The sequence below is a fragment of the Clostridium sp. BNL1100 genome, assembly GCF_000244875.1.
Classification (GTDB): domain Bacteria; phylum Bacillota; class Clostridia; order Acetivibrionales; family DSM-1351; genus Ruminiclostridium.
On sequence record NC_016791.1, the window covers coordinates 650,515 to 708,185 of the forward strand.

The 57,671-nt window shown below is 37.2% G+C and carries 43 protein-coding genes and 2 pseudogenes (2 of these 45 only partly in view); 38 read left to right on the forward strand and 7 right to left on the reverse strand.

Features of this window, described 5'->3' with window-relative positions; all coding sequences use genetic code 11:
- The 16 genes and pseudogenes from CLO1100_RS02870 to CLO1100_RS20160 all read left to right on the forward strand — a co-directional run.
- Window positions 1–228, forward strand: the end of a protein-coding gene (locus tag CLO1100_RS02870) for an aspartate aminotransferase family protein (RefSeq protein WP_014312254.1). 1,104 nt of this gene lie to the left of the window's left edge; the window shows 228 of its 1,332 coding nt (coding positions 1,105–1,332); its start codon lies off the left edge, out of view; the stop codon is at window positions 226–228.
- Window positions 229–252: 24 nt separating this feature from the next.
- Entirely contained in the window at window positions 253–2,118 is a 1,866-nt protein-coding gene (gene asnB / locus CLO1100_RS02875) for an asparagine synthase (glutamine-hydrolyzing) (RefSeq protein WP_014312255.1), read from the forward strand.
- A 74-nt stretch (window positions 2,119–2,192) separates the two neighbouring features.
- Window positions 2,193–2,432 (forward strand): phosphopantetheine-binding protein, encoded by a 240-nt coding sequence (locus tag CLO1100_RS02880; protein ID WP_014312256.1) that lies wholly within the window; start codon window positions 2,193–2,195, stop codon window positions 2,430–2,432.
- Between the two features lie 22 nt (window positions 2,433–2,454).
- Window positions 2,455–3,975: a radical SAM protein gene (locus CLO1100_RS02885; RefSeq protein WP_014312257.1), complete on the forward strand. Its 1,521-nt coding sequence runs from the start codon at window positions 2,455–2,457 to the stop codon at window positions 3,973–3,975.
- A gap of 33 nt (window positions 3,976–4,008) precedes the next feature.
- Window positions 4,009–4,725, forward strand: coding sequence for a phenylalanine--tRNA ligase beta subunit-related protein (locus CLO1100_RS02890; RefSeq protein WP_014312258.1), 717 nt, complete (start codon window positions 4,009–4,011; stop codon window positions 4,723–4,725).
- A 38-nt stretch (window positions 4,726–4,763) separates the two neighbouring features.
- Window positions 4,764–6,251, forward strand: coding sequence for an aldehyde dehydrogenase (locus CLO1100_RS02895; RefSeq protein ID WP_014312259.1), 1,488 nt, complete (start codon window positions 4,764–4,766; stop codon window positions 6,249–6,251).
- Window positions 6,252–6,291: 40 nt separating this feature from the next.
- Complete coding sequence (locus tag CLO1100_RS02900; protein WP_014312260.1) at window positions 6,292–7,362, forward strand: BtrH N-terminal domain-containing protein; 1,071 nt, start codon at window positions 6,292–6,294, stop codon at window positions 7,360–7,362.
- Window positions 7,363–7,381: 19 nt separating this feature from the next.
- Window positions 7,382–8,860: an amino acid adenylation domain-containing protein gene (locus tag CLO1100_RS02905; protein WP_041700146.1), complete on the forward strand. Its 1,479-nt coding sequence runs from the start codon at window positions 7,382–7,384 to the stop codon at window positions 8,858–8,860.
- Window positions 8,861–8,886: 26 nt separating this feature from the next.
- Window positions 8,887–9,126, forward strand: coding sequence for an acyl carrier protein (locus CLO1100_RS02910; protein ID WP_041700147.1), 240 nt, complete (start codon window positions 8,887–8,889; stop codon window positions 9,124–9,126).
- A 59-nt stretch (window positions 9,127–9,185) separates the two neighbouring features.
- Entirely contained in the window at window positions 9,186–9,869 is a 684-nt protein-coding gene (locus CLO1100_RS02915) for an epoxyqueuosine reductase (RefSeq protein WP_014312261.1), read from the forward strand.
- A 617-nt stretch (window positions 9,870–10,486) separates the two neighbouring features.
- Window positions 10,487–11,941, forward strand: coding sequence for an aminoacyl-histidine dipeptidase (locus CLO1100_RS02920; protein ID WP_014312263.1), 1,455 nt, complete (start codon window positions 10,487–10,489; stop codon window positions 11,939–11,941).
- 14 nt (window positions 11,942–11,955) lie between these two features.
- Window positions 11,956–13,878, forward strand: a complete 1,923-nt coding sequence (locus CLO1100_RS02925; protein ID WP_014312264.1) for an oligopeptide transporter, OPT family — start codon at window positions 11,956–11,958, stop codon at window positions 13,876–13,878.
- A 288-nt stretch (window positions 13,879–14,166) separates the two neighbouring features.
- A pseudogene (locus CLO1100_RS02930) lies at window positions 14,167–14,340 on the forward strand (IS66 family transposase); the annotation flags it as partial.
- 65 nt (window positions 14,341–14,405) lie between these two features.
- Complete coding sequence (locus CLO1100_RS02935) at window positions 14,406–19,217, forward strand: RecQ family ATP-dependent DNA helicase (RefSeq protein WP_014312266.1); 4,812 nt, start codon at window positions 14,406–14,408, stop codon at window positions 19,215–19,217.
- Window positions 19,218–19,261: 44 nt separating this feature from the next.
- On the forward strand, window positions 19,262–20,620 hold the full coding sequence (locus CLO1100_RS02940) for a hypothetical protein (RefSeq protein WP_014312267.1): 1,359 nt from the start codon (window positions 19,262–19,264) through the stop codon (window positions 20,618–20,620).
- A 108-nt stretch (window positions 20,621–20,728) separates the two neighbouring features.
- Window positions 20,729–20,930 (forward strand): annotated as a pseudogene (locus CLO1100_RS20160) (spore germination protein); the annotation flags it as partial.
- Between the two features lie 33 nt (window positions 20,931–20,963).
- On the opposite strand, the gene CLO1100_RS02945 reads toward CLO1100_RS20160, so the two are convergent.
- The gene (locus CLO1100_RS02945) at window positions 20,964–21,968 is read right to left on the reverse strand and encodes a hypothetical protein (protein WP_014312268.1); all 1,005 of its coding nucleotides are present in this window, start codon (window positions 21,966–21,968) and stop codon (window positions 20,964–20,966) included.
- 360 nt (window positions 21,969–22,328) lie between these two features.
- Here CLO1100_RS02945 and CLO1100_RS02950 point away from each other — a divergent pair, with 360 nt between their 5' ends.
- The 6 genes from CLO1100_RS02950 to CLO1100_RS02975 all read left to right on the forward strand — a co-directional run bounded on the left by CLO1100_RS02950 (window position 22,329) and on the right by CLO1100_RS02975 (window position 27,322).
- On the forward strand, window positions 22,329–22,739 hold the full coding sequence (locus CLO1100_RS02950) for a hypothetical protein (protein ID WP_050814132.1): 411 nt from the start codon (window positions 22,329–22,331) through the stop codon (window positions 22,737–22,739).
- 255 nt (window positions 22,740–22,994) lie between these two features.
- Window positions 22,995–23,741 (forward strand): AzlC family ABC transporter permease, encoded by a 747-nt coding sequence (locus tag CLO1100_RS02955; RefSeq protein ID WP_014312269.1) that lies wholly within the window; start codon window positions 22,995–22,997, stop codon window positions 23,739–23,741.
- Window positions 23,734–24,045, forward strand: a complete 312-nt coding sequence (locus CLO1100_RS02960) for an AzlD domain-containing protein (RefSeq protein WP_014312270.1) — start codon at window positions 23,734–23,736, stop codon at window positions 24,043–24,045. The genes CLO1100_RS02955 and CLO1100_RS02960 overlap by 8 nt, the downstream gene beginning before the upstream one ends.
- Before the next feature lie 70 nt (window positions 24,046–24,115).
- Window positions 24,116–25,612, forward strand: coding sequence for a glycerol kinase GlpK (gene glpK, locus CLO1100_RS02965; protein ID WP_014312271.1), 1,497 nt, complete (start codon window positions 24,116–24,118; stop codon window positions 25,610–25,612).
- 9 nt (window positions 25,613–25,621) lie between these two features.
- Window positions 25,622–26,920 carry a glutamate-5-semialdehyde dehydrogenase gene (locus CLO1100_RS02970; RefSeq protein WP_014312272.1) on the forward strand — a complete coding sequence of 433 codons (1,299 nt, stop codon included), beginning with the start codon at window positions 25,622–25,624 and terminating at the stop codon, window positions 26,918–26,920.
- A gap of 21 nt (window positions 26,921–26,941) precedes the next feature.
- Window positions 26,942–27,322 (forward strand): RidA family protein, encoded by a 381-nt coding sequence (locus CLO1100_RS02975; protein ID WP_014312273.1) that lies wholly within the window; start codon window positions 26,942–26,944, stop codon window positions 27,320–27,322.
- A 73-nt stretch (window positions 27,323–27,395) separates the two neighbouring features.
- Here CLO1100_RS02975 and CLO1100_RS02980 read toward each other — a convergent pair whose 3' ends face one another.
- The 3 genes from CLO1100_RS02980 to CLO1100_RS02990 all read right to left on the reverse strand — a co-directional run bounded on the left by CLO1100_RS02980 (window position 27,396) and on the right by CLO1100_RS02990 (window position 32,180).
- Window positions 27,396–29,858 carry a hypothetical protein gene (locus tag CLO1100_RS02980; protein WP_014312274.1) on the reverse strand — a complete coding sequence of 821 codons (2,463 nt, stop codon included), beginning with the start codon at window positions 29,856–29,858 and terminating at the stop codon, window positions 27,396–27,398.
- A gap of 151 nt (window positions 29,859–30,009) precedes the next feature.
- Complete coding sequence (asd, locus tag CLO1100_RS02985) at window positions 30,010–31,095, reverse strand: aspartate-semialdehyde dehydrogenase (RefSeq protein WP_014312275.1); 1,086 nt, start codon at window positions 31,093–31,095, stop codon at window positions 30,010–30,012.
- A 158-nt stretch (window positions 31,096–31,253) separates the two neighbouring features.
- Window positions 31,254–32,180, reverse strand: a complete 927-nt coding sequence (locus CLO1100_RS02990; RefSeq protein ID WP_014312276.1) for a L,D-transpeptidase family protein — start codon at window positions 32,178–32,180, stop codon at window positions 31,254–31,256.
- A 353-nt stretch (window positions 32,181–32,533) separates the two neighbouring features.
- Between CLO1100_RS02990 and CLO1100_RS02995 the strand changes: the two genes are divergently transcribed.
- The 10 genes from CLO1100_RS02995 to pflA all read left to right on the forward strand — a co-directional run bounded on the left by CLO1100_RS02995 (window position 32,534) and on the right by pflA (window position 42,028).
- Entirely contained in the window at window positions 32,534–33,340 is an 807-nt protein-coding gene (locus tag CLO1100_RS02995) for an ABC transporter substrate-binding protein (RefSeq protein ID WP_014312277.1), read from the forward strand.
- Window positions 33,341–33,438: 98 nt separating this feature from the next.
- Complete coding sequence (locus tag CLO1100_RS03000; RefSeq protein ID WP_014312278.1) at window positions 33,439–34,104, forward strand: amino acid ABC transporter permease; 666 nt, start codon at window positions 33,439–33,441, stop codon at window positions 34,102–34,104.
- Complete coding sequence (locus CLO1100_RS03005) at window positions 34,097–34,819, forward strand: amino acid ABC transporter ATP-binding protein (protein WP_014312279.1); 723 nt, start codon at window positions 34,097–34,099, stop codon at window positions 34,817–34,819. The genes CLO1100_RS03000 and CLO1100_RS03005 overlap by 8 nt, the downstream gene beginning before the upstream one ends.
- Window positions 34,820–34,858: 39 nt before the next feature.
- Complete coding sequence (iadA, locus tag CLO1100_RS03010; protein WP_014312280.1) at window positions 34,859–35,989, forward strand: beta-aspartyl-peptidase; 1,131 nt, start codon at window positions 34,859–34,861, stop codon at window positions 35,987–35,989.
- Between the two features lie 90 nt (window positions 35,990–36,079).
- On the forward strand, window positions 36,080–37,402 hold the full coding sequence (locus tag CLO1100_RS03015) for a M48 family metallopeptidase (RefSeq protein WP_014312281.1): 1,323 nt from the start codon (window positions 36,080–36,082) through the stop codon (window positions 37,400–37,402).
- Between the two features lie 57 nt (window positions 37,403–37,459).
- On the forward strand, window positions 37,460–37,834 hold the full coding sequence (locus CLO1100_RS03020) for a hypothetical protein (protein ID WP_014312282.1): 375 nt from the start codon (window positions 37,460–37,462) through the stop codon (window positions 37,832–37,834).
- A 205-nt stretch (window positions 37,835–38,039) separates the two neighbouring features.
- Entirely contained in the window at window positions 38,040–38,171 is a 132-nt protein-coding gene (locus CLO1100_RS21205) for a hypothetical protein (protein ID WP_278244391.1), read from the forward strand.
- Between the two features lie 311 nt (window positions 38,172–38,482).
- Entirely contained in the window at window positions 38,483–38,812 is a 330-nt protein-coding gene (locus tag CLO1100_RS03025; protein WP_014312283.1) for a hypothetical protein, read from the forward strand.
- A 156-nt stretch (window positions 38,813–38,968) separates the two neighbouring features.
- Entirely contained in the window at window positions 38,969–41,197 is a 2,229-nt protein-coding gene (pflB, locus tag CLO1100_RS03030; RefSeq protein WP_014312284.1) for a formate C-acetyltransferase, read from the forward strand.
- A 108-nt stretch (window positions 41,198–41,305) separates the two neighbouring features.
- Complete coding sequence (pflA, locus tag CLO1100_RS03035) at window positions 41,306–42,028, forward strand: pyruvate formate-lyase-activating protein (protein ID WP_014312285.1); 723 nt, start codon at window positions 41,306–41,308, stop codon at window positions 42,026–42,028.
- A gap of 5 nt (window positions 42,029–42,033) precedes the next feature.
- Here the strand turns inward: pflA and CLO1100_RS03040 are convergent, their stop codons facing one another.
- Together CLO1100_RS03040 and CLO1100_RS03045 are read right to left on the reverse strand one after the other, a co-directional pair.
- A complete protein-coding gene (locus tag CLO1100_RS03040; protein WP_014312286.1) occupies window positions 42,034–42,216 on the reverse strand; it encodes a DUF6472 family protein in 183 nt (60 codons plus the stop codon).
- Window positions 42,217–42,276: 60 nt separating this feature from the next.
- Complete coding sequence (locus CLO1100_RS03045) at window positions 42,277–42,735, reverse strand: PaaI family thioesterase (RefSeq protein WP_014312287.1); 459 nt, start codon at window positions 42,733–42,735, stop codon at window positions 42,277–42,279.
- Window positions 42,736–42,997: 262 nt separating this feature from the next.
- On the opposite strand from CLO1100_RS03045, the gene CLO1100_RS03050 reads away from it, so the two are divergent.
- The 4 genes from CLO1100_RS03050 (at window position 42,998) to asnS (ending at window position 55,588) form a co-directional block, all read left to right on the forward strand.
- The gene (locus tag CLO1100_RS03050; RefSeq protein WP_014312288.1) at window positions 42,998–51,466 is read left to right on the forward strand and encodes a glucoamylase family protein; all 8,469 of its coding nucleotides are present in this window, start codon (window positions 42,998–43,000) and stop codon (window positions 51,464–51,466) included.
- A 207-nt stretch (window positions 51,467–51,673) separates the two neighbouring features.
- Window positions 51,674–52,882, forward strand: a complete 1,209-nt coding sequence (locus CLO1100_RS03055) for an NADP-dependent isocitrate dehydrogenase (RefSeq protein ID WP_014312289.1) — start codon at window positions 51,674–51,676, stop codon at window positions 52,880–52,882.
- Window positions 52,883–53,058: 176 nt separating this feature from the next.
- Window positions 53,059–54,069: an aspartate--ammonia ligase gene (gene asnA, locus CLO1100_RS03060; RefSeq protein ID WP_014312290.1), complete on the forward strand. Its 1,011-nt coding sequence runs from the start codon at window positions 53,059–53,061 to the stop codon at window positions 54,067–54,069.
- Window positions 54,070–54,193: 124 nt separating this feature from the next.
- A complete protein-coding gene (gene asnS, locus CLO1100_RS03065) occupies window positions 54,194–55,588 on the forward strand; it encodes an asparagine--tRNA ligase (RefSeq protein ID WP_014312291.1) in 1,395 nt (464 codons plus the stop codon).
- A 51-nt stretch (window positions 55,589–55,639) separates the two neighbouring features.
- Here the strand turns inward: asnS and CLO1100_RS03070 are convergent, their stop codons facing one another.
- Window positions 55,640–56,293, reverse strand: coding sequence for a DUF4397 domain-containing protein (locus CLO1100_RS03070; RefSeq protein ID WP_014312292.1), 654 nt, complete (start codon window positions 56,291–56,293; stop codon window positions 55,640–55,642).
- Window positions 56,294–56,495: 202 nt separating this feature from the next.
- Between CLO1100_RS03070 and CLO1100_RS03075 the strand changes: the two genes are divergently transcribed.
- Both CLO1100_RS03075 and CLO1100_RS03080 read left to right on the forward strand, forming a co-directional pair.
- Window positions 56,496–56,990, forward strand: coding sequence for an SEC-C metal-binding domain-containing protein (locus CLO1100_RS03075; RefSeq protein WP_014312293.1), 495 nt, complete (start codon window positions 56,496–56,498; stop codon window positions 56,988–56,990).
- Between the two features lie 331 nt (window positions 56,991–57,321).
- Window positions 57,322–57,671, forward strand: partial view of a citrate/2-methylcitrate synthase gene (locus tag CLO1100_RS03080; RefSeq protein ID WP_014312294.1) — the 5' portion only. It continues 1,003 nt past the right edge of the window; 350 of the gene's 1,353 nt are visible here — the first part of the coding sequence; it begins with the start codon at window positions 57,322–57,324; its stop codon lies off the right edge, out of view.

Below are 57,671 nucleotides of genomic sequence, written 5' to 3' on the forward strand. Positions count from 1 at the left end.
CGCAGAATCGGACTTTTGTACACTGTTGAATTTGTTACAGATAAAGCCTCCAGAGAAAAGAATTTTGATCTGGCAGCAAAGATGTATACAAAATGTCTTGAAAAGGGTGTACGAGTAAGAACACTTGGTAATAACATCTCTCTGGCACCTCCGTTTATTATAAAGCCGGAGGAAGTTGACTATGTTGTAAAGGTCATTAAGGAAGCACTTAACGAGAGTTTAAGATAATAGAAATAATACGGGGTAACATTTATGTGCGGTATCAGCGGTATATTTAAGACAACAGGACATGAACAAATAAACAGACAAGAAATATTTGACATGATGGACGTACTTGAGCATCGAGGGCCTGACGATTCCGGCCACAGGCTTAGAGAATATTACGGACTTGGTTTCCGAAGATTGAGTATAATTGATCTGCAGTCGGGTAACCAGCCCATTGAAAACGAAGACGGCACCATCTGTGTTATTTGCAATGGGGAAATATTCAATCATATAGAGTTGAGAGAAGAACTTCGTAAAAAAGGACATGTGTTCAGAAGCAAATCAGATGTTGAAGTTTTAGTGCATCTGTATGAGGATTTGGGTGAAAGGTTTCTGGACAGAATAAACGGCCAGTTTGCGTTGGCTATTATTGATGAAAAACGACGAAGTATTATGCTGGCTAGAGACCAGTTTGGAGTAATGCCTTTATTCTACACTCTTGTGGACGGCACTTTGTTGTTTGCATCAGAGATAAAGGCATTACTTACTAATCCGCTGGTAAGAAGGGAAGTAGACCTGGTCGGAATGGACCAGTTCTTTTCTCTGCCGCACACGGTTAGTCCCAGAACAATGTTCAAAAACATCAAAAACCTTGCTCCCGGTCACTTGATGTATGCAGAAGCCGGGAAACCCGATTTGATTTTAAACCAATACTGGGATTTGGATTATCCGCTGTTAAATGAGGAAATTGAGCGGCATAGTGAGTCATACTATATGGAACGGATTGAAGAACTGCTTTTGCAATCAATTAAGTTCCGTACCAGAGCCGATGTAGATGTAGGTGCATTCTTAAGTGGGGGACTTGATTCTTCGCTAATTGTATGCATGATGAAGGCATTGTCTCAGAACAGAAGAAAGATATTTTCAGTAGATTTTGAGAACGAAGAATTTTCAGAGCGAAAATATCAGAAAATTGTGGCTGACCAGTTGGAGTATGAACACTATTCTGTACCGTTCAAAGTGGATGACATCGCAGAGAGATTGGAAAAGGTAATATACCATACCGAAGCACCTGTAAAAGAATCCTATAATTCTGCAACAATGGCTCTGGCAGCGAAGGCCAGACAGCAGGGAATTAAAGTTATTTTGACAGGTGAGGGGTCGGACGAGCTGTTTGCAGGGTATCCCAGTTACCGCTTCGACCAGTTCAGAAAGCTGAGAAACCAAAACGATTTATCTTCTGCTGAGGAGAAAATGCTGCGTAATAAGGTATGGGGTGACCCGTTATTCAAATATGAAGCAGATTTCTTAAAGCTGAAGGAAGATAAAAAAGCAGTTTATAGTCAGCAGTTAAATGGTTGCTTTGATGATTTTGATTTTACAAACCATCAGTTAGTAAATCAATCAAAAATAGCAGGAAGGCATCTTATTCATCAGAGGTCATACATAGATTTAAAGGTTCGACTCATGGATCATCTGGTATCCGATCACAGTGACAGAATGCTGATGGCAAGTTCTGTTGAAGGTAGATTTCCATTTCTGGATATTGATTTGGTTAACTTTATAAGAACGGTTCCTCCCGATTTAAAACTAAATAATTTTAAGGAAAAATACATATTGAAGCAGACCGCAAAAAAATTTGTACCTGAAGCAATTATTAACAGGGAAAAGTATATTTTCATTGCCCCCGGAAGCCCGTTCCTGTTAAGAAAAAACTACGATTGGATAAATGATTTGCTTTCATATGAAACCATTAAACGGCAAGGCTATTTCAATGCCGACGAAGTAGAGAGATTAAAGAAAAAGTACTTAGATCCCGACTTTTCTCTGAAGACATCAATTGATACAGATTATATGCTAATGATTATTATGTTTTGCTTGTTTATTAAAAAATTTGATATGCCATCTTTATAACTATGATTTTAGCTCAAGGCAAATAAATGGTTAAACTTTGACAGTGATATATAAGACAAAAAGGGGGATTTATTTTGAAAGAGACAGAAGAAGTTTTATTTAATATTTGGAAAGAGATATTGGAGCGTGATGATTTTACCAGTGAAGATGATTTCTATTCCTTAGGGGGGACATCTTTACAGGCATTTACACTGATAATGGAAATTAAGAAAAAGTTTGATTTGGAATTACCGCTTATGTATGTATTGACAGAGGCAAGTATCAGCTCTTTAGCAGAAGTAATTAACAGTCAGTTGGGATCAAATGAATCATGAGATCTGGAAAGGAAGAAACAACATGAATTTTAGCGAAATGTTTAACACAAACGTTAAGAGCGACGTATTACTAATTCAGCCTCACATACTAAAGCATGTATCTGTTGAAGATATTGATATTGTTCAGCAGCATTATTGGGAGGCAAGTGATAAAGTAGGTTCCTTGATAGGGGACTTGCCCATTGAGCCAAACTGGGGATTGTTGTATTTGTCCTCAGCGCTTAAGCATAATGACTTTTCAGTACATATGTTGGATTTCCATTTGTATGATTATGTTAAATACACCAAAACCGGAAATTTCATTGATTATGATGATATTGAAAAAATACTGTCCACCAAGAAAAGCAAAATGGTGGCAATATCCTCTCTGACCCGTTCCCACCACAGGGCGTTGAAGATTGCAGAGATATGCAAAAAAATCAACCCGGAATGCAAGGTAGTACTGGGTGGAATTCATTTTACTTTTATAGCTGAAGAAGCAATAAAGAGCAGTCCCTATGTAGATGTCATTATTAGAGGTGAAGGAGAAAAGGCCATAGTTGACCTTATGAAGAATTTAAATGACATAGACAAATGGAGCGATCTCGAAGGTATAGTTTATATAGACAGGAACGGAAAAATCGTAAACGACAATAAAATTAATCATATTGAAGACATAAATAAGCTTGCATATCCGGATTATTCCTTATGGCCAAGGGATGTACCCTTGATTCCGCGTATTTATTTATCCAGAGGCTGCATAGGAAATTGTGATTATTGCGTCGCCAATCTGCTGTTTAAAAGCAAACAAAGAAAGAGAAATATGGATGACGTAATTAACGAAATAAAGATGTTGTACTATGAATACAAAATCGAGGAAATGCTTATTGGAGATTTGTGCTTCCCATCTTCAAAAAAGGACACAATTGATTTTTGCAAGAGGATTATTGATAGCGGAATGAGGATAAGATGGTGGTGTCAGACACGACCTGAAATTCTGGATGATGAGATTCTGGGATATATGGAGAAGTCAGGGTGTGTTCAAGTTGCGTTGGGTATTGAAAGCTCCGACCCCGAGGTCTTGGAAAAAACAAATTCAAAGAAATACGGGGCTAAGGCGACACAGTCTATTTTTGATATCTGCAGTAATGTCAAAAAGTATAAAATAGCAATTCAGGGTTATTTCATCATAGGGTTACCGGGAGATACTATTGACACCAGCATCCAGACAATTAAGATGATGGACTATCTTACAGCTGAGGGCCTTGTTGACATTATGCACATCTCGGTTATGGTTCCTTACCCCGGTACAAATCTTATAAGTAATCATGATCTATATGGTCTTGAAATTATAGATAATGATTATTCCCATTATTTAATGAACTGCGATCTGATGAATGCCGGTGTTCCCGTATATAAGACGAATACTCTGGATAACTATCAAATATTCAGCTTATGGCAGCTTGCACTTAGTACGGTTGCTAAGAACTTTGAAAAAAGGGATATCAAAGATCATATCATGTTCAACGCACTTAATAATTTTGTTAATGAAATAGAAGTTTAGTTTTTTGATAAACATTAATTTAGGAGGATAACAATGGAAATAAAGATTGATCAAAGAATTGTGGACCAATTTGATAATGTACAAATTGGAGTATTAGTCGTTAAAGGACTGACAAATGACTATAAAAATAATTATGACGAAATAGACGGATTGTTAAAAGCTGCAAAGAAGTCTGTAAATGACCATTTCAAGGATAAAGAGATAACACAGGATGAAACTATAATAAGATGGAGAGGAATATACTCCCAATTTGGTGCTAAACCCAGTAAATTCAGATGTTCTATTGAAAGCTTATGCCGTATGGTAACATCTGAAAAGAATGATTACCAAATAAGAAGAATTAATCCGCTGGTAGACATTTATAATTATATATCTTTAAAGCATCGAATACCTGTCGGGGGAGATGATACTGATAAGGTTGAAGGGTACATATGGTTGACGGTAGCCGACGGTACGGAGGAGTTCAGTGTTCTTAATTCAGGAGAAAAAGAATTTGCCTGCGAAAAAGAAGTTATATACAGAGACGAAAAGGAAGTCCTTTGCAGACGGTGGAATTGGCGTGAAAGCAATAAGACAAAGCTGGATGAGACAACCAGAAATGTTTGTCTGTTTGTAGAGGGTGTTTCAGTATATTCTGAGGAGGATATGAGAGGAATCCTTGGTGAAATGGCTGAGTTGGTAAGGAAGTACTGTGGTGGAGAGGCAAGTATTTCTGTATTGAACAGTAATAACCTTAAACTGGAAATCTAATACCACTTATATTATTAATAGAAAGGATAGTACATAGCATGAGTTTATCATTTGGAGAAGTTACAAAATTAAAAGAGAATGCTGAGATCAAAACAAAGGCATTTATTAATGGAAAGTATGTAGACAGTCTTGACGGGGAAACATTTGATAAGGTAAGTCCCATTGATGGCAAGGTTATAGCAAAAATTGCATCATGTAAACAGGCTGATGTGGATTTGGCTGTAAGTGCAGCAAGACAGGCTTATGAAAAAGGTGTATGGTCTGATATTACACCGGAACAAAGAAAGAATATCCTCTATGCATTTGCCAATCTGGTCGAGGCTCACCACATGGAATTAGCAACATTGGAAACTATGGATATGGGAAAACCAATTTCCAACTCAATAGGAGAGATTCGCAGATGTTTTAACGGAATACGCTGGTTTGCAGAAGCAATTGACAAATTATATGGAGCAGTGGCGACAACACGGCCGAATATCAATGCTCAGATTGTGCGTGAGCCTTATGGCGTTGTTGCAGCAATTATACCTTGGAACTATCCTCTTATGATGGCAGTTTGGAAGTTCGCACCGGCACTGGCGGCTGGTAACAGTGTTGTATTGAAGCCTGCGGAGCAATCACCTCTTACCTTGCTGTGTATAGCGGAATTTGCAAAACAGGCAGGCATACCGGACGGAGTATTCAATGTTGTACCGGGTTACGGTGAGACTGCCGGACAAGCCCTTGCGTTACATATGGATGTTGATAAGATTACCTTTACAGGTTCATCAGAGGTTGGAAAATTAATTATGCAGTATTCAGGACTTTCAAATATGAAGAGGGTTTCCTTGGAATGCGGAGGAAAATGCCCTAATATTGTTTTCCCTGATGCATATGATTTGGACGACGTAGCCAAGCAGACTGCCGGAGCCATGTTTTATAACAGCGGACAAGTATGTGATTCACCTACACGTTTATTGATACATAAGTCAATTAAGGAAGCTTTCCTGAAAAAATTAATTGAATACAGCAAAGAATACATGCCCCAAAATCCTTTAGGCCCCGCTTGTTCAATGGGAAGTGTGGTAACAGGTGAACAGATGGAAAGGATTCTGAATTATATCGAAATCGGAAAGTTAGAGGGTGCAAAGCTAATAATGGGCGGTAAACAGGTTCTTTCAGAATCAGGGGGATATTATGTAGAACCTACAATCTTTAGCGACGTTAATAACAAAATGCGTATTGCACAAGAGGAAATATTTGGGCCTGTCTTGTCTGTGATAGAGTTTGAAACCGAAGAAGAGGCAATTGAGATTGCAAATGATTCAATATATGGGTTATGTGCTTTTGTGTGGACATCCGATTTAAAGAAAGCAGTATCTCTGTCTAAAAAGCTTAAATGCGGAAAGATACTCATAAACAGTACAGGTGACGGGGATTGGAGTGTTCCTCACGGGGGATTCAAGCAGTCAGGTTTTGGCAGAGATAAATCAATTGAATCCATAGAACAGTATACTCAGACAAAGCTTACTTGGATTGAACTGTAATATTGGGATATTTCATTTAAATAAGAACGGATGATTTGATATGTCTGGAAAAAATGTGAGAATTGAAGATCTTATACAGAGCGAGCGTATCTTCTTAAAAGAGTATGATAACTTTTGTATACATAACAATGTAAAACAAGTATTGGACTATTACGGAATTGAAAATTCATGGGCATTTATCGATACAGTAATTGGCGTGAATATGTCAATTACTGATAACGATATTAATAAACTTGACATCAAATATAATATAGATACCGCCTCTGTACTTGATCCTTTTTTGAGTAAAGTGAAATCTATTATTCCAATTACATATAAAGATGAGTTTTCTGACTGGGATACCTTAAAAGAAAAAGTTGAAAAAGGAATACCCGTTATAACAATGGTTGATGTTTATTATCTGAAATATCTGCCTTACTACCTGCAGGCAAATGCAATACACTCTGTTATTTTATGCGGGTATTCCGATGAGCTTCAGGAGGTATACGTTGTTGATTGGTATGAGCCTTACTTTTATAAGGGTACTTTGAAGTATGGGGATTTTATGAAGGCCAGAGCTTCTGAAAACCCAAAGGGAATGCTTGTAAATAGTGATTTTCCTATCTTGAATAAGTGGATAGAGATTGAAAAAGATGGTTGGGAAGCAGATTGCAAGACCTTGTTGAACATTACAATTGACAAGATGCAAAAGGAGTATTATTCAAAAACCTCTATATCTGAGAGCAGTTGTGACGGAATTGGTGTCTTGTATAAATTGAAGGAAATCATAAATGAGATGGGGCAGTTTTCGGAGGCTGAGAGGAAGAAGCTGAGTGCAAGGTTGCACGGTATGCTATTCCTGATGCCAAAGTACCGAATGTTTTTTGCAGGGTACATAGAGAGAGCTTTGCAGAGTATTACAGTAGAGAACTGTGATTATGAGATTGAAGTAATCGGAAAAAGTGTAAGTTTGTGGAATAAATTGCTTAAGCTTATTGTTAAGTTTTCCTTGCTAAGTACAGATGCTCTGCTCGAGAAGATAAAAGTGCAATTTGATGAAATTCTGGAAAATGAAAAGGAATGTATGGATGTTTTAGACAAAATCGAACACAAATTAACGGATAATTGGTAAATAGAAAGAGGTGGTATGTTTGAGTTTTCAAAGCATAACAAATATAATCTCACAAAAGGCAGCCGATATACCTCATACAGTGGCAATCGTCTGTAACAAGGAAGGTATATCCTATAAAGATTTGGACAGAAAATCAAATGCATTTGCCGGTATGCTAATTCAAAGAGGGATAAAAAAAGAATCCGTTGTTGGTATTATGATGACCAGGTCTATTGAAATGATTATTGCCATGATCGGCATACTTAAGGCAGGGGCGGCGTATATGCCTATTGATCCCGGTTGTCCTGCTCCACGCATAGAATATATGATTGATGACAGTAACATGGAATTGCTTTTAATCAATGACGGGACTAAGGACGGATTTATCTTTGATGAAAAAACAATTAATATCACCACTGCACTTGCTGAATATCCAAGATTATTGGAGGATTTTACCGGGCCCGCAATAAGTCCGGAAGATCTGGCTTATATCCTTTATACTTCAGGCTCTACCGGTAAGCCAAAGGGTGTTATGATTGAACATAAATCCGTTACAAATGTAGTCAAAGCCATACCTGAGTTTATGGGGCTGGAGGACGGAGGGAAGCTATTAAGTATTACAAAAATAGTATTTGATATATTTGTTATTGAGTCATTACTTGCATTGGCACATGGTATGGAAATTTACCTTGCAAATGAAAGAGAACTATATAATCCAAGACTCCTCGGTAAAATTTTACTTAAAAACAATATCAATATTATCCAGATGACACCATCAACAGTACAGTATTTTCTGAGCTGTGATAAAGAGCTGAATTATTTGAAAAATATTGAGAAAATGATTATCGGAGGAGAAGTATTCCCAAAGTCCCTGAGGGATGAGATAAAAAAACAATCAAGTGCCACAATCTATAATGCTTATGGCCCTACGGAAGCAACAGTGTATTGTTCCCTTTCAGACGTTACTGACAAAGATATTGTTGATATTGGTAAGCCAATGTTAAACTATTCGACATTTATAATTAATGAAAATGGAGAGTTGGATAACAAGGGTGAACTATATATCGGAGGATTGGGAGTAGCCAGAGGGTATATAAATAAGCCTGAGTTGACAGAAGAACACTTTGTTTTTCTGCCGGGAATATCTTCCGATAGATTATACAAAACTGGAGATTTAGTTGAAAGGTTGCCAGACGGTAGTATCAATTATTTATACAGGCTGGATTATCAGATTAAAATTAGCGGATATAGAATTGAACTTGGTGAAATTGAGTGTGTTATTATGGAATATAACAATATAAAGCAGGCTGCCGTTGTTGTTAAATCTGATAATGATAATAATCAGTACTTATGTGCTGTTTATTCAACATACAAAGATATATCTGAAAGTGATCTGAAAAAATATTTAAAGTCCAAATTACCTCAGTATATGATTCCGTCAATTTTTGTTCACACCGAAAAAATGCCTGTTAATAATAACGGGAAAATTGACAGAAATGCCCTTAAGGTTTCAATTTAAAGACTACATATATAAGGAGAATAAGTATGGATATACGGGATAAAGTTATTGATATAATAGTAAAAGTAATGAACATACCGGATTTAAAAGAGAAAGCTGCAACCGAGGATAATTTGTCGGAGGTAGGTATTAATTCTATTAAATTTATAGAAATTGTAGTTGAGCTTGAAAAGGAATTTGATGTTGAATTCGATGATGATGAATTGGATTTCAGGAGCTTTACCACAATCACAAGTATTTGTGACTATCTGGAAAGTCTGGATTAACTAAGATATAATTTATACTATATTCGGCTGCTTTAAAATGAAAAAGGGGTAGGGCTGCGATGAAGGAAATTATAAAGAATATTTTCACATCTTTAGGTTCGGATGTATGTGGAATAGCCGGTATTGAAAGGTTTGAAACCGCTCCGAAAGGATTTCGTCCAACAGATTTGTATAGCAAATGCAAATCGGTTATTGTTTTTGGTATTACTTTACCAAAGGGGTTATGGGAAGTAGAACCCCGACTCATGTATGAACATTTCAATACGATTAGTTGTTCCATGGTTGATTACATAGCTTTGTCCGCTTCAAGCAGAATGGAAAAAGAATTTAAATGTACTTGTGTTCCACTTCCATGTGATGCTCCATATAACTCATGGGATGAAGAATCCATGACAGGACAGGGGCTGCTTTCCATGAAGCATACGGCTGTGGCTGCCGGTATTGGTACTCTGGGAAAAAATACATTGCTATTGAATGAAGTATATGGCAACCGCTTAACTGTCGGGGCGATTTTAACCGATATTGAGCTTGAATCCGACCCTTACGCAAAAAGCATCTGTATTGAAGCATGTACACTTTGTCTGGATATATGTGCCGTTAATGCTATTAATGAAGACAAGGTAGAACAAAAAAAGTGCAGACTGAATTCATACGGAAAAACTAAAAAAGGTTTTGATACAGTTGAATGCAATAAATGCAGGACAGTCTGTCCTGTTGGAAAAGGTTTGAAACGCACTGTATAGAATACAGGTAGAGCCGTTATTACTACCTATGTTAAAATTATTAATCATTGGAAGTCCAGTTCCCTGACTAGTTCTGGACCTATCCGCTCGGTAGAATTTTCCAAAAATATTTGACAAATCATTATCGGGTATCAGATTCCCATAGTTCGCTATTGTAATAACAGCTTCAACTGCAGGATAAGGTATTATATTTGGAAACTAACAATAAATCGAGTTGGAAGTATCTGAGATTAGAAATGGGCCATAATGTATATGTCGTGGATAGTAATTTTACTTGGACATATTTTATCAAGCATTGTGATAGAAAGCCAATTTGGTATAAAAAAAGTATTGATTAAAATGTTTATGGCATATGAAAAGCCCGATTTTGTCGGGCTTTTCTTCATTTTAGAACCCCTTCTCAGTTTCCACCCAATTTAAATTCAGCCCAATATTGTAAACCTCCAGAAAATATACCAAAGTACTAAATCTGAAAATAAAGAGTTATTTATGCCATACATGGAAAGAATACTGCGTATATTTTAAGACTTAAAGTTTAATTTTATTGGTTAATTAGTATAATAATGATGTAGAATTCTTTGGCGAATATTCAAAATAAGAAATGTGAGGTAATTATAATGACAGAAATACTTAGAAACTTACAACCTATTGAGGTATTTAAATACTTTGAAAAGCTTACGCAGATTCCAAGGGGATCAGGAAATGAAAAAGAGGTTAGCGATTATTTGGTATCCTTCGCAAAAGAGCATCAGTTGGAATATGTTCAGGACTCTGCATTAAATGTTGTTCTAAGAAAGAAAGCAACACCAGGATTCGAGAACAGCCCTGCTGTCGTTTTGCAAGGTCATATGGATATGGTATGTGAAAAGAATAAAGATATAGAGCATGATTTTGCAAAGGAACCACTAAAGTTAAGAATAATTGATGACATGATATATGCAACGGACACAACTTTAGGGGGGGATAATGGAATTGCGGTTGCCATGGGATTAGCAATTTTGGCTTCTAATGAATATCAACATCCACCTATAGAATTACTTGTTACCACTTCCGAAGAAACAGGAATGGATGGAGCCATGGCATTGGAACCTGAAAATATAAAAGGAAGAATACTTATTAACATAGATTCAGAAGAAGAGGGTACTCTATTAGTGAGCTGTGCCGGTGGACGTACAGCCAAAACATCAATTCCCGCAGTTTGGGAAGCAGCAGATGCAAACCTTGTTCCGTATATGATAAAAATTAGGGGCCTAAAGGGTGGACACTCCGGAATGGAGATAGATAAAGAAAGAGGAAACTCCAATAAACTAATGGGTCGTATACTTATGTCTATTTTATCTAAAGTAGATTTTAGACTTAGTTCATTAAATGGAGGTTCAAAACATAATGCAATTCCACGTGAGACAGATGCTGTTATTTTAGTAAGAGCTGATGATAAAGCCTTAGTTGAGAAAAAAATATCTGAATGTGGGAAAATGTTTAAAACTGAATTGAGAACACCAGACCCTGATATAAGAGTGGAATTTGAAGTTTTATCTCAACCCAAAGAAATGCTTTCAAAAGAATCAACTATTAATGCAGTTAATTATTTATACCTGCTGATAAATGGAGTTACTTCCATGAGCATGGATATTAAGGGCTTAGTTGAAAGCTCCTTGAACCTTGGAGTAATTACGACTTCAAAAGATTGTATAGAATTCGTAAGCTCAATCAGAAGTTCAGTTCGAAGTTTAAAGAATGAATTAACTAATAGACTTATTGTAACCGCAGAACTAAACGGTGGAAGTGTTGTTACGGAATCAGATTACCCTGAATGGGCATATAATCCTGATTCCAAAATAAGAACAGTTTTCGAAGAAGTATATGAAAAAATGTACAAAAAGGAGCCTCAAATAACTGCAATACATGCTGGCCTTGAGTGCGGACTGTTTGCTGAAAAATTTGAGAAACTTGATGTGATTTCATTTGGGCCAAATCTGTATGACGTTCACACTCCCGATGAGCACATGAGTATTTCTTCGGTTCAGAGGACGTGGGAATTCTTATTGGAAGTACTAAAGAATATAAAATAATAGAGGTATATACTATGGATAAAAAGTTATCAAAAGATGCTTATGGTGGCGTAAATGGTAAAGACTATGTGCCGTATGTTTCAGATGGTTCTAAATCAGGTGGGAATATTTCTGTATTAATAATCGGTATTATTTTAGCTGTTTTATTCACGGCATCTACTGCCTATTCAGGGATGAAATCCGGACTTACAGTTGCTGCCGGTATACCCGGTTCTATAATAGGTTCAGCGTTTATAGCAGTCTTCGCCAAGCATAAAGGTATTCTTGGAAAAAACTTAGTTCAAGGAATGTCAAGTGGTGGGGAATCTGTCGCTAGTGGTGTTATATTTGTTTTACCCGCAGTTCTTTTAATAGGCTTTAAAATTACATTCCTGGAGGGGTTTATTGTTAGTGCGGGAGGAGTGTTATTTGGTGTAGGAATAGCTGCTCTTGTTCATAATTACTTAATTGTTGAAGAACACGGTAAATTAATGTATCCGGAGTCAACGGCTATATCTGAAACTCTTGTAGCCTCAGAAGGTGCCGGGGAATCAATGAAGTTTATGGGCATTGGATTCGGTATTGGCGGAATAATAATTGTTATAACCAGTTCATTTTTGAATGTAGCCAACAACGTTATTAGCTATGTAAATGAAGCCTTCTACAAGTGGAAATTTGAAATAGAAGTAAACCCTCTATTATTAGGAATAGGATTTATTGTTGGGATGGAAGTTTCGGTAGCTATGTTTGCAGGCTCAATATTATCTAATTTCGGTATTACACCTTTAATCGGTTATTTCGCTGAGCTTGGAAAACAAGGTGCAAATGTATGGAATAACCCTGACGTTGCTATTAACAGCATGCAAGTTAAGCATATCGCAGGTAGTTATGTAAAATACATGGGTGCAGGTATGATGCTTTCAGGTGGTTTAATAGGGGCTTTAAAACTTATACCTACCATAATATCATCTATAAAAGAAACTCTTAATGCCAAGAATTCTAAAAGCGGTGAGTCTTCATCTATTGAAAGTTTGATATTAATAGGTGGTATTATAGTTGGATTTATAGGTGGTTTTGTAATTTCAAGAGGTAATATATTAATGGCAATAACGGCATCTATTTTGTCATTATTCTTATCATTACTATTTGTCATAGTTGCGGGTCGTTTAACAGGTACCATAGGAACTTCTAACCTACCTGTATCCGGTATGACCATAGCTTCTATAGTTATTGTAACATTACTATTCGTTATATTGGGATGGAAAAATACTGAGAATAACAAGTCCTTACTTTTATTTGGTACATTCATAGTTACCGCTATAGCCATGGCTGGAGGTTATACCCAATCACAAAAAGTTACTTTTTTAATTGGCGGCAGTAAAAATGAAATGCAGAAATACTTTACTATAGCTGGTGTAGTTGGTACTGCTGTAGTTATTGGAACTATATTATTACTTTCCAACCAATTAGTAATGACCGGTGATAACGTTGCTTTTGCACTACCTCAAGCTAATTTAATGGCAACCTTGACAGCTGGTATAATGTCAGGTAAATTACCATGGGTTATGGTTATAGCTGGTGCTGTTATGGGAGTTGTTTTATTCTTGTTGAGGCTTTCTGTAATGACAGTAGCAATTGGTTTCTATTTGCCAATATCTACAACCTCTATAATTTTAATAGGTGCATTAGTTAGATTTTTTGTTGAAAAAGCTAGTAAATCTGAACAAGAAAAAGATGCAAGGGTTTCAAATGGTATAAGCTTGTCTTCCGGACTTGTTGCCGGAGGGTCTATAATAGGACTGATAGGCATAATACTGCAAGTTACAGGAGTTATAAAGGGAGCTGGTCCAAGTGGATTTGTTGCTTCTAACGGAATGGCATTTATAATATTGATAGTACTGGTATTAGCTACAATACTACCTATTCTAAAAGCTAAGGTGGAAAATGCTGAGAAATAGCGGCATCAGATTTTTGTGCAATTGTCCACAAAGATAAATCAGGTATGAGGGAAAGAAGAATGGATAGAAGCTTCCAATGGCCCATAAGTGCAGACGCTGTCCGGTTAATTCGCACAAGAATTCCCGATGGCTTTTAGAAAGGTTGCAATAGATTAACCCAAGGCATTAAGAAGATAATATTAGAGGCTGCGTCTGAAGATAAAAGGTCTAAAGCTCTTACAATTACTGGATTATGTGGCATTTTCATGGTATAATATTTACTAAAATACTATTAGGAACAGTGATTAAATGAGCGAGGCAGAGCAGATAGAAACAATTGAAAATCAAATATTAGAACTTAAGCAGGAGAATAAACGTCTTCATGAAACCATTGATTATCTCACCAGGAAGTTCCTCGACAGAAGGTTAGAAAAAATATGGGTTCTTACCTTGAATCAAATGTCTTTGTTCGATGAACCGGAGAAACTTTATAGACACCCTTCCAAAAGGCAAATTTTATTTGGCTTGGTTAGAAGGGAGGGATGCGCATGAAAGTCATAACTTTTATAGATACAGAGATTGAGCCTAACAGTGGTAAAATTCTTGATATCGGAAGTATTAAGGTCGACGGCAGCTCATTCCACTCAAATTCGGTATCAGAATTCAAAAAATTCATACAAGGGTCTCAATATGTTTGCGGTCATAATATTCTATATCATGACTTGAAGTATATAAAAAATACTATTATTGAAGAAGACCTAGAGGACCTGAATTTTATAGATACTTTATATTTATCCCCTCTGCTGTTTCCGACAAAGCCTTACCACGCTTTGCTTAAGGACGATAAGCTACAGACAGAAGATACCAATAATCCATTGAATGATTCAATAAAAGCCAGAGATCTTTTTTTTGATGAGGTTACAGCCTTTCACCAAATGGACAAGCTGCTGAAGAAAATATATTACAGCTTATTGAAAGACAAGAAGGAGTTCGGGTCTTTCTTTCATTTTCTTGAATACAACGAAAATACTATAGATATAGAAAATATGATTCGTGAAAAGTTTAATTCTCAAATATGTGAAGAGGCTAATCTTTTAGAGATTATTACAGAATACCCCATAGAACTTGCCTATAGCTTGGGACTTATTAATACAAAAAGCAGATACTCCATCACACCGCCATGGGTGCTTAAGAATTTTCCTGCTGTTGAAAAAGTAATGTTTTTACTGAGAAGCAATCCGTGTTTGAGGGGATGCTCATATTGTGATCAAGCGCTTGATATTCATAAAGGTCTGAAGCGCTTCTTTGGCTTTGATTCATACAGAACCTACGGTGGAGAACCATTACAGGAGAAAGCTGTCAAGGCCGCTATTTCCAATAAGTCTCTCTTGGCAGTGTTTCCAACTGGTGGAGGAAAGTCAATTACTTTCCAAGTACCGGCATTAATGAGCGGAAGGAATTTAAAAGGTCTGACTGTAGTTATTTCTCCTTTGCAGTCATTAATGAAAGATCAGGTTGATAATCTGGAAAAAGCGGGTATCACAGAAGCCGTTACTATAAATGGCTTGCTTGACCCAATTGAAAGAGCAAAGTCTTTTGAAAGAGTCGAAAACGGGTCTGCCTCTATACTATATATTTCTCCTGAATCTCTACGATCAAAGACAATAGAACGGATACTTCTGGGAAGAAATGTTGTCCGTTTTGTAATAGATGAGGCACACTGTTTTTCATCCTGGGGACAGGATTTCAGAGTTGATTACTTATATATCGGGGACTTTATAAAGACATTACAGGAAAGGAAAAATATGGAAGAAGGAATACCTGTTTCCTGCTTCACAGCTACTGCAAAGCAAAAGGTTATAGAGGATATTCGTGAGTATTTTAAAGAAAAGTTATCGCTGGACATGGAGATTTTCAGCTCAAATGCATCAAGAAGTAATCTGCGCTATAAGGTATTTCAGAAAGAGAGTGAAGAAGAAAAATACAATACAGTACGAGATCTGATTGAAGAAAAAAACTGCCCTACAATCGTTTATGTATCACGTACCAGAAAAGCATACTCCCTGGCTCAAAGACTGGTTCAAGACGGTTATCAGGCAAAGCCCTATCACGGCAAAATGGACAAGCAGGAAAAGTCTGAAAATCAGGATGCATTTATTAGGGGAGAGGTTCAAATCATGGTTGCAACATCTGCTTTTGGAATGGGAGTAGACAAAAAAGATGTGGGCATGGTTATTCATTACGAAATATCCGATTCTCTTGAAAACTATATACAGGAAGCGGGAAGGGCAGGAAGGGATGAGTCTGTTTCGGCAGATTGTTTTGTCTTATTCAATGATGAAGACTTGAGTAAGCATTTCATTCTTCTTAATCAAACCAAACTTAGTATTCAGGAGATACAGCAGGTATGGAAGGCAATTAAAGATATTACCAGATTTAGATCAAGGGTATCTCAATCTGCTTTGGAGATTGCACGAAAGGCAGGTTGGGATGATAATATCAAGGAGATAGAAACCCGTGTAACTACTGCAATTGCAGCATTAGAAGACTCTGGCTATCTCAAACGGGGCCAGAATATGCCAAGGATATATGCAAACAGTATCCTCTCTAAGAATGCTATGGAGGCTATTGCCAAGATAAATAATTCCGGCCGGTTCACTGAAAAGCAAAAGATGAATGCAACTCGCATTATAAAAAAGCTTTTTTCCAGTAAGAGCAGAAGACACACAACGGATGAAGACGGTGAAGCGAGAATAGACTACATCTCGGATTATTTGGGGATTGTAAAAGAGGAAGTTATACAGATTATTAGTCTTCTCAGGGAAGAAAAGATATTGGCCGATACAAAAGATCTATCCGCCTTTATTAAGAGAAAGGAAAGTAAAAACCGATCACTAGCTATTTTGAAATCTTTTCGTAGCCTTGAAGGCTTTTTGCTAACTATTCTGGAAAATGAAGAAAAAATATTACATATAAAAGAATTGAATGAACAGGCAGAACGAAGTGGTTTCAATGATGTGACTCCAAATAGGATAAAGACCGTATTTAATTTCTGGGCTATTAAAAACTGGATTAAAAGACAAACTGTGGAATACTCAAAAAACCATATAGCAGTCCTTTCCCTTCAGTCCAAGGAATGGTTTGAAGAAAAATTAACAAAGCGATATGAATTGGCGCAATTTATTGTGGAGTATCTTTATGATAAAAGCATTACTTCCGCAGCAACTGAAGAATTAAATAGAGATGAAATTTTAGTTGAATTTTCCATTTTAGAATTAAAAGAAGAATTTGAAGGCAGATTGCTGCTTTTTAATACAAAAGTTACTGTTGATGATATTGAAGATGCACTCTTTTATTTATCAAAAATTGAGGCATTAAAAATCGAGGGTGGCTTTATGGTGGTTTATAATGCTCTTACAATTGAACGTCTCGAAAAGGATAATAAGAAGCGCTACAAGATAGAGGATTATCAGAAACTTAATCAGTTTTACCAGAATAAAGTACAGCAAATTCACATTGTAGGGGAATATGCTCGGAAAATGATAAGTGATTACAAAGCTGCGCTGCAATTTGTAGACGACTATTTCCATCTGAATTACATATCTTTTTTGAATAAATATTTTAATGGCAGCCAACAGAATGATATAAGAAGAAATATTACACCTGCCAAGTTCAAGCAACTTTTTGGAGAACTGTCTCCAACTCAATTAAAGATTATTAATGATAATGAATCAAGATATATTGTAGTGGCGGCAGGGCCGGGAAGCGGTAAAACAAGAATTCTGGTTCATAAGCTGGCATCATTATTGCTGATGGAGGATGTAAAGCATGAACAATTGCTAATGGTGACTTTTTCAAGGTCAGCCGCTACCGAATTTAAGATACGTTTGCTTAAGCTCATTGGTAATGCAGCCAACTTCATAGAAATCAAAACATTTCATTCTTATTGTTTTGATTTGCTGGGAAGGGTAGGAACCTTGGAAAAATCGGAAGAAGTGATCCAAGAGACTATTAGGAGAATCAAAAGTGGAGACGTTGAAGCAGGCAGAATTACAAAAACTGTTCTGGTAATAGATGAAGCACAGGATATGGATGCCAATGAGTTTGAGTTAATAAGCGCTTTAATGGAGTATAATGAAGAAATGCGAGTAATTGCTGTTGGGGATGATGACCAGAATATTTATGAATTCAGAGGTGCAAGTTCTAAATATCTGAAAATACTGATAAATGAAAAAAATGCTATGTTGTATGAACTGGTAGAAAATCACAGAAGTAAATCCAACCTTGTTCATTTTTCAAATCAATTTGTAAAAAGAATTCCGAATAGATTAAAGAACACACCTATTATTGCAGTTCAAAAGGATATGGGCAAAATAAAGCTTGTTAAATACCGGAGCTGTAATCTTATTACACCTCTTGTAAATAATATTCTGAGAGAAGGGCTTGTAGGAAGTACTTGTGTTTTAACTAAGATGAACGAAGAAGCACTGCATATTGCAGGCCTGCTTGTGAAAAATGGGATACAGGCAAAATTAATACAGTCAAATGATGGTTTCAATTTGTATAACCTTCTGGAAGTTAGATTTTTTTTAAGTCAGCTTAATTTGTATGATGATATTTATATGATAAGTGATGATGTTTGGGCAGGGGCAAAGAGAAGACTAATAGAACAATTTCCAAACAACCCCAATTTAGAAACCTGTGTTAATCTCATCAAAGATTTTGAGGCTGTAAATCCTAGAAATAAATATAAATCGGATCTCGAGATTTTTATTCGTGAATCAAAGCTTGAAGATTTCTTTAGCGAAAATATGGAAAAAATATTTGTTTCAACTATTCACAAGGCTAAAGGCCGTGAATTTGATAATGTTTTTTTGATGCTAGACCGATTTAATATTGGAACTGATGAAGCTGTAAGGCAGTTGTATGTTGCTATGACAAGGGCAAAACGCAATCTAACCGTTCATTATAATGGTAATTATTTGGATTCTATAAAGGCTGAAGGACTTCATATTATTGAAGATTTTGGTGAGTATCAACCGCCCGGCCAATTTGCAATGCAATTAACTTTCAGGGATGTATGGCTAGATTTCTTTATGTCTTGCCAAAACCTGATTTCTGAGCTTAATAGTGGAGATATACTTGCCGTTGATGAAGATTGCTGCCGCAATTCAAGAGGACAAGCAGTTTTAAGGTTTTCTAAACAATTTATCAATCAGATTAAGTCAATAAAGCAAAAAAACTATTTACCTAAAGCAGCGAAAATTAGATTTATAATATATTGGAAGAAAGAAACCCTTGATTGTGAAATCAGGATTATTCTACCTGAACTTTATTTTGAAAGAGAAGAGGATTTGTAAGTCAGAAGAGCTTGATAAATACATTATATTTGAGGTGAATATAGATGTTTGACGAGAAATTTATAAAAGAGATAAAGCATATAATATATTTGATTTTTCAATATGGCATCGATAGAGTAAAAAGTCCTAAACAATCTTTAAAATTTAAAGATATTGGCTCATATCATGAGTTTATTAAAAATGTACATACAGGGTTTATGATTGCCCAAAAAGATATATTGTTAGGCCTTGAAAGGGAAAGTATAAATAAAAAGAAACTCAAAAATAGGTTAAGAGAAGCCAATAATAACAAGAACAAGGATTTGTCTAAAGAATTAAGGGAAAAAATAAGTGAAACTGAAGAAAAAGAGTATATATATAGAAAGCTTGCTGACTCTATTGCTTGGCAGCTTGTTCAAATGGATGGAACATCTATCAGGCGTTTTTACAGAAATGTAAACCAAATAGATATTAAAAGTGCTAATATAACTCACGATTTAAAAACGGTAGACGAAATTTTTAGCTCTAACAAATTACACTTTCCGTTAATATCTGATATTACATCATTCATGCAAGTTGGAGATTTATTAATATGTGATAGAGAGGAAAACAGAATTGGTATTCTTGAACTAAAAGAAGGGCAAGTAAATGAAAAAATTGAAGAAATAATTGATGAATTTTCAAAAACTCAATGTGAATATATGCTATATTTAGCTACCAAAGATGAAAATCAAAAATTCCATAAGCAATTTGACAGGTACTTAAAGCAACAAAGAGTTATGGAGGAAACAATCAATATAATAAATACAGGTAAAGGCATTGATAGCTCTACAGGAGTAAATATTTCAATACCCCGTGACGTTTTCAATGTAGAAAGTTTTGACCAAGATATAGCTAAAATGCTTATGGAGACAAATAAGAAAAACTATTCAACACGAGTAATAGATGATTGTCTTTTAGTAGGAGTATATAATAACATTCGTCTCTTAGGGCTGGTAAAGGCATTTATATCATGGGTTAGGGGACTTAAAATAGAGTTTCCAATTATTAATTTTACCAGTTCATTAAGGGTTCCTGCCGCTTTTCCGATATTTCTTCATCCATTTTCTTTGGAAGATAAAATAAAAATAATTAATGGTGAGAAAACAATTTTAATGTGTTTGGATATAGAGAAATGGCTTGAAAAGATGAGTGAATATGGAATAACATACAAAATTTTATCAAAGAAAGAAACTGCACGTATCAACAGTAATTCTGATATTAAGGCATTTGAATATAAAGGTCAGGCAATAGAAATTACCTATGAAGCGACTAGCGGATTATTATACGATGGTATTTTCTCAAGAATGTTCTATGAACTCACCACACCAAAAAGTTTGATAAAATTTTTAATCCATATGCGTAAACATCAGAAAATACTTTAAGTGAGGTTGCAGAAAAAGAAAACAATTAATCATAGACAACATCCGATTTAAACCACAATAATCCAATGCGATAAAAAAATAAGTGTTTGTAACACTAATAGTACATTTATTGTCCCAACAGGTTATATCTTACTAGCTACATTCCATCAAGAAATGATTCCAACCCAATTATTGATTAGAATTGCAGCTCAGCGTGAAGGAGTACCCTTTCCTGCTTTTGTTGAAGCCTTATTCATGGAGGGAAACATTTAAAATATTAAGAGAAGCTGGGGTAAGGATGCCTAAGGTTATAGGGTTGGCAATATCCATCTACTTGGGGGTTAAAGGTATGTCTCAGACATGATTATTTATTTATAGCTTCTAATAAATCTCCTATTGCCTTCTTTTCGTCCTCATACATTTTATGTAAAGATTCAATTACAGTATTTATTTTATTTTTGTTTTTAGTAATATTATATTTGATTAAGATATTTCTATTATTTAAAGCTTCATTTTCTAATTCATAAAAGATATTAATGAAATTATTATTAGTATTAATGTATTTATTTTCAACAAAGTATTCTAGGCGGGACACCATAGTTTTTTTATGTTCATAAAGTAAATGAAAATGTCTAATGTCACCTTCTTCTTCAGAATCATTTTTAAGGATATTCTCATAATATTTTATCAATTGATCATATACTGAAATCCCATATACTAAATTGTTTGGAGTTCCTATTGTACGGAAATTAAATGATGTATTTTTAGATAAGAGATAGTCAGATAATAGGTTTCTAACATTTTCCATGTCGAATTCATATGATGGACGATATGATGTACTATCTTTGGCTTTCATTAAAATTATATCATTGGTTTTCTTTATAGAATTCAAGAAACTGTTTTCAAATTCAGAAAAACTAACACATGTTGGATAATAAGTACCCGCATCATTATAACCTATTACGTTAAATAGACTTTTATCTGAATCATAACCATAAATCATAATCTCATGTCTGAAGTGTACTTTTTTCAGGTATGATACTCTATGGGGTATAAAAAACTCGTCAGTATAAGTCATTACATAATAACCGAGATTTAAACTGCTTTTTATAAAATCAATTATATTTATATTTGATTTAAATATAAATTCTAAATCTAAAATTTTGTAATCTATTAATGGACTTAAAATGGAGTTTCCACATATTGGATATGTAAAGAAATTTAGAAAATAATAGTTAACATCAACTTGCAATTGTATATAATTACTAAAAAACCATGAATTAAAATCTTTGTGAGACATTGCGACAGTTAGCGGATAGGCATGATGTAAATAACAATTTATTGGTGGCTGATTAAGTTCTAATTTCATTTGTATTACCTCACTTCTTTAAGTTTTAAACGTGTTAAATGCTTGTGTAATACTAGGTGGGGTTGTTTTATAGAGCATATATCATACAAATAATACCAAAAATATAATAAATTATCAATAATTCAATTAAAATGTAGCAAAAGCCCCTTGCAAGCATTTAAATTCTTATTACAAAATCTGAATAAAATTACAATATATGTTATAATTTACAATAATACATATACTATGGTTATGGCATACCATTTAAGGAGGTCATAATTTTAAAGGTAAAATATCCATAAGAAAATCTCTATTTTTTATAATTACAAGTAAATTTTTAATTAATTTAAACTCATTAAGGTTAAGTATGTAGGAATCTTTGTGAGTTCAAATAAAATAATTCGGCTGAAGTTTACAAACAAATTCGGCTTGTTTGCCTTCGAAATCTCACAGGACGTAGCTCCGGATGTTGTAATAGCCAGCTTGCTGTATGAAGATTATAAGCTTGAGGGATTCGATACGTATACAAATTTGTTTAAATATAAGCTTGGATTTGAGGTTGATTTCTTCAACATTACAAATATGAAATTCGATTGGTTAAGAGCAAATGAGGAATATGTTAGTTCTTATATTTCATTGGATTACAAGTTTATAGATGAAAAGAAAACAAAATTTACTAAAAATAAAATACCCGTATTTAATATTCTGAATAAAGATGATTCCGATACTATTGCGAAACAAACTATCGAAAAACTTACCGGGTATGCGGATGTACAGATACATATACTTTGATGTAAAGAGTCAATTCAATATTACTATTCCTCAAGAGGATATGGCTAAAGGAAAATTTACTACATTTGGTGGTATATTTGAAATAATACTAAGTAAGATGAAGCAAAGAAATATATCATAACTATAGATTGAGTAGGCATTTAAAACTCTTACCCTTATACCTAGGTAAGAGTTTTTTGATGAGAAGACATCAAATTATATGTTATAATACTACTTGTTGTTAATTCACAAGAAAATGGAAAAAGGATATTAGAAATGTTAACTAAGCAAGAGAAAGTATTACATAGCAAACACACGGTATTGCAGGATTTCCTTGATGGTTCAAAACAAAGCCTTCCTATAGCCTTGGGGTATTTTCCCGTATCCTTTACATTCGGGCTTATGGCTGTAAAGGGCGGAATACCTGTTTGGATAGTCATATTAATATCAATGACAAACCTCACTTCGGCGGGACAGTTTGCAGGAACAAACCTGATTATAGCAGGAGCGGGTCTTGCTGAAATTACGATTACTACCTTTGTTATAAATATCAGATACATGCTTATGTCCTTGTCCCTATCCCAGAAAATTGTTGAGGGTATACCGGGATATAAACGTTGGATAATGTCTTTCGGAATCACCGATGAAACCTTTACAGTAGCTGCCATGCAAAAAAAGGATATAACTTTTTCCTTTATGACAGGACTTGAAGTGCTGCCCTATATCGGGTGGGCCGCAGGCACCGCAGCTGGTGCCATAGTGTGTACCATACTGCCCGAATCTTTGCAGAATTCAATGGGTATTGCTTTATACGCAATGTTTATAGCACTTGTAATTCCGGCGGCGAAGAAGTCAAAAGCTGCTCTGATTGTGGCAGGATGTGCTATATTTATAAGTTCTCTTATAAAATGGGCACCTGTCTTTTCTGCTGTATCAGGGGGATGGAGAATAATCATAGCCACATTTATTGCATGTACAATAGGTGCAAAGCTTTTTCCAATGGAGGATACGGCAAATGACTAATACTTTGATTGCAGTACTTCTTATGGCATTGGTTACATATATTCCAAGAGTGCTTCCCATGGCTGTGTTCAAAAATAAAATAAAGTCCCGGTTTATAACTGCATTTCTGGGATATGTACCTTATGCAGTTCTGGGAGCTATGATATTTCCTGATATACTTACATCTACAGGGCATCTTTTGTCAGCTGTCATAGGGCTTGGAGTTGCAGTTATACTGGCCTACTTTGAAAAAAGTCTGTTAAAGGTAGCTGTGTGTGCAATTGCCGTTGTTTACGTTTGTGAGATGATAATTTCCAGAGCGTAGAATATGATATAATAATGATAACTAATAAAAAAATAGAGCAACTTTGTGCTATACAAAGGGGACGGGATTTATGCATAAGAGATACATTTTATCCCTTGACCAGGGGACTACCAGCTCCAGAGCAGTAATATTTGACAGCTTAAACGGTAATATAGCCGGAATAAAGAATGTGCCGTTGCAGCAGTATTATCCTCAGCCCGGGTGGGTTGAGCATGATGCTGAAGATATATTCAGAGACCAGATGGCTGCTATAACTGGAGCAATAAAGATGGCCGGAATAAGTCCTGAAGCAATAGCTTGCATCGGTATCACAAACCAGAGGGAGACCGTAGTTGTCTGGGACAAAAACACAGGAAAACCTTTACATAGAGCCATTGTGTGGCAGTGCAGGAGAAGTTCTGAAATTTGTGACAGTTTAAAGATGGCTGGCTTGAGAGATAAAATCAAAAGCAAAACCGGGCTGGTAATAGATGCATATTTTTCGGGAACCAAGATAAAATGGATTTTGGATCAGGTTGAGGGAGCGAAGGATAAGGCTCAAAGGGGAGAGCTCCTTGCCGGAACCATAGATTCATGGCTTATCTGGAATTTAACCGGGGGTAGAAAGCACATCACGGATTATTCAAATGCATCCAGAACCATGCTATATAATATAAATGATTTAAAATGGGATGAAGAATTGCTGAAAGAACTGGAGATACCGGCGTGTATGTTGCCGGAAGTAGTTTCATCATCCGGGGTATGTGCGTATTCAAATGAAAAAATTCTAGGAGCAAAAATCCCTATTTCCGGAATAGCCGGAGACCAGCATGCATCTCTTTTCGGGCAAGCCTGCTTTAAACAGGGCGATGCAAAAAATACGTATGGTACCGGCTGTTTTATTCTGATGAATACTGGAAAGTCACTTGTACCTTCAAAAAACAATCTTCTTACTACTATTGCATGGGGTATCGATAATCAGGTGGAATATGCACTTGAAGGCAGTGTATTCAATGCCGGAGCAGCCATTCAGTGGTTAAGAGATGAACTTGGCATAATAAAGACCGCACATGAAAGTGATATTGAGGCAGAAAAAGTTCCAGACACTGGTGGAGTATATGTTGTTCCTGCATTTACGGGATTAGGTGCGCCGTACTGGGATATGTATGCCCGTGGTACAATTCTGGGGATAACCAGAGGGACAAACAAGAGGCATATTATTAGGGCCACCCTGGAGTCCATAGCATATCAGAGCAGGGATGTACTGAAAGCTATGGAACTGGATTCAGGGATAGAGCTAAATGCACTCAAGGTAGACGGAGGTGCAAGCGCAAGCGACTTTCTTATGCAGTTTCAGGCAGATATACTGGATATACCTGTCCAAAGGCCTGTAATAAGGGAAACAACAGCACTTGGTTCTGCATTTTTGGCGGGACTCGGAGTTGGGATATGGACATCCAAGGAAGAGATTGAAAAGGCATGGAATCTTGACAAGACATATGTGCCTATAGGAAATAAAAAATACTTTGACGGTCTATACTTAAAGTGGAAGAAAGCGGTTGAAAAATCAATGAAATGGGATATTTAGGAGGTAAAAATGGACATAAGACAATTATGTGAAAATGCCGGTGAGGCATCTGTAAAAATGGCTGCACTTAGCGGAGAAGTTAAGAACGATGCACTATTGAAAATAGCTGATGCACTACTTGCAAACAGTAAAAGAATCATAGAAGCAAATCAACATGACCTTGAAAGAAGCGAAAAGGAGAATCTGGCTTCACCGCTTCTTAAAAGACTTAAATTTGACGAAAAGAAATTAAATGATGTAGTTGAAGGAATTAAAAGTCTCAAGGTCCTAGAAGAACCTGTAGGGAAAACTCTATTTTCAAATATGCTGGACGATGACCTTGAGCTGTTTAAAGTTACCTGTCCAATAGGTGTTATAGGTATCATATTTGAATCAAGGCCAGACGCACTTGTGCAGATATCAACTCTCTGCCTTAAAAGTGGAAACTGTGTTCTCCTTAAAGGCGGTTCCGAGGCAAAAGAAACAAACCGAGTTCTGACAGATGTCATAGAAGAAGCTACCGTAGTAGCCGGACTGCCCAAGGGATGGATAAGTCTTCTTGAAAGCAGGGACGATGTAAATGAAATGCTGAAAATGGATGAATATATTGACCTGGTAATTCCAAGGGGTTCAAATGAGTTTGTACGCTATATAATGGATAATTCAAGAATACCCGTAATGGGCCATGCAGACGGTATTTGCCACGTATATGTGGACTCTGGTGCAGACTTGGAAATGGCAAAGAAAATCACAGTGGATTCAAAAACTCAGTACGTTGCAGTGTGCAATGCTACGGAAACCCTATTGGTTGACAGGGCGATAGCAAAGGAATTTCTACCGGGATTAAAGGCTGAACTTGATAAAAAGAATGTTGAAATATTCGGAGATGAAGAAACAGCTAAAATCATAGAAGTTAAACCTGCCAGCGACCAAGACTGGGCAACAGAGTACCTTGATTACATTATATCCATAAAGATTGTTTCCGGTGTGGATGAAGCTATAAAACATATCAATACTTATGGCTCAGGGCATACTGACAGTATAGTGACAAAGGATAAAACAACAGCAGTTAAATTTATGAACCTTGTTGATTCCGGAAATGTTTTCTGGAATGCTTCTACAAGATTTAGCGATGGTTTCAAATATGGTTTTGGTGCCGAGGTAGGAATAAGCACAAGTAAGCTTCATGCTAGAGGCCCCGTAGGTTTGGATGGTTTGTTGAGTTGCAAATACATGCTGATTGGCAACGGGCAGGTTGTTGATGATTATGCCACAAGCAAGAGACACTTTAAGCATGTAAAAATGAATAAGCAAATTGAAGAGATATAAAGACATAAAGGAGTGATTAAAATGGCATTTGAGATTATTTCAACTGACAAGGCACCTGCCGCGATAGGTCCGTATTCACAAGCGGTTAAATGCGGAAATGTTATATATACCTCGGGAGCGATTCCAGTACACCCCGCCAGCGGGAATGTTGTTGCTGGAGGGGCAGTCCAACAGGCAGAGCAGGCAATCAAAAACCTTGCAGAAGTTCTAAAAGGAGCCGGTGCAGGTCTGGGTAACGTTATAAAAACTACTGTTTTCATAAAAGATATGAATGACTTTGCAGCAATAAACGAAGTATATAAAAAATTCTTTACGGACAATTATCCTGCAAGGTCATGCGTAGAGGTTGCGAGACTTCCAAAGGATGTCCTAATCGAGATAGAATGTATTGCTGTATTATAGATGAAAGCATAAAAAAATCAATGAGTGACTTCTTTTTAAGCTCCCATTGATTTTTTTAGTTTATATAATAATTTTAAAGATCTCTATAGAAAATCAGATTTGCTTCCATATCTTCGTCCATAGGGCCGTTCTTGAATAATTTAGTATACTTGCTTGTAAGTGACTTAGCCATCTTGGCTCTGGAGGTATTCAGCTGCATAGACAGGTCTGAAAATGCAGGCTGTTTTGCAAGATTTGTCCTTTGCTCTTTAGGGAGAGGACAGTACCTGAATAATATTGATCTTGCTATTTTGTTGAGTCTGAGGATACCTTTTGATTCATAATTTATCCAGACATCATAATCGCTTGTGAAAATATCCTTCATCATGTTCCTGTTTTTCTGTATCTGTACTTTGATTTTTTCCTTTGCTTCTTCGGAAAGGTCATGGTTTTTCTTATAGAACTGAATGTAATCGGTGTATTCCGAAGTCAAAGATTTTTCAGTTATATCGTTCCATGCCACACCCATCATTGTTCTGCACAGTTCCCATCTGAATGCACCGATAAGTTTCAATACCATATCATATATGTTTTCATCTGTAAATGCAGGGAAAATGAATCTACCGGGTGTATTTCGGCCTCTTCCTGTTATCTCCTGCCACATGGAAGCTCGAGAACCAAAGGTAGGCACTATGATAATGTCAGGAAGAATCTCTTTCATTATCGGTTCTTTCTCTATATTTTTCTTTTCGTTTTTGTACCAGATTTCCCTGTAAAATACTGAAAAATCAGTTTCAAGGATATTCATTATTGCATCTGTAATCTTATGCGGAGTCACAACTGATTTCTCAAGATCACGAGTGATAATATCTTTATGCAAAATAGGAAAATAGCTGCTCATGTGACCATGGCACACTTTCTGATTTGTTTTTAACATGTTATTTATTTCAAAGCTAACCTTGGCGTTAAAGTCCTTTTCGTATGCCGGCTTATCAAGGTCGGTAACAATTTTCCTTTTCTTCATATCTCTGAATACATCATAATAATCCTGCCCGAAATCATTGATAGAAGGTTCCTTACGGTTATTATAAATTTCTTGAAGCCACTTTGTTGCACTTTGTATAGTGAATTTCGAATTCGCATATTCCTTGTCGCATAGTCTATATAAAGCAATGGCTTGTTCTTTGGTCACAAGACGTTCATCCATATAACCAAAATTTAAGAACATACTTATAATTTTTGGATACTGGCCGCTTTCCTGAGCTTTTTTGAAAGCAGTTTCATAAACAGTAAAGAAATCACTTGTAAGTGAAGAACGAAGCTCTCTTGCTTCAGAGTCGCTGGCGGATTTATCCTTTAAGGCTCTGAAATGACTGAGCCGTTTATTAAAACTGTCTTTAAAATCCATAGTGCAGCCGCATATTGTTAAAATCTTTTCAAGACTGTTTTCAAGTTCCTTTGGAAGCTCATTTCCTGAATAAGTACCGTCATCATTCTGAGGTATACGGTTTATGGACGCCTTTTCCTTAACAGCCTCAACCATTTCACTAATCTTTGAAATGGTTATGGAGTTAAAACAGTCAAACTCATTCTGAAGCCTGCCAATGCAGTTTGCAATAACTGCAGCAGATTGTTCCATAATCCCGTAAAGAGTCAGTACTGCTTCCTTATCATCCTTTGAATCTACCGCTATTCTTGCGTAAGAAGACATAAGGTTCACCGGGGCAGTATAGAGACAGTAGATATTATTGTATAATTGGGACAGCTTACTCTTAATTTCACCTACAAGGGATTCCATGAGATCAGAACCCTTTTTTATATGATATTCGCAAACGTAGCCTTCACTGTTGAAAAAGCCCTTTCTTTGCTCAAGAGGTACGTTAAGCAGTTTTGAAAAATACTCAAAACCTGCATCATCTATTTCATTCTCAGTGTCTCCACAATTTTCACATATATATGTATTTGATAAGGAATCCGTATCAACAGGGAAGAAACGTATTCCGTTATCTCTTGCTTCCTGATAAGCGTTTTTGTAGTAATCCAGGTTCTCTATCTCAGGAGAATATTTAAAGTAATATTTATCCTTTATAGCCCAATAATATACGGATAGGTTCTTTACCAATATATCCAGACTCCTGCAAATAGGGAGAAGTTTCTGATAGGAATCATAGCTCAGGTCGATGAGTGTTGCAAGAGATGAGACAATATATGTTGAATAATCCTTTTGAGTATTCATGATATCTCTGATACCATTAGCAGATGAAGCTTGAAAACAGTATAAATTACAAGCTTCCTGGGATCTTAAACTAAAGGAGTTCTTTCCGCTTTTCAAAATGTCATTAACGCTTAGAAAAGTATTCTGCTCCAAGGTAAAAAGACGGCAGCTGTTATCAGCTGTGTAGCCTTCATTATTTGGTGCTGTATCAAAGGGCGACAGTAAAACATCCAGCTTCCCCTGGAGCATTAAAATAACTGATGATACTCTGTCACCCTCAAAAATAATCGTTTCGTTCTGACCGGACAAATATTGGCCTGCATAGTCTGATTTTATGCCCATTTTGATCTCCTTTACCTGTACGAAAATTGAACATTAACATTTGTGGTAAATATTTGAACATAACAAAAAAGCTAGGTTATTCACCTAGCTCATTTATCGGCATATTATACTAAATTATTTACCTAATTCTAAGAAAAATAGGTAATATTACTTATTTTGCATGAATATATCCTTGGGACTTTAGGTACTCTGCCATGAGTACGCCACCGCCTGCAGCGCCACGGACAGTATTGTGTGAGAGACAAACAAATTTATAATCATAAATAGTATCTTCACGAAGTCTTCCAGCAGTTATACCCATTCCGTTTTCAGCATCTCTGTCCAATTTGGTTTGTGGTCTGTTGTCTTCTTCAAAATATTTTATGAACTGCTTTGGTGCACTTGGTAAATCCAGAAGTTGAGGTTCACCCTTAAAGTTTTTCCATAACTCAAGTATCTCTTCTTTTGAAGGTTTGTTTTCAAAGGAAACAAACACTGCAGCAAGGTGACCGTCAGTTACAGGCACTCTTATACACTGTGTAGTTATAAGGGGTGATGATGTCTTTACAATTTCTCCGTTCTCAACTTTACCCCAGATTTTCAAAGGTTCCTGTTCACTTTTTTCTTCCTCTCCACCGATATAAGGTATTACGTTATCAATCATTTCAGGCCAGTCGGTGAAATTCTTTCCTGCACCGGAAATTGCCTGGTAAGTAGTTGCAACAACGTTTTTAATACCGTATTTCATTAGAGGCGTAAGAGCAGGAACATAGCTTTGGATTGAACAATTTGGCTTAACCGCAATGAATCCGTATTTTGTTCCGAGTCTTTTTCTCTGAGCATCTATTGCCTTTACATGATCTGCATTGATTTCAGGTATAAGCATAGGTACGTCAGGAGTCCACCTGTGTGCCGAATTGTTGGAAACTACAGGAGTTTCATTTTTCGCATATTCTTCCTCGAGCTTCTTGATCTCATCCTTTTTCATATCAACTGCACAGAAAACGAAATCCACTTCATCACAAATTTCTTTAACTTGTTCTGTTGCGTTTTTTATTACAATATTTTTAACGTTTTCAGGCATAGGTGTAGACATCTTCCATCTATTACCTACTGCTTCTTCGTATCTCTTTCCGGCAGATTTTTCACTGGCAGCAATGGAAACGACTTCGAACCATGGATGGTTTTCAAGAAGTGAAATAAATCTTTGTCCAACCATTCCAGTACCACCGATTATACCAACTTTTAGCTTAGACATCCTTTATGCCTCCTATTCGTAGATTTTCATATTATTGAAAGGATATTGAATGGAGGGTGAGTCGAATAAAACAATAAAGTGTCCACCATTCAATGACATTTGTATTTGTATTGTGTATTTTATCACAATGACGTCCAAAATTCAATAATAAAAATTTTCTACGAGACCTGCTGTTTGAATAGGGGTTGAGTAATACTCCAGTTCTTTAACTCGGTCTGAGTACCTACCCAGACAGGTGCTTTCACAGGAACAAGAGGATACATTTCCTCCACACAGTAGTTAGACATTCTTATACAGCCGTGTGATATGTATTTTCCAATGGAATAGAACGAATTTGTGCCGTGTATTCCATAGGAACCGTCGGTTCTGTTTATCCCTATCCAACGGGTTCCAAGCGGGTTTTGAGGTGTTCCTCCTTTTACTGGGTCTGCAAATCCTCCTCCTCCCCAATCAGGGTTTATAAGTTTGATGGTGACAATAAATTTACCGGATTTGGTAAGAGAGGCAGGGTTGCCAACTGCAACGGCATACTTTTTCAACACCTTTGCACCTTCATATAATGTTAAGACTCTTGTGGTCTTGTTTACAGCAATCCACCTTCCTTTAGTGGGGGCTTTTGTAACCTTGTCAAGATAAACAAACTTGTTACTGGATAGCCTTTGTACAAGCATATTTTTTGTTGCCGTGTCATATGTACCGGTTACACTCATATTATGGTTGCTTTGAAATAAAAGAAGAGCATTTCTGATATTGAGTTTTTCATCACTTTTAGAAGCTTTTTTATAGTAGCCAAGCTGCTTAATGTATTTTAAATATGTATTGGCAGTAATATCTTTTTGCAACTGAGCCACTTTTTTCTGTAATTTTTCCTTTGCAGCAGCTTCTTCTTTTTTCTTTTGAGCTTCCTGCTGTTTTTTTTGAGTATCGAGTGTTTTATCCAGTATGGTGGTATCAATTTTCACTGCCGACTGTGATACCCCAGGATATTGATTTTTGTCTTTTGCGTCGGCTGCAACGCAAACAGCTGTACTTTCAAATAGTATGGCAATCATTAGTGTGCCAAGCAATAAAAGTCTTTTAAGCATTATACAATCCACCTCTGATTTTTAATTATTACTATATTATAACTGGGAAAATATAGTACCGCATTAGTTCATTATATTAATTTTACTGTTAAAATGAAAATTTCATTACTGTTACATTTTTTGCGATTAAGGTGATTATCACCGCTAGGGGCTCTTTAACGGTGTCTCAGACAATATCTGCATATAGAATATTTCCCTGAATATAAATTAAGAGAGGCTATTTAAAGTGAATGTAAATATATGACATATTGTGACAAAATATTTATGCATTGTATTGAATTTTTATGCATAATAATTTATAATTGTACACATCGATGTTTTATTATGTAGAAAAATAATAGGGGGATTTCAAAATGATGAAAGGAATGTTAAAGAAGGTATTTTGCTTGATTATTGTTGCAGCTATCGGACTATCCATTGCAGGCTGCGGCGGCGGAGAAACAATGAAGAGAATTGAAAAGACCGGAAAATTGGTTGTAGGTACAAGCGGAGATTATGCACCGTATGAATATCACATGCTGGTAGATGGAAAGGATACTATAGTAGGTATCGACATTTCTATTGCTGAGGAGATTGCAAAAGACATGGGCGTAGAGCTCCAGATTGTGGATACTGATTTCAACGGACTATTGTCATCACTTAACACAAACAAAGTGGATATTGTAATAGCCGGTATGAATCCTGACGAAAAGAGAAAAAAATCTGTTGATTTTTCAAAGATTTATTATGAAGCAAAACAGGGCGTAATGGTAAGGGCTGAGGACAAAGACAAATATAAAACCGTTGCTGATTTAAAGGATAAGAAAGTTGGCGCACAGCTGGGAACTACACAGGAAAAGATAGTAAAAGAACAGCTTGAGGGTGCAAACCTTGTATCATTAGGCAAGATTCCTGATTTGGTTATGGAATTAAAAAATAAAAAGATAGATGCACTGGTTGTTGAACTTCCGGTAGCAAGCGGCTACGTTAAGAACAACAACGATTTGGCACTTACAGATATTCCTGTAAAGGATGATACAGGCGGATCAGCTATAGCAGTTAAAAAAGGTAATTCAAACCTTGTAGAGCAGATAAACAAATCCCTTGACAGACTTATGAAAGACGGATTAATAGATAAGTTTGTTCAGGAAGCTAACGAAAAGAATGTAACAACAAAATAATTGACATTGACATTATATGAAGGCCGAAGCAAAGGGGATGTCCACGGGCACCCCTGTGTTTTGTTTTCGGAGAATTTTTATAATAGGGAGGTATTGGCTTGGATTTCGGATTTCTAAGTGAATATTGGTACTACTTTGTAAGCGGTACCGTAAATACAATAGTAATTGCAATTCTCACCGTAATACTGGGTGTTATTATAGGTACAGGTATTGCGTTGATGAAGATATCCCATAACAAGGTTTTAAAAGCAGTTGCATCATCCTATATAGAGTTTATAAGGGGAACACCACTTCTTGTTCAGATAACACTGTTTTTCTACCTGATTTCACTGCCGGAATTTCATATATTCGGTTTAGAAATGGAACGTTTTATACCAGGTGTTATTGCTATGTCCGTAAACAGCGGTGCATATGTGGCTGAAATAATACGAGCCGGTATTCAGGCGGTGGACAAAGGTCAGATGGAGGCGGCAAGATCTATCGGTTTTACTCAGGGGCAGGCTATGAGATATATTGTATTGCCACAGGCACTCAGAAACATTCTTCCTGCTTTGGGAAATGAATTTGTTGTTGTAATTAAGGAATCTTCCGTACTGTCTGTTATCAGTATAAGTGAACTTATGAGAAACACAAATATTATACAGGGCGCAATTTACAGGCCTTTTGAGCCTTTAGCCATTACGGCTGTTATTTATTTTGTATTGACCTTCAGTCTTACAAGGCTTCTGGGATACGCTGAAAGGAGGATGAGGACAAGTGATTAATGTAAAGAATCTGCATAAAACATTTGGGAGCCTTCATGTTTTACAGGGGATAGATGTAACCATTGAAAAGGGCGAGGTAGTAGTTGTAATCGGCCCCAGCGGTTCAGGTAAGAGTACTTTCCTCAGATGTTTGAACTTATTGGAACAGCCCACCGACGGCGAAATAATTTTTGAGGGCATAAATATCACTGATAAGAAAAACGATGTAAACAAACAAAGACAGAAAATGGGGATGGTTTTTCAGAACTTCAATCTATTTCCACATTTGTCTATAATTGATAATATAACTCTTGGGCCTATAAAACTAAAAAATCAGACTCCTGAGCAGGCAAAAGAGAATGCTATGTCTCTTTTGAAGCGTATAGGATTGGAGGAAAAGGCAAATAACTATCCTGCACAGCTTTCAGGAGGACAGAAACAACGTATAGCTATTGTCCGTGCGCTTGCAATGTCCCCGGATGTAATGCTATTTGACGAGCCTACTTCAGCCCTTGACCCAGAAATGGTAGGTGAAGTTCTGGAGGTAATGAAAGAGTTGGCAGCAGAGGGAATGACAATGGTGGTTGTTACTCATGAAATGGGCTTTGCAAAAGAGGTTGGAACCAGAGTACTATTCATGGATGAGGGCAAAATCAAGGAAGATGCTCCACCCAGTGAAATTTTTATAAATCCTAAAGATGACAGAACAAAGGAATTTTTAAGTAAGATACTATAGATAATAAATGTAAATTCTTAAAAACCGTTGGAGGCAAGTATGTTCAAGCTGTTAAAGGATGCAACCGTATATTCGCCGGAATATCTGGGTAAGAAAGACATATTATTTTGCTTTGACAAGGTGGCTTTAATTGAAGATAATATAAATCCTACAGCCTTTAAAGGTGTTGATATAGTCAACTGTGACGGCAAAATTGTGTTTCCGGGCTTTATCGACCTTCACGTCCATATAACAGGTGGAGGCGGTGAAGGTGGATTTACTACAAGGACTGAGGAAGCAAAGGCAGCTGACATACTCAAGTACGGCATAACAACAGTTGTAGGAGTTCTTGGTGCAGACGGTGTTACCAGAAACATGCCCAATCTTTATGCAAAAGCACGTCAACTTGAACTTGAGGGCCTTTCTACTTATATATATACCGGCTCATATCAGGTTCCGGTTATAACTTTAACTGGAAGCGTACAAAACGACATGGTTTTTGTAGATAAGGTTATCGGCGTAGGAGAAATTTGTCTTGCCGATAGCAGGGCATTTGAACCGTCTTTTGATGAAATAAGCAGAATAGCAGCACAAACCAGAAACGGTGCCATTATTTCAGGAAAAGCCGGACTTGTGCATTTTCATCTTGGACTAGGTGAAAGTGCAATGGAGTATATGTTCAGGCTTTCCAATGAAACATTTATACCCAAACAGCACATTCTTCCTACACATGTTAACCGTACTAAAGGGCTTTTTAACAGGGCTTTGGAATATTTAAAACAAGGTGGCAATATTGATTTAACAGCGGGCTTTATCCCGTCGGATAGTGACCCGGAATGTGTTGCTACCTATGATGCATTAAGGACTATCCAGGATAGTAATCTTGATTTTTCAGGGATAACAATCAGCTCAGATGCGTACGGAAGTGTACCTACCTTTGACGAAAACGGAAATGTGGTTTCCTCCGAGACCGTAAGCTGCAAGATACTTTTTGATGAAGTTCGTACAGCTATTAAGTACAGGGGAATTCCAGTGGAAACGGCAATAGGCATTATAACAAAAAATGCTGCCCAGCGACTAAAGATAGACGATAAAAAGGGTACTCTGCAAGTGGGAAAAGATGCAGATTGTGTTATATGTGACAGCGGACTGAATATAGTGAATGTTATTGCCAAGGGGAAAATGTACTAAATAATCTGAGTTAATACATTAAAATGCGTGGTACAATCATATAATTAACAGGTGGACATATTCCTAATAGTTAATTGGAGGTTGATTGCGTTGAGCAAGGATTTTCGCAAGATAATAATAGTATTTATCAGTCTGTTTGTAATATTTGCGGCAGCTGTAACAGTATCTGAAATAGTAAATTACAACCATATCATAAGAACATACCCCCAAAGTGGGCAAGTAGCTGTACCTGACACTGTTCAGGTTACAATGCCCACTCAGGCGGCTTTTGATTTTCAGAAAAGTAAGGTAACCACATGGCTGATAAGACTTTTTCTCAGCTTTGCAGTTCCTGCTTTTTTTATATTTTCAAAGCTATCAATTCACATTAGAAACTGGGCAGCCGGGAGAGCCCATCGCTGGATTTCAATAATTATTCTATATTTCATTGCGTATTCAGTTATTGAGACTCTAATTTATCTTCCTTTGGATATATATACGGGCTTTTTCAGAATGCATCAATACGGCCTGTCAAACCAGAATTTTGTTCAATGGCTAATAGATACAATCAAAAATTTCATTGTAAATACGGTTTTAACCGGGGCAATTATATGGGTTCCGTTTCTCATAATCAAAAAGTCTCCCAAGCGTTGGTGGCTATACATAGCATTAATATCAATTCCATATTTATTTATAGTTTCGTATATACAGCCTGTGGTAATTGACCCTATTTTCAATCAGTATAAGCCTGTTGAAGACAGCCAGTTGTCTTTGAAAATCGAGGATTTGCTGCATAAAACAGCAATAGGTGACTGTCAGGTCTATCAGGTGGATAAAAGCAAGGAAACAAACCAGATGAATGCCTATATGACGGGGGTATTCAATACAAAAAGAATCGTTCTGTGGGACACTACAATAAATTATCTGGACACAAATGAAGTACTGGGGGTTACCGCCCATGAAATGGGGCACTACCTTATGGGGCATGTGTGGAAATCAATCGTTTTTGGGGGCTTGGGAAGTATTTTTATTTTGTACCTTATATATAAGATGCTGGGGTATATACTTAGAAAAACAAAAGGAAAACTTGGGTTTAGCAAGGTATCAGATATAGCAGCCTTCCCTCTTATAATCCTCCTTATAAACCTGATGATGTTTTTTACTGCACCCATAACCAATGCATATTCCAGGAGTATGGAGACTGAGGCAGACCGTTTTGAACTGGAGCTTACAAGGAATAATTTTGCTACCGCAACAGCAACCGTAAAGCTTCACCAGCAAAGTCTTACCATGCCCGAACCCGGTATTGTTTATATGCTTTGGACCTATGACCACCCTACTTTTAAAGCCAGAGTTGACTTTGCCAATAATTATAGACCTTGGGAAAATGGGCAATCGCTGAAATATCAGAAATTTATCAAAGAAGGAAAATAACAGGTTGTGGTAGAAGTAATAAAAGGTTTTTGATTTTTACGTTTTGGAGGAAAAATAATGGAGATTTTAAAGGGACTTGGTATTTTAAATGCATCTTTCTTGGTTCCGGTTATTGTGGTTTTTCTCATTATACTTATTATTGCAAAGGTAGCAAAAAACCTGTTGAAACTTGGCATACTTATTGCGGTCATAGCAATTGGAGTGGTTATCTATTTTAATCTTCCAAGCTTTACGGTAGACAACAGTACAGCTACTCTCAAGCTAATGGGACAGGAGCATACAATAAGTGCAAAAACTGCAAAGGTTATTACCGAGGATAAGGATGGCAAGAAACAGACAGTACTTGTTTCAGGAACAGAAAGGATTGTTCTCCCGTTTAGTAAAGACTTTGCAGAGAAATTTATAATGGAAAAGCTTAAAAACAGTAAATAATAGTGCTTAATCTTAAAAGGTATTTTATATCATGGATTTGATATAAAATACCTTTTTGTCATGCATGGAGATTAAAGATTATATTATAATAAATTACATATATGGGAACACACCTTCATGTGCGATTAGAACCGGTACTAGTGTAACGGACTCTTCAGGCCGGTTTAACATTTCAATAGGTTTGCCATCGGGAGTGGGTGGTGAAATGTACAATTCAGGTGTTTCCTATCATTATTTCGATGTATGCGGTGTTCAGGCGTATATGAGCGATAATACAAACGTAAGAGACGAGGAAACCATTTTCCACCTTGCATATTCAATGTATCACGGCTTCTAGTCTAAAATATAAGAATCGACATTAAGTCCGATATAAGTTAAAAATGGAAAATAAGCAAATAATAAAAAACAGTACATTTAATGCTGAAACGGCATTTAAAGGGAGTGTGGCTAAACTACTTAACAAGTAGTAAGCCACACTCTTCTTTTTTCTCTAATAAAGTTAAGAGGAACAAAATAATAGTCATCAGTCCATCCACCTATTGTTCCAAGAGAATAAAGATTTTTACATAAACTTTTACTGATGTTAAACTTTAACTATAATACAAAAAAATATAACATATAAATAATTAATAAGAAAGGAAAATACTTATGGAATTAATATTTGTATTTGCGGGGGTAGCCTTTTTAATAGCGTTAATACATTCGATAGTTAAGGTTTTCTTTTTAGAAGAAAAATGGGAGACACTAATTTTTTCTAATGGATTAGATAATAAAAATATGTTAGAAATATACTCTTATTTAAGGTCTGAAGGTATAAAATGTATTATTGTAAACTTGGAAAGTGACTCTGGATTTTCTTCATCAAACGGTTTAATAAGTACGAGAAATATTGTTCCACAAAGGCTTGATGTTCATAAAAATCATATACATAAAGCGCGTAACCTAATTTTAAAAAGATACGGAACTAGTTTGGGTTAATGTATAATTATTAAAAACAACATCCAATTTAATGTATCTGCCATGATAGATAAACCTACTATATATCCGTGTTATAAATTCCCAGTGATTTTGTTGGTTTTCACTTCTTATTTTGGGTATAAATATATTAACACAATATAAAAAGAGGTGTTTACAATGGATGCATGGAGATATTTCAAAAACGGAAATTGGTCCGAGGAAATAGATGTAAGGGATTTTATAGTTAATAATTATACACCATATGAGGGAGATGATTCCTTTTTAAAGGGTCCAACTGAAAAGACACAAAAACTCTGGAAAAAAGTCAGTGATAAACTGGATGAGGAAAGAAAGAACGGAGGGGTCCTCGATGTCGATACCAAAATAATATCAACAATGACTTCTCACGACCCCGGATATATAGATAAAGAACTGGAGAAAATTGTAGGCTTGCAGACTGACCAGCCTTTAAAAAGGGGTATAATGCCATTTGGCGGCATTAGGATGGTGGTAAAGGGTGGAGAGGCCTACGGCAAAAAGATTGATGAAAGCGTTGTTAAGCTTTTTACCGAGTATAGAAAAACTCATAATGACGGTGTTTATGATGTATACACTCCTGAAATGATGAGGGCAAAAAAAGCAGGTATCATAACCGGGCTGCCTGATGCATACGGTAGAGGAAGAATAATCGGTGATTACAGAAGGGTTGCACTGTACGGAGTTGACAGGCTTATTGACGATAAACAGAAGCAACTTACAAGTCTTGAAATGGATTATATGGACAGTGAGACCATTCAGGAGAGGGAAGAAACAAAAAGCCAGATAAAAGCCCTTGAGTACTTAAAACAAATGGCAGAAATGTATGGCTTTGATATTTCAAGGCCTGCAGAAACCGCACAGGAAGCATTCCAATGGCTCTATTTCGGTTTCCTGGGAGCAGTAAAGGAGCAGAACGGTGCCGCTATGAGTCTCGGTAGAGTTTCAACATTCCTTGATATTTATATAGAAAGGGATATGAAGGAGGGTACACTTACTGAGGAAGATGCGCAGGAGCTTGTGGACCACTTTGTTATGAAACTGAGATTAGTAAGATTTCTAAGGACCCCGGAATACGAAAAACTATTTTCCGGCGACCCTACATGGGTAACCGAGAGTATCGGAGGTATGGGTCTTGACGGACGTACATTGGTAACTAAGAATTCCTTTAGAATGCTGCATACCTTGTTTAACTTGGGACACGCGCCTGAGCCTAATTTAACGGTTCTATGGTCGGTACATCTTCCTGAAGGTTTTAAAAAATATTGCTCATATGTTTCTATCAATACAAGCTCCATCCAATACGAGAGTGATGACATAATGAGGTATTATTGGGGAGATGATTATGGAATCGCATGCTGTGTTTCGGCAATGAGAATAGGAAAGCAGATGCAGTTCTTCGGAGCCCGTTGCAATATGGCAAAAGCTTTGTTATATGCAATTAACGGAGGGCGTGACGAAAAATCAGGGGTTCAGGTAGGGCCTATAATGCAGGCGGTTGAAACTGAATATCTTGATTATGATGATGTAATGAAGAGGTTCGATGCTGTACTTACATGGGTTGCAAGGCTTTACATTAACACTTTGAATATTATACACTATATGCACGACAAGTACGCTTATGAAAGACTACAGATGTCTTTGCATGATAAGGATATATTAAGAACCATGGCTTGCGGAATAGCAGGATTGTCCGTAGTTGCAGATTCCCTGAGTGCTATCAAGTACGCAAAGGTTAAAGTAATAAGGAATGAAGAAGGACTCGCTACCGACTATGATATAGAAGGCGATTACCCAAAGTTCGGTAATAATGACGACCGTGTGGACAATATAGCAGTAATGTTGGTAAAACGTTTTATGGAAAAGTTGGAGAAACAGAGGACTTACAGACATTCTGTTCCTACTCTCTCAGTACTAACTATTACATCAAATGTTGTATACGGAGCGAAGACAGGCAATACACCTGACGGAAGAAAAGCAGGCGAACCTTTCGGGCCCGGTGCAAACCCAATGCACGGAAGGGACTTGAACGGGGCACTTGCAGTACTTCAATCCATTTCAAAGCTGCCTTACCAGTTTGCGCAGGACGGTATATCATATACATTTTCCATAATCCCAAAAGCACTTGGAAGAGAGGAAGATACAAGGATAAGCAACCTTTCGTCACTGTTAGACTCCTACTTTAAGGAAGGCGGACATCACATTAATATAAATGTATTTGAAAGGGAAATGCTGATGGATGCAATGGAGCATCCTGAAAAGTATCCTCAGCTTACAATAAGGGTTTCCGGTTATGCGGTAAACTTTATAAAATTGACAAGAGAACAGCAGCTTGATGTAATTAACAGAACTATACACGAAAACATATAGTTACAGCCGGACAGGTTCCGAGGGATAACCTTGCTAAAGCAATTTCCTCGGAATCTGCCCGAATACAATTTTTATTTGGGGGTTGCAAGTTTTAAGGAGGTAATTCTGATGGAAATCAAAGGAAGAGTACACTCATTTGAAACCTTTGGGACTGTAGATGGTCCCGGGATTAGGTTTATAGTATTTCTCAAAGGCTGCCCGCTGCGATGCAAGTACTGCCACAACAGAGATGCATGGAGCTCGGAGGGGGCAAAACTGTACACACCTCAGGAGGTTATGAAGGAAGTACTGAAATACAGAAACTTTATAGAAGCCTCACATGGAGGAATAACAGTCAGCGGAGGAGAGCCGTTAATACAGCATGAATTTGTAAAGGAACTGTTTAAATTGTGCCGTGAAGCAGGGATACATACTGCTGTGGACACTTCCGGCTATGTCAATGTTGAAGATGTCAAGGAAACACTTGAGTATACAGACCTTGTACTTCTTGACTTAAAGCAGGCAAACACAGAGAAGCATATGGAATTGACAGGTGTGGAAAATGAACGCATAAAGCTGTTTACAAGCTATCTTGGTGAAATTGGAAAACCAGTCTGGATAAGATACGTCCTTGTACCGGGTTATACTGACGACGATGAGGATTTGCTGGCAGCATACAATTATTTAAAGGGATTTAAAAATATAGAGAAAATAGAGGTTCTTCCGTACCATTCAATGGGAAAGGTCAAATGGGAGAAGCTGAACGTGGAATACCCTCTGGAGGGAGTACCTTCCCCTTCACAGGAAGAAGTGGACAGAGCTAAAAACATTCTGACCACAGGAAAACCGTAGAAATTTTATATCTGCTTTCTTACGGTTTTATATTCATCATTAAATTGGAAGTATGGGCAGCTGTCAAAGGATTTTGACATAAATCGTAGCATTTCATCCTCGTCCAAATTTACCTGGCAGTAATAAGAGCCGTATTCTTCATCGTATAGGTAATTGATACAGCAGTCGCAGTTTGATTTAGTCTTCATCAGCAAAACCCTCCTAAATATAGATTGTTCTTCCACTAGAAAAATGTCTCATGATTTTAATCATTGAGGCATTTTTTTTAATACAGGGTAGTCATTTTCACAAAAATCACCTGTTACAAAATATGATGCCTGTGACCTTACAAGAAGCTGCTGCTGTTCGTTGAATATCTGACCCGAAGCCCTCATAATGGTTTTACCGTTGCTTATTACCTCGCCTACCGCAGTAAGGCTGGAACCAACAGGTGAATTTTTTATATAGCTGTTGTTCATATCTATCGTAACAACTTTCTTTTTAAGTGTAATACAGGAAACTCCCATAACTATATCAGATAATGAAGCCAGAGTCCCTCCATGGACGAAACCATAAATATTACAATGCCTGTCAAGAATTTTTGTCTTGCATGTAAATTTTCCTTCAGCCAGCTCAACTATTTCAAGCTGAAGAAAATTTTCAAGTATAGGACTCTGGTATGTTTCCAATAAATATTTATAAAGCCATGAAAGATGTTCCTGTTGCATTATGAATGCCTCCGCTAAATTGTTTTAGTATAACTATTACCATATATTAAAAAAAGCTGTATTGTCAAGAAGCTATGAGGAATACAAAACAATTAAAGGTTATTTTAAAAAAGCCGATAATGGCTAATTTCTTAAAAGGAATTAGTTTATAAATAAATATGTATTTCACCAAATGACTAAACATTCAATTTTAGGGAAACATAATTATTGAATGTTTAGTTTTTTGTTTTAAAAATTTTAAGATAAACGGTGATATACATATATGAATAATATATCAATTATCCTAATAATAACTTTAATTGCCATTATTGCAGGTTTGATTGGACTTGTTCTAAGAAAAAGACCCTCCTATGATGTTCAGATAGAAGATGTAGTCCTCAACCCTGATGATTTAATGAGACATGCCGAGCAGTTGGCGAAGACACAGGTTACAGAAAAGAGAAGCTCAGGAATAAATAAGATTAGGGAAAGAATTGAAAGAAATTTTCAAAATGTACTTGAAACATATCATAAATTCAATATAGATATTTCTGCGTCTTTCCCTGTTCCTCCTGCTGCGGAGTGGCTTTTGGATAATTTTTATATCATTGAAGAACAAAAAAGCATGCTCCTTAAGGAATTAAGCGAAGCAAAGCAGGCATTACCTGTAATATCTGAGGGTGCTTATGCAGGGTATCCAAGGATATTTGCAATAGCAGCGGATTTAGTTTCCCATTGTGACGGCAATGTCAATGAAAGGATTATACGGGATTTCATAACCGCCTATCAGAAGTACACTTTCCTTTCAATACAGGAGCTTTGGATGCTGTCAACCATGCTAAAGGTAGCTCTTTTGGAAAAACTCTGGGCTGTGTGCGACAGGATGCAGGAGAACCGTCAGGATTGGTATAGAGCAGAAAATATAATTAACGGTATCAGGCATAATAATGAAAACTGCGATGATTTCAAAAGACATATAGACCAGCTTGACGAAATAACCCCTGCTTTTGCGGAGCATCTTATCAAAAAGCTGAGAAAAGATGGGTCAAAAACTCTGTGGATGATTGAATGTCTGGACAGTATCCTTATTCAGAAAAGTACTTCAACAGATAATCTTATCTCGGAAGATCATTTTAATCAAGCGACACTACAGGTATCCATAGGTAATGTTATTAACAGTTTTAGAGCATTATCAAACTTTGATAATACTGTTCTGTTCGAAGAATTAAGCGAAGTTGAGAGAATCCTCAAGCTTGACCCTTGCGGAATATATTCGCAAATGGACTTTAATTCCAGAAATCATTACAGGGACATTGTAATGAAAATGGGAAGCAAATACGATACAACTGAAATAAACATAGCCAGGTTATGCATAGATTTGGCAAAGGAAAAGTACCAACAGAATCCTTCCATATCGGCTGAAAACCATGTAGGATACTATCTTGCCAGAAATGGAAGCAGTATTCTTACTGACCGGCTTGGCAACAATAAGCCTCCGTTCTTTAAAAACCGTGAGAGATGGTATATTTCAGCCATAGTGATTTTCTCTGTTTTAATTGCACTTATACCTACATTGAACAGTATAGTAAGGGAAAAGGGCGCACTGTCAGTTTTTGCTATATTGGTCGGAATACTTTCAATAATTCCTGCAAGCGAGATAGTTGTGTCGGTACTCAACAGCTTCATAAGCAGGGTTGCAAAGCCTGCAAGACTTCCAAAACTGGAACTCAAGGATGGAATCACGGAGGATTGGGCAACTATGGTGATTATTCCAACCCTTATACCAAATGTAAAGAGAACGCTGGAGCTTATAGATAATCTTGAAATTTATTATCTTGCTAATAAAGGCAGCAATATATACTTTACCCTTGTGGGAGATTTCAAGGATGCAGATGAAGAAACCCTTTATGATGATAATGGAATAGTAGAAGCTGCAATGAAAAGGGTAATGGATTTAAACAGTAAATACGGCCAGAGCGACAGCAAACCTATTTTCTATTTTTTCTGCAGGAAAAGAACCTACAATGAAAAGCAGAGTAAATGGCTGGGGTGGGAAAGAAAAAGAGGGGCAATTGTTGAGTTCAACAGACTTCTTGGGGGAGACAGAAATACCGACTATGTATTTAAAAGTGCTGATGTTGATTTTCTGCCTAATATCAAGTATGTCATAACTTTGGATGCGGACACACAGTTACCTTTGGATACTGCAAAGCAGATGGTAGGAGCTATGGCTCATCCCTTGAACAAGGCTTATTTTGATGTAGAAAAGGGTATTGTAACCAAAGGCTACGGTATTATGCAACCTCGTGTTGACGTAAACATTGAAAGTGCAGGAATATCCCTTTTTACCAGAGTGTTTGCAGGGCAGGGAGGTATTGACCCATATACTACAACCGTTTCTGATATATATCAGGATGCTTTCGGCGAAGGAATATTCACGGGTAAGGGTATATATGATGTTGATGTTTTCAGAATGGCTCTTGATAAAACAATACCTGAGAACAGTGTATTAAGTCATGACTTGTTGGAAGGCAGCTTTTTAAGAACTGCTCTTGTTACTGATATAGAATTGATTGATGGCTACCCCGGAAAGTACAATTCATTTATGATGAGACTTCACCGCTGGACAAGAGGGGACTGGCAGCTGCTTCCCTGGATACTGGGGAAAAATCCTTTATCTTTGCTGTCACGCTGGAAAATGATTGATAACCTGCGAAGAAGTTTGGTTCAGCCAGTTCTGGCATTTTTAGCATTACTGGCCGTATGGCTTTTCAGATACAGCAGCAGGGGATGGCTCGTACTTGCACTTATATCCTTGTGTTCTCCCGTTTTAAATTATTTTGTACAGCTTGTGCTTGCAGGCAACTATAAGATATATATTGCAAAGCGGAGAACTACTATTATTACAGGGTTTAAGGCAATCCTCCTGCAATTGGGGCTGCTTCTGGCCTTTTTGCCGTATCAGGCAGAATTAATGGTAAATGCTGTTTCAAAATCAATATACAGAGTATATATATCAAAAAAGAACCTGCTGGAATGGGTTACAGCAGCTGACATGGAAAGGTCCCTTAAAAATGGAGTTGGAAGCTATTACAGAAGAATGTGGTTTTCACCTGTATTTGGTTTGGTTATTTTAATGCTTTCAATTTTATACAGGAAAGAGTTTTTACCTGTGGCTGCGGCAGCATTTATTTTATGGGTACTTTCCCCATGGATAGCCTATATTATAAGCCTTCCCACGGCAAAAAACAAAACCGTACTTGATTCAGAAGGAATTGAAGAAGTCAGATTGCTGGCACGAAGAACCTGGTGCTATTTTGATGAATTTGCAGGGCCGGAAGAAAATTATCTGCCTGCGGATAATTACCAGGAAGAACCATATAAGGGAGCGGCACACAGAACATCTCCTACCAACATAGGTTTGCTTCTGGTATCAAATCTTGCTGCCAGAGATATGGGATATATTAATACACTGGACTTTTTAACAAGAATAGAAAATACGATTAATACCGTTGAAAAAATGGATAAATGGAACGGGCATTTATATAACTGGTATAATACTGCCACTATGGAGGTACTTCGTCCCAAATTTATTTCAACTGTAGACAGCGGGAACTTTATAGGCTACTTGATGGTGCTTTACGAAGGCCTTTCCGGGCTGATGGGGAGTCCAATATATGACATCTCAACAATTGAGGGGTTATTTGATCTGCTTGAAATATGCAATTCGGAAATAGATGGAAGTACTGCATATTTTGATACTGAGCTTTTGAAAAAGCTTATAGACAGGGATAATATTGAAGAAAGCTTTAAAAATCTCTTGCCTGCCGTATTAAAATTAGTTGACGAACTGGATAAAGGCAAAAGAACAGGGTACTGGCTCAAAAAGCTGGATAGCTATATTAACACATTTAACTCTGAATACGCTAAATACAAGGGAAATCTCTTTACTCCGATACAAAATATACCACAGGAGATGCAGAGAATTCAACAGCTGCAAACCAAGGTTCAGCAGCTTATTGATGCAATGGAATTCAAATATTTATTTGACCCGGTCAGAAATCTTTTTACCATAGGCTTTGATGTTGAGGAAGGTCATGCAAGCAAATCATATTATGACCTTTTTGCTTCGGAAGCCAGACAGACCAGCCTTGTTGCCATAGCCAGAGGCGAGGCAGGGAGACAGCACTGGTTCAAGCTGGGAAGGAAGCTGGTAAGGGTAAACGGTATGAAGGGACTTGCATCATGGACAGGAACAATGTTTGAATACCTTATGCCAAGACTGCTGATTAAGAGTTACTCAAACACATTAATAGACAAAACCTATGAATTTGTTGTAAAGACACAGATAAAATATGGATTGGCAAACAAAGCACCTTGGGGGATTTCAGAATCCTGCTACTATGCGTTTGACATAGGTTTAAATTACCAGTACAGAGCCTTTGGTGTACCTCAATTGGGATTGAAAAGAGGCCTTGCAAACGATTTTGTTGCAGCACCCTATGCAACGGTAATGGCCCTGGACATAGCACCACGGGAATGTGTTGAAAATATACACAGGTTCAAGGAGATTGGTGCTGTTGGAAATTTTGGACTTTACGAAGCGGTTGATTTTACAAACTCCAGAATGAGCAAGGATCAGTCATATGCTGTTGTAAAATGCTACATGGTTCACCATCAGGGAATGAGTATGCTGGCTCTTGTGAATTTCTTTAAGAATAACATAATGCAAGAACGTTTCCACAGTAACCCTTTAATTAAAGCGGTAGATTCCCTGCTTCAGGAGAAGTTCCCGGCAGCTGCTGTAATAAGCAAGGAATTCAGAGAACAGCCTGTAGGAGGGGTACGAAAGAATGTTAACCATGAGGATACGGTTATCAGGGAATATCAAAAGCTTTCAGCGTATCCAAACATGCATTTGTTGTCCAACGGAAGTTACTACCTGATGATTACGGACAAAGGCTCGGGCTATGGTAAATTGCATTCAATGTCTGTGTATAGATGGATTAACGATTATATGCAGAGCAGCGGAGCATTTATATATGTTAGAAATGTAAACTCAAACGAGTTCTGGTCCAGTACCTATAATCCTACAAATATAAAGCCTGAGGCATATAAGGCTATATTCGCACCTCATAAGGCTGAGTTTGTCAGAAGAGAAGGGAATATTGAAACAAATACCGAGGTGATAATCAGTTCTGAGGACAACACCGAGGTAAGACGAGTAAGCATACACAATCACAGCAACTCAAAGAGGGTAATAGAGCTTACCAGCTATATGGAAGTTGTTCTGACACAGCCTGAAGCCGATTCAGCTCACCCTGCATTCAGCAAGCTGTTTGTAAAGACTGAATATGTGGATGAATACAATGGTCTTCTGGCAATGAGAAGGAAAAGGGATGATATAAAACAGACTACATGGGGATACCACATTGCATCTACTAACGGGAAAGTATACGGACATGTTGAATATGAAACAGATAGGTCCCTTTTCATAGGCCGAAACAGAAATCTTGCAAGTCCTCGTGCCATGGAGCCGGACAGACCCCTTTCAAACTCTGTAGGTTCTGTACTAGACCCTGTTTTCAGTCTGAGAATAAGGGTTACAGTTGAACCGGGAGAAAGTACTGTAGTGAATTTTTGTATGGGTGCGTGCGACAGCAGGAAGACAGCAGTTGAAATGCTGGCAAAGTACAGTGATCCGGCGGCGGCGGACAGAGTCATTGAAATGGCGTGGACAAGAAGTGTTGTAGAGGCAGGCTTTATAGATGTTGATGCGGATGACGAGAAAGCTTACCTAAGACTTCTGCCTCGAATGTTATTTGGTATTGACAGAAGAGATCAGGCTGAATATATCCTGCGCAATTCACTGAGCCAGTCTGATTTATGGCCTTTTGGCATATCAGGAGACCTGCCTATCGTACTTGTTACGGTAAAAAGCAGAGACAGCTTTGAAGAGGTTGACTGGGCCTTGAAATTACATGATTTCTACAGAATCAAGGGGGTTGTATTTGATCTGGTAATTCTTCTTACAGACGAAGAATCCTATATACAACCAATATTTGAAATGATACGAGATATGGCTGTTTCAGGGAGGTCTTATGACCTTCTCGATAAAAGAGGCGGTATATTTATAAGAAATTCAAGGCAAATGAATGAAGAACAGAAAAATCTGCTTTTTGCTTGTGCAAGAATAATAGTGGACGCCGATAAGGGAATCCCGTCTCTGTTAGAATTAATAGAAGGTATTGAAAAATCTCTGAATGTTGAGATTCACGGGACTTCAGAGCCTTTCACAGAGATTGTTACACCGACTCTGATAAGTGAAAATCCCGGAAAAGACGCCGTAACAGCCGGAGAACTATTGTTTTTCAACGGCTTTGGAGGCTTTACCAAAGACGGTAAAGAATACGTTGTCGAATTAGGTGCAGGAATGAGTACTCCTGCGCCATGGGTAAATGTAATTGCCAATGAAAGATTCGGATTTATATGTACCGAATCAGGGGGAGGGTATACATGGCATCTTAACAGCAGTCAGAATAAACTGACCTCATGGATAAATGATCCTATTACTGATACTCCTTCGGAGATAATATATATTTGTAACACTCAAAGCGGTAAGGTGTGGAGTTGTACTCCTTTACCTGTCAGAGAAACAGAACCGTATACCATAAGACACGGCTTCGGGTATACCTGTTTCAGACATAAAAGCAATGGAATAGATCAAACCCTTACACAGTTTGCAGCCGCAGAAGCAGCTGTAAAATTCAGTATATTGAAATTGGAAAATACCACAACAAGCGAGATGCTTCTGGAAACAGCATATTTTTTCAGACCGGTACTGGGTACAGAATTTTCACAGACATCCCCATATATTGTCACGGGATTTGATGAGGCTTCAAACGCTATTCTTATTGACAATGTGTACAACGCTGATTTCAGAGGATTAAGAGCTTTTCTCGCTTGCTCGGAGAGTGGTGTATCCTATACGGGCAGCCGCATGAATTTTTTTGGTACTGATATTGATATATCAAATCCGGCAGGTATGAGGGAAGAACTTGATTCCAATACAGGAGCAGGTATTGATTCATGTGCAGTCCTAAAGGCAAGTATACGGCTTAAACCCGGTGAGACAAGAGAAATAGTATTTCTTATTGGACAGGACAACCTTGAAAAGGTTTCAGAAGTAATTAAAGGGTTCAGAAGTACCGAGCAGGTAAAAAATGAACTGGAAAAGGTAAAAGACAGTTGGAATAGAAGACTGGGAAAGATACAGGTTAATACACCGGACATATCAATTAATATGATGTTGAACGGGTGGCTGCAATATCAGGTACTTTCCTGCAGGATATGGGCAAGATCGGGCTTTTATCAAGCGGGAGGTGCATTCGGTTTCCGTGATCAACTGCAGGATGTAATGTCTGTTGTATATAGCTTGCCGGAGCTTACAAAAAATCAAATACTCCTACATTGCAGACACCAGTTCCCAGAGGGAGATGTTCAGCATTGGTGGCATAACCAAAAAATGAACGGTATAAGAACAAGGTACTCCGATGACCTGTTATGGTTGCCTTATGTAACATGTGACTATATAAATGCAACCGGAGATTTTGAAATCCTCAATATAGAGGAACGGTACATTACGTCTCCTACTCTTAGTGAAAATGAACATGAAAGATATGAGATACCCAGTGATTCAGGTCTAAAAGGGACGGTTTACGATCACTGTATCAGGGCCATAGATCAAGGCCTGAAATTCGGAATTCATGGAATACCGCTGATGGGCGGTGGAGACTGGAACGACGGAATGAACCTTGTAGGTGTCAATGGAAAAGGTGAGAGTATTTGGCTGGGATGGTTTATGTACTGCGTTCTGCTTAGGATGATTCCTATTTGTAATAAAATGGGAGATAGCCAAAGAGCAGAGGATTATAAAACAAAGGCTGACGCTATTATCGAGTCAATCGAAAGAGAAGCATGGGACGGAAGTTGGTACAGACGTGCATATTTTGATGATGGAACACCTCTGGGTTCCATAGAAAATGATGAATGTAAGATAGACTCTCTATCCCAGTCATGGGCCGCAATAACCGGGGCAGCAAAAAACACCAGGGTAGAGGAAGCAATGGATGCGGTGGAAAAATATCTGGTTGACAGGAGAAACGGACTGATTAAACTGCTGACTCCACCCTTCTATGACAGTGAACTAAATCCGGGGTATATAAAGGGATATTTACCGGGAGTGCGAGAAAACGGAGGCCAGTACACTCATGCAGCCACTTGGGTTATTTACGCCTTTTCCAGACTGGGAAATGGAGAGAGGGCATGGGAGTTGTTTAATATGATAAATCCCGTAAACCACGCCAGAACAAAGAATGAGAGTATGACCTACAAAGTGGAGCCTTACGTCATGGCTGCCGATGTATATGCGGTTTACCCCAATGAAGGAAGAGGGGGATGGACGTGGTACACCGGAGCAGCCGGTTGGATGTACAGAATAGGTATAGATCATCTTTTGGGAATTAAAAAGCAGGGGAATTCCATTTTGCTGGATCCCTGTATTCCGCAGAGTATGAACGAATACTCCGTCAGATATGTTTACGGTAGTTCTGTTTACAACATAACAGTAAAAAATCCCGGACACAAAAACAGAACCGTTCAAAGAATAACCATAGACGGTAAATCTACGGAAACCAACAGAATAGAGCTTGTTGACGACGGCAGGACACATGAAGTTGAAGCGGTAATGTAGGAAAATGAGGATTGGAAAAGTACCAATCCTCATTTTTATATGGTTTTTAGTATATCGGTTTGTTAAACAGTTTACATACATCCTACGGATATGCTATATTAAAGTAGTGTGTGAAATCAATAACAAACTGACTTTGTATAATAAACTCGGATTTTACTCGGACATGCGGTACAATCTGGGTAAACTAATCTAAAAAGGAGTATATATATGGCAAAAATCTCAATGAAAACTCCACTGGTTGAAATGGATGGAGACGAAATGACCAGAGTAATCTGGAAAATGATTAAGGACATTCTCTTGGTTCCTTATATTGACCTTAAAACAGAATACTATGACCTTGGGCTTGAGTACAGAGAAAAGACAGGCGACAAGGTAACTACAGATTCTGCTATTGCTACTAAAAAATACGGTGTTGCAGTAAAATGTGCAACCATAACTCCAAATGCAGAAAGAGTTAAGGAATACGATCTTACACAAATGTGGAAAAGCCCTAACGGTACAATAAGAGCAATTCTTGACGGAACAGTTTTCCGTGCACCTATATTGGTTGACAGCATTAAACCATTTGTTAAAACATGGACAAAGCCGATTACAATAGCAAGACATGCTTACGGCGATGTTTACAAGAATGTAGAATACCGTGTTCCCGAAGCTGGAAAGGCAGAATTGGTATTTACCAACGAAAAAGGTGAAGAAACCCGGGAGACAATCCACGATTTCAAAGGTGCAGGCGTAATACAGGGAATGCACAATATCGATAAGTCCATAGAAAGCTTTGCAAGATCCTGCTTCAACTATGCACTTGACGTGAAACAGGATGTATGGTTTGCAACAAAGGATACTATATCAAAGAAATATGACCATACATTTAAAGATATTTTCCAAGAGATATATGAGAAGGAATATGATGCAAAATTCAAGGAAGCCGGTATTGAATATTTCTATACCTTGATTGATGATGCAGTTGCACGTGTTGTAAGGTCTGAAGGCGGATTTATTTGGGCTTGCAAGAACTACGACGGTGATGTAATGTCAGATATGGTAGCTACTGCATTCGGAAGCCTTGCAATGATGACATCGGTTCTTGTATCACCAGAGGGCTTCTACGAATACGAGGCAGCTCACGGAACAGTTCAACGTCACTATTACCAGCACCTTAAAGGACAGGAAACCTCCACTAACTCCATGGCTACATTGTTTGCATGGACAGGAGCACTTCGCAAGAGAGGGGAACTGGACGGAATAAATGAACTGGTTGAATTTGCAGACAAGCTTGAAAAAGCTTCAATAAAGACAATTGAAAACGGTGTAATGACAAAGGATCTGGCTGCTCTTTCAGAATTGAAGAACATAAAGACTGTAAATACTGAACAATTCCTTGTTGAAGTAAAAAATACTCTTGATTCAATGATGTAATTAAAGAGAACCTAAAAGCATAATAACCATAGGATTCGGTTATTATGCTTTTTTTGTCTGCAACGCAATTTACTATATATTTTCCTAAAAGTGTGATAAAATGACACTAGCTGTTTTGCGACTTGCAATTTTATAGATTTATAAATTTTTAAATAATAATTTTTCAGGAGGTAAACATGAACAGTTTAATTAAGCCAGAAGGCTATAAACCAAGCCTTGACATACGTATGACAGAAGTTGCTATTAAAAAGACTAAGGATTATTTTGAAAGTGAACTTGCAAAAGAATTGAATTTAACCAGAGTTTCCGCACCATTATTCGTAAGACCTGAAACAGGCTTGAATGATAACCTGAATGGTGTTGAAAGACCCGTAGCTTTTGATGTAAAGGGTATCGGTGGAGACACTGTAGAAGTTGTTCATTCACTTGCAAAATGGAAGAGAATGGCACTAAAAAGATACGGTTTTGCACCGGGAGAAGGCCTCTATACAGATATGAATGCAATCAGAAGAGATGAGGATATGGACAATCTTCATTCAGTATATGTTGACCAGTGGGACTGGGAGAGGATAATACTTAAAAGTGAAAGAACCGAAGAAACCCTAAAAACTATAGTAAGAAAGATTTTCTCAGTATTTAAGAGAACTGAGGACTATTTGTCAGGATTATATCCAAACCTGCAAAGATACCTTCCCGAAGATATATTCTTTGTAACCACTCAGGAGCTAGAGGATATGTATCCAAAAATGACACCTAAGGAAAGGGAAACTGCACTTGCAAAAGAAAAGAAAGCTATATTTATTATGAAAATAGGTGACACCCTGAATTCCGGAATCAAGCATGATGGCAGAGCTCCTGACTATGATGACTGGGCACTGAACGGAGATATAGTGTTCTACTATCCTGTTTTGGACATAGCATATGAGGTTTCATCAATGGGAATAAGAGTAGATGAAGATTCACTTGTGGCACAGCTAAAGAAAGCTGGCTGTGAAGACAGAAAGAACCTTAAATTCCACAAGGAACTTTTAAACAAGGAACTTCCTTACACAATCGGCGGAGGTATCGGCCAATCAAGAATATGCATGTTCTTCCTTGGAAAGGCACATATCGGAGAGGTTCAGGCTTCAATATGGAGCGATGATATGATAGAAGAATGTTCACAAAATAACATAGAATTACTGTAACAGCCTATATAAAATGTACAATGGGGTACTTAATTTTATACAGGTACTATTAATTTAATAAGTTTTGGCATATTATAGACTAGAGTATGTTATGTAAAACAAATGTACAAAGGAGTACGGGTAAATGAGTTATATAGAGATAAAAAAACTATTCAGGTCGCCAGATGAATATATTGGAAAAACAATAACAGTTCCGGGATGGGTAAAAACAGTCCGTGATTCCAAAACCTTTGGTTTCATTGAATTGAATGACGGAACTTTCTTTAGAAACCTTCAAGTTGTATTTGAAGAAGGTAAGCTTGAAAACTTTAAAGAGGTTGCAAAACTTTCTGTTGGGTCATCCATAGAGGTTGAGGGTGAACTGGTGGAGACTCCAAACGCAAAACAGCCCTTTGAACTAAAGGCAAAGAGGATATCCATTGAGAACCTATGCCCTGCGGACTACCAACTCCAGAAGAAAAGACATACCTTTGAGTTTTTAAGGACAATCGCACATCTGAGACCTAGAACAAACACATTTTCTGCTGTTTTCAGAGTAAGATCGCTGGCTGCCTTCGCCATACACAAATTCTTTCAGGAGAGAGGCTTTGTTTATGTTCATACGCCTCTTATCACGGGTAGCGACTGTGAGGGTGCAGGACAGATGTTCAGAGTTACAACACTGGATATGAATAATCCTCCAAGGACTGAAAACGGTGAGATAGATTATTCACAGGACTTCTTTGAAAAGGAAACAAGTCTTACGGTAAGTGGTCAGCTAACAGGTGAAGCCTATGCGATGGCCTTTAAGAACATATACACCTTCGGACCTACTTTCAGGGCTGAAAACTCCAACACTGCCAGACATGCAGCGGAATTCTGGATGATTGAACCGGAAATTGCTTTTTCAGATTTAAAGGATGACATGATGCTTGCAGAAGATATGCTCAAGTTTGTTATCAATTATGTTGTTGAAAATGCACCTGAAGAGATGCAGTTCTTTAATAGCTTTGTAGATAAAGGTCTTTTAGAAAGATTGGATAACGTTGTTAATTCTGATTTCGCACACATTACTTATACAGAAGCTATTGAGATTCTGAAAAAGAACAAGGACAAGTTTGAATATCCTGTTGAATGGGGTGCTGACCTCCAAACAGAGCATGAAAGATACATTACAGAGCAGGTCTATAAGAAGCCTGTATTTGTTACCGATTACCCTAAAGAGATAAAAGCATTTTATATGAGGGTAAACGATGACAACAAGACTGTTGCAGCTATGGACCTTCTGGTACCCGGCGTAGGTGAGATAATAGGTGGAAGCCAGAGGGAAGAACGTCTGGATGTCCTTGAAAAGAAGATGGATGACATGGGACTTAACAAGGAAGATTACCAGTGGTATCTTGACCTTCGGAAATACGGAGGCACAAAACATGCAGGCTTCGGTCTTGGTTTCGAGAGAGCTATTATGTATCTCACAGGAATAACAAATATCAGAGATGTAATACCTTTCGCAAGAACCACAGGCAGTTGCGAATTCTAGTAAAAATGAGGGAGCTTCACAAAAAAATGTGAAAAGCTCCCTTTTTATATTTTACACTCTCAGATAGGTAGTACCGTCCATAGGGATGTATACTTGCAGTCCGGGTGGAATCCCTTGATTTCCAACAACGTAGAAAGTCAGGTTTCTTCTCGGAAGAAGATTTACAGGGACTAATAAGAGATTGGTTGATGAGTTGGACGGTCTGACAAAAAAGTTATACCTGCCCGGAGGGAAGCTCCTGTAATCTGAAACTTCTGTATATCCTATATCTGTAAATACTTCCGGGCCTCCTCTTAAAACAAGATCAAGGTTGCCGGAATCAGGTGAGAGGTTGGCAAACCTGATGTTGACTCTGCCGGGAGCAAGAGTTTCATATTCATCTTCGATAGGCAGTATCCCTATTCTTGGAAGGATACCGATTACAGCCAGGGTGAATACCTGTCTTTCTGATACAGGGAGATTTATGCTCAGTATAGGAGTATTCTTCTGTCCTGCAGGAAACACCTCTATATTGTATGTTCCTGTAGCCAATGGCATATATTCAGTAAACTGTCCATAAGAAAGTCCTCTGGCAATAAGTCTGTCATTTGCATAAACATCAACAGCAGGAGTTCCCGGAGAAGCGTGAAACAGCCTGATATATGAAATACCGGGCATTTGTCTCAGACTGTCTGCCTGATTAATGTCAAAAAAGTCATAATCCATAAAATTCACCACCATGTTTTATAATAAATTTGAGTAGTCATACATCAATATATGCGGTGGAAATGGGAAAAGTTAACATAAGTATCAAATTATAAAGAATCCTACAAAAATTTTATTTTGTAGGAGAATCAAATAATTAGTGTATGATTAATTTGTTTATGGTATAATAGCATGAGATTTTATAAGAAAAGGAGTAGTTGTTATGTCGATATACGAACAGTGGAGAGAAATTGCGGATGCTGAAAGAACTCCACAAGAAAATGAGTCTTTCTGGAAAGATTATTTTTTAAAGGAAAAAGATAACTACGCATATATATTAGGCAATAATTTGAAGACCTTGAAAGGTGAATTAAAAGAACTTGCAAGTACATTTAATATGGATAACGTTACATTTACAGGTTTTTTGGACGGAATAAATACAAGTCTTGTACAAGAGATTGATCTTGAGTCTCTGGAAGAAACAACAGTTCTGGATGCAGAAATAGACTACGAAAAGCTATATTTTAATATGCTGGATGCCAAAGCAGAATGGTTATACAATCTTCCTGAATGGGAAGACATACTCTCTGTTGAAAGAAGAAAAGAAATTACCACTGAATACAGAAAAGCAGGAATTGCTATAAGCAATAAAGTTGGCAGAAATGACCCCTGTCCTTGTGGAAGTGGGAAAAAATACAAGAAATGTTGCGGAAAGTAAGATTATTTGATATTAGAGAATAATTATACACATAAATAAAAGGTTTGAGTTAAACACGGATAATTCCCCGATTGACTCAAGCCTTTATTTTTTCTTATAAGCAGCAAGGGACAAGGGCTTTGAAAAATTGCATATGGATATTGATGAATTTTTAACGAATTAAACTTGCACTGACAAATGAATTATTATACAATTAGGATAGATTAGGAACTTTTTGTGAAAGAACAGTCCTCTGATAATTCATACTAGAACAAAATAAATTAGGATTCTTTAAACAAATAGTGGCACAGGCATAAAGAATGGTTTATCCAATGCCGGAAATGGAGAAGATATGGAAAAAAAATTAAATGATTATATTGATAAGATGGTAAGTGTTGTTGATTGTATAAACAGAATTGATCCGGAATATTTTACAAAATACAGTGTTAAAAAAGGACTGAGAAATAGCGATGGATCCGGAGTTCTGGTGGGATTAACCGAAATAGGTGAGGTTCACGGTTATGTTATGTACGAAGGCGAAAGAAAAGAAGACGAAGGCCGCCTTGTTTACAGAGGTATAGACGTATACGAGTTGGTAAGGGGATTTCAGCAGGAGAAAAGATTTGGCTTTGAAGAAGTATGTTATCTGCTTTTGTTCGGAAAACTCCCAAATAGCGATGAATTGTCAGAGTTTAACGAGTT

Coding starts and splice junctions, on each gene's coding strand:
- asnB (WP_014312255.1), top strand. CDS start 253: ATGTGCGGTATCAGCGGTATATTTAAGACAACAGGACATGAACAAATA.
- CLO1100_RS02885 (WP_014312257.1), top strand. CDS start 2,455: ATGAATTTTAGCGAAATGTTTAACACAAACGTTAAGAGCGACGTATTA.
- CLO1100_RS02890 (WP_014312258.1), top strand. CDS start 4,009: ATGGAAATAAAGATTGATCAAAGAATTGTGGACCAATTTGATAATGTA.
- CLO1100_RS02895 (WP_014312259.1), top strand. CDS start 4,764: ATGAGTTTATCATTTGGAGAAGTTACAAAATTAAAAGAGAATGCTGAG.
- CLO1100_RS02900 (WP_014312260.1), top strand. CDS start 6,292: ATGTCTGGAAAAAATGTGAGAATTGAAGATCTTATACAGAGCGAGCGT.
- CLO1100_RS02910 (WP_041700147.1), top strand. CDS start 8,887: ATGGATATACGGGATAAAGTTATTGATATAATAGTAAAAGTAATGAAC.
- CLO1100_RS02915 (WP_014312261.1), top strand. CDS start 9,186: ATGAAGGAAATTATAAAGAATATTTTCACATCTTTAGGTTCGGATGTA.
- CLO1100_RS02920 (WP_014312263.1), top strand. CDS start 10,487: ATGACAGAAATACTTAGAAACTTACAACCTATTGAGGTATTTAAATAC.
- CLO1100_RS02925 (WP_014312264.1), top strand. CDS start 11,956: ATGGATAAAAAGTTATCAAAAGATGCTTATGGTGGCGTAAATGGTAAA.
- CLO1100_RS02935 (WP_014312266.1), top strand. CDS start 14,406: ATGAAAGTCATAACTTTTATAGATACAGAGATTGAGCCTAACAGTGGT.
- CLO1100_RS02940 (WP_014312267.1), top strand. CDS start 19,262: ATGTTTGACGAGAAATTTATAAAAGAGATAAAGCATATAATATATTTG.
- CLO1100_RS02945 (WP_014312268.1), bottom strand. CDS start 21,968: ATGAAATTAGAACTTAATCAGCCACCAATAAATTGTTATTTACATCAT.
- CLO1100_RS02955 (WP_014312269.1), top strand. CDS start 22,995: ATGTTAACTAAGCAAGAGAAAGTATTACATAGCAAACACACGGTATTG.
- CLO1100_RS02960 (WP_014312270.1), top strand. CDS start 23,734: ATGACTAATACTTTGATTGCAGTACTTCTTATGGCATTGGTTACATAT.
- glpK (WP_014312271.1), top strand. CDS start 24,116: ATGCATAAGAGATACATTTTATCCCTTGACCAGGGGACTACCAGCTCC.
- CLO1100_RS02970 (WP_014312272.1), top strand. CDS start 25,622: ATGGACATAAGACAATTATGTGAAAATGCCGGTGAGGCATCTGTAAAA.
- CLO1100_RS02975 (WP_014312273.1), top strand. CDS start 26,942: ATGGCATTTGAGATTATTTCAACTGACAAGGCACCTGCCGCGATAGGT.
- CLO1100_RS02980 (WP_014312274.1), bottom strand. CDS start 29,858: ATGGGCATAAAATCAGACTATGCAGGCCAATATTTGTCCGGTCAGAAC.
- asd (WP_014312275.1), bottom strand. CDS start 31,095: ATGTCTAAGCTAAAAGTTGGTATAATCGGTGGTACTGGAATGGTTGGA.
- CLO1100_RS02990 (WP_014312276.1), bottom strand. CDS start 32,180: ATGCTTAAAAGACTTTTATTGCTTGGCACACTAATGATTGCCATACTA.
- CLO1100_RS02995 (WP_014312277.1), top strand. CDS start 32,534: ATGATGAAAGGAATGTTAAAGAAGGTATTTTGCTTGATTATTGTTGCA.
- iadA (WP_014312280.1), top strand. CDS start 34,859: ATGTTCAAGCTGTTAAAGGATGCAACCGTATATTCGCCGGAATATCTG.
- CLO1100_RS03020 (WP_014312282.1), top strand. CDS start 37,460: ATGGAGATTTTAAAGGGACTTGGTATTTTAAATGCATCTTTCTTGGTT.
- CLO1100_RS21205 (WP_278244391.1), top strand. CDS start 38,040: ATGTACAATTCAGGTGTTTCCTATCATTATTTCGATGTATGCGGTGTT.
- CLO1100_RS03025 (WP_014312283.1), top strand. CDS start 38,483: ATGGAATTAATATTTGTATTTGCGGGGGTAGCCTTTTTAATAGCGTTA.
- pflB (WP_014312284.1), top strand. CDS start 38,969: ATGGATGCATGGAGATATTTCAAAAACGGAAATTGGTCCGAGGAAATA.
- pflA (WP_014312285.1), top strand. CDS start 41,306: ATGGAAATCAAAGGAAGAGTACACTCATTTGAAACCTTTGGGACTGTA.
- CLO1100_RS03040 (WP_014312286.1), bottom strand. CDS start 42,216: ATGAAGACTAAATCAAACTGCGACTGCTGTATCAATTACCTATACGAT.
- CLO1100_RS03045 (WP_014312287.1), bottom strand. CDS start 42,735: ATGCAACAGGAACATCTTTCATGGCTTTATAAATATTTATTGGAAACA.
- CLO1100_RS03050 (WP_014312288.1), top strand. CDS start 42,998: ATGAATAATATATCAATTATCCTAATAATAACTTTAATTGCCATTATT.
- CLO1100_RS03055 (WP_014312289.1), top strand. CDS start 51,674: ATGGCAAAAATCTCAATGAAAACTCCACTGGTTGAAATGGATGGAGAC.
- asnA (WP_014312290.1), top strand. CDS start 53,059: ATGAACAGTTTAATTAAGCCAGAAGGCTATAAACCAAGCCTTGACATA.
- asnS (WP_014312291.1), top strand. CDS start 54,194: ATGAGTTATATAGAGATAAAAAAACTATTCAGGTCGCCAGATGAATAT.
- CLO1100_RS03070 (WP_014312292.1), bottom strand. CDS start 56,293: ATGGATTATGACTTTTTTGACATTAATCAGGCAGACAGTCTGAGACAA.
- CLO1100_RS03075 (WP_014312293.1), top strand. CDS start 56,496: ATGTCGATATACGAACAGTGGAGAGAAATTGCGGATGCTGAAAGAACT.